Origin of the sequence: Trinickia sp. EG282A (genome assembly GCF_040965455.1) — a bacterium.
GTDB classification, from domain to species: domain Bacteria; phylum Pseudomonadota; class Gammaproteobacteria; order Burkholderiales; family Burkholderiaceae; genus Trinickia; species Trinickia symbiotica.
Map to the genome: position 1 here is coordinate 1 of NZ_JBFRCC010000010.1, position 55,864 is coordinate 55,864.

Below are 55,864 nucleotides of genomic sequence, written 5' to 3' on the forward strand. Positions count from 1 at the left end.
TCACGGATTGCAGAGCTGCATCTATGCTCATTCGAACATCGAATTCGCGCGCGTCGTCTCATTGATTTCACCTGGCGTTACTTGCGTCGTTACGTCGGCGTCGCCGACCGTGTTTTGAACACCATCCCTAGGCACGTTGAAACATTGAGCTTTACTTCAGATTTCGCCTTCCGGCAGGTCGTGTATAAACTCGACGCAAAGGAATTGGTGCTTGCGCGTCCCAAGGCCTGTGACCTAGAGAGGTGCATCTTGAGAAGACGAGGATCGTGTACTGTCGGGATGGGAATCGCAAGAACGACTAGCTGCTCGCGAGCTCGGTTTCGCCCGAGGCGTATCGAGCCGCCGTTCTGAGCGATGGCGCAAACAACAAAGGGGCCCGCGCGGCCCCTTTGTGCTTGAGCAATTCGCTCAACCTTGCGTCGTCGTTTAGCGTCGCTTTTACACCGGCGCTAACGCCAGTCGTCATCCGCGCAAGATCGGGCCGTCGAGTGCGCCGATTGCCTGCGCCAGAGCGTCGGCAATCGTATCTACCTGGTCCATCCCGAAGCTCGTGGCGACACGGATATGCGGTCTCGGTGTGACCTGGAACCGTGAACCTGGCCGAACGGCAATCCCGCGTGAAGCGAGCGTTACCAAAGCGTATTGCTGGTCGGATACAGGAAGCCAGATTCACATGCATCTTGCCCCGACACCGTTGTCCCTCGCTCCGCGAGCGCATCAGTCAGAACGCCACGCCTCTTGCGGTAACTGAGTGACGATCGGGATAGCGCCACTGCGGATCAGTTCCGCAACCTCAAACGCGATGCCGCGCATCGTCCTCGCACTGACTTGCTCAACAAATGACTGGACGTCCATTCGTTTCTCGCACGTTCAATAACATAGTGCGAAGCGTACAGCTTCGGAGCGGCGTAAGCCGACGGCCGGGACGACTGCGCCCTTCGTTCAGGCGTTGCTCTTCGCAACTGATGTGCGAGGAGCTGCCGCAACGTTGGCGGCCCACCCGCGCGCGGGCGACCATCCGCGATCAACCTCGACAGGACAGATCAGGACATGCCCTAGGTTTTTTGCTCAATAACAAAAAACGCATTGTACTTTTTTTTTGAAGAACATAAGCTGCCGTCAACGTAGCTAAGCGGCGCAGTTCCACAAGAGTGCACCGTGTCGATGCGGAAATTCATCCACCGATTCTGGTAATAATTAGGAATACTAAATGATAACGGATTGTCGCGATGAAAAAGCAGGTTGCAATGATGCTTGCATTTGGCGGATTGACTTCGGCAGTCGGCGTTGCCCAGGCAGACGGTACGGTGACGTTGTACGGATTGATCGACGATGGCATCACGCATGTGCATGATTTCGCACTGTGTCTGCGACTACAACGTGAGCTTCATTGAAAGCGGATACGGCATTCATCAGGGTGACATCGACCGGATGAGTTGTACACGGTTGCCCAATGCCGTGAAGTACACAACGCCCAAGTTTGCTGGGTTTCAGGGCTGGTGTGATGTATTCGTTCAGCAACGTTGCGGGCAGTTTCCACACAGGCAGTGCGTGGGAGGTGGGCAGAAACTATGCCAACGCGCCGGTGCGTCTTGGTGTCGCATATGCCTCCCTGCCCGGATACACCGTCGATCCTTATAATCGCGTCTGTACGCCAGTCTTCTTCGGTCAGACCGTGGCGACCGTATCGAGCGACGTGGAGACTGATCTTGTTTCGAACTTCGTGCTCGATACGTACAAGATTTTCGCGATCGGTGGCAGTTACCAGATCGGCAAGCTGACCGTGATGGCCAACTTCACCAATACCGAGCTTGGCCACAAGAATATGACGTCGTATATGCATGTCTATGAAGGCGGGCGACGTATCAACTGACTCCGGCGTGGTTGGTGGCCGCAGGCTATCAGCACGATAACTTCCCGGGACATACGTGGAATCAGGTCTCGGCAGGCGTTCAGTACTCGTTGTCCAAACGTACCACAGTGTATCTATCGGGCGATTTCGTGAAGGCTTCGTCAGGGATCAATCCGGAACTGGCTGGTATACGACGCTGTCGCTGGCTAGTGCGCAGGGCGATGTGCGCGTCGGCATCCCGCATAAGTTCTGACGCTAGTTTCCTAAACAAGCCTGGACGCGTTCGAACCAGCGAGGGGTTGTTGGGTCTCACCACACGCCTTCCGCGGAGGGGTAGGTTTTTACCGATCCTCCTGAGGTCGGTGCCCGCGAAAGAAGGGCGGCTGCACCTGGCCGGTGCCATTCCAAGTAACACCGGGCAACCTGAGGAACAGTCGTGACGGTGCCGGGGCGAGAAACATCTGTCGACGTCGTCAAAAGCGGCGAACGGCTATCGAGCGGTCGAATGCGCCTGTGGGGAAACCGAAGCAAAAAGCGCTAACACATTTAGGAGTAAATATGCGTCGGATCAAAGGTTTTGTTGTCGCTACTGCGGTGTTGCTGAGTGCTCAATCATGGGCGGTAGCGGGAGCCTCGGTTGAGGCACCCGCATCGATCAAGGCAAAGAAGGTCTTGACATTCTGTTCGGATCTTGAGAATCCGCCAGCTGAGGGAATCGCGGACGATGGCGTGACGCCGAAGGGCGCCGCCGTTGACATGATGAATTATATTGCTTCATCGATGGAGGTTGCAGCAAAGATCGACAACTATCAGTTCTCCGGTCTTTTTGCAGCTCTGGACACCGGAAAGTGCGACCTGGCGGTCGCCAGTATTGGTAGAACGCCGGAGCGCATGCAGCGGTATGAGTTTGTGGACTACTGGAGGTTTGGCTCGGGCCTGCTGGTTCCAACCGGTAACCCGAAACACTTGGCCCGGTTCGAAGACCTTTCGGGGAGACGGGTTGCTGTACTTCTCGGCAGCAATAATGCCAAGGCGTTGCACAATATCAGCGACGATTTGAAGGCAAGTGGAAAGCCTCCGATCGACATTGTTGAACTGGGAACGAATGCAGTCGCCTTCCAGGATCTGAGCCTCGGAAGGGTCGACGCTCTTGCCACTGATACGGTGGTCATGAACTACTACATGTCGCGGTCACATGGTCGGTTCTCGATAGGTGGCGTACCGGTGCCCCCGAAAACGATTTCCATTGCGATTCCGAAGGGAAATGTCGCCCTGAAAAACGCAGTACAGGCTTCAATTGACAGAATGAACGCGACCGGAGAGATGGCGCGATTGATAAAGCGCTGGGGGATCGAAAAAGGCGTCACTACCTGTAATTCCACCAATCCTTGTCCTTAACAAAGAGGCACTAGTCATCTGCAAGAAAGGCGACGCACCGAACAGTCCAATCGCTGGTGTCATTCCCGCGAATGCTAACCAGTCGGTCCGACCTGGTGTACACGAATCAATAGACGTACGCTGTTAAACAGCCTATTCGCACTAGCGCTTATCATTTAAAATCATTCGCTGCATTAACACACCTAGCGGAATTGCGATGGCCGCCCTCAAGCCGAGAGCCTATGTGATCTGAAACATGTGCGGAATAGCGAAACATAAATGCTTTGACCAATGAGATCCAGATAATGACACCTGAACTTGAAGCAAACGTAAAACTGTCCGTCACGACGATCTTGGCGAGATTTATTGCAACCGCTAGAGAAACGGAACTGCCTGAAGAGGCGATCTGCGCGGCGCGTCGACACTTACTCGACGGCGTTGGCGTCATGATAGGTGGTTCAGCCGAATCGTCTGCCCGCGTTTCGCAGGGGTATGTTTCTGAGTATGAATCGTCGCAATCCTGCACAGTGCTTGGAACTGATATTCTTGCTGCCGCGCCGCTCGCGGCATTAGCGAATGGCACGGCCGCGCACGCGCTGGAATTTGAGGACGGTCACGACATGGCCGGATTGCACCCGTCAGTTTGTGTCATTCCTGCGGCTTTCGCTGCTGCAGAGAGAGCGAACGCGACGCTTGGAGAATTATTGACGGCGATTGTCGTCGGTTATGAAGTCGCCTGCCGGCTGACCCGTTGTTGCCGGTCGCGCCGCAACTGGGCTCTCGAGCCGAGTTGGCATTTCACCACGTTGTGCGGCATCTTTGGAGCTGTCGGCGCGGCTGCGGTTATTGACAAGCTTTCTGCGGATGACGTCGAGCAATCGTTGGGTCTGGCGACCAGTTTTGCGGCTGGACATCTGCTTGCCGAACAGGATGGCACTGGCTCCAAGTTTTTGCAGGCTGGATGGGGCGCTCAGGCTGGCGTTAGTGCCGTCGACCTTGTCAAGCGCGGGATGAGCGCTCCGCGAGGCGCATTGGATCGACCGGCCGGATTTCTTCCGCTCTATGTTCGCGACTTCACGCTGGAGTCGTTGGTCGATGACCTTGGGACTAGGTACGAGATCATAGGTGCAAGCATCAAACCATACCCGACCTGCCGTTTCACGCACGGGGTGATTGATGCCGTGTTGTCCTTGCGATCACAGTCCGAAATTAACCGTTCCGATATCTCCCGAATCGATATCGGTTTGCCTAAACTTTCATATGCTCGCGTTGTTGATCCCGTCGAGTCGAGGCGTCGACCGCAAAATATCATTGCCGCACGCTTTAGTGCTCCCTATGTGGCGGCTCTTGCTTGGTTGCGCGGAGCCGTGTCACTTGATGATTTTCTGGTGCATTTTCCCGATACAGAGGTGCTGACACTGGCTGAAAGCGTTTTTTGTCACGTCGATGAGAGCTTGCCTGACACACTCTATGCCGCAGAAGTGGTCGTTCGCGGTTCAGATAGTGAGTTTCGGCGGCTGGTCTCGCATCCTCTTGGCTCTCCGGAGCACCCCTTGAGCCATTCGGCGTTGCTAACGAAGTTTTGCATGTGCGCCTCTCGTGGGTTAGGCCTTGGCAAAGATGACGTAAAAATTCATGGACTTGCGGAAATCATCCGTTCCGCGGATAAGGCATTTCCGGTGCGGGCCTTGACAGCGAGAGCGACGCGGTCTCGAGCTAATGAGCCTTACCAAAACGATGCCTGAGGGCTGGTAAGAAGCACTCATGGTGAAGCAGCCGGCTGAGCGTGGTAGCGGAGGACTGGCCTTCCCTCAGTTTCCCGGACACATCACACGGCATGATGTAGTCCGGAGAAACGAGAATGAGCACAAGAAGAAGACATTTCACCGACGAGTTCAAGCGCGAAGCGGTCAGGCTATGTAACGAGCCAGGCGCAGTGGTGACGCGTATCGCGCGGGAACTGGGTGTTGATCACAGCGTGTGGCGCCGTTGGGTGCAGTCCGAGCGCGGCGGCGCCATGGAAATGGCTGCTGTGGACTGCACAGGGTTTGTTGTTCGTCGCTGCGGTGATGGATTTGTACTCTAGGCGTATCGTCGGCTGGCGATTGGCAGGTCCGTCAGGCGATCTAAGCCGTGAGGAACCACGCGTGCGTCAACTGCGGCCGCCGCGCGAGATTTCTTCTCCAGCGTGATGCGGCAGGCGCAGCGTGAGAGGAATTGACGAGAACGAGCACAATCCCGCCACCAGGAATGCGGGCCAAAAATCTGACCATGCGACGACCACGTGTCCGTGTGCCAACCGTGAAGCTTGTAGCGCGATACCGCCGACGGAGACGCCGAGACCGAGTGACATCTTCTGCATAACGCTGGCGAGGCTCGTTGCGCGGCCGACATCGCGGCTCGCGATGTCGGCATAGGCCAGCGAGTTCAAGCTCGTGAATTGAAGTGCCGGAAAAAAGCCACTAAGAAGCACAACGGCCCAGATGATCCACGTCGGCAGGCCTGGAGAAATCAGTCCACATGCTGCCATAGAAACGCCAGACAGCGCGGCATTGACCACCAGCACGGAGCGAAAACCGTGGCGGCGCAGCACTCGGGAGACTACCATGCGCGTGAATATGCCACCGAGCGAAGATCCACAAGTGATTAGGCCGGATTGAAACGCGCTCATGCCGTGCCCTTCTTGCAGCATCAATGGCAACAGAAACGGTAACGCGCCGAGGCCGATGCGAAACAGCGATCCGCCGAGCACGCTTGCCTGAAACGTTGCTACTCTGAAGAAGCGAAGATCCAGCAGCGGCAGCCTCGTGCGCTGTGCATACGCGGCATAGATGACGAGAAGCGCGGCGCCGACCGCGCACATGCTAAGCGCGTCGCGGGTGGAAACGAGTTCGCCGCCGATTAGCGACAGCCCAAGTAGAAGCAGAACGATGCTCGCCGCCGAAAGGGAAAAGCCGATCCAGTCTAGTGGTCCAGGGTGCTGCACGCTTGTGTTGGGGATATGCTTGTCCGTCAGGTACATGCAGAGAACGCCGATCGGCAAATTAACGAAGAAGGTCAGGCGCCAGTGCAGATATGTTGTCATGAAGCCGCCGAGCAACGGGCCTGCCGCGGGGCCGAACATCGAGAGCATACTCAGATGGTTCATCGATCGAATGACATCGGCTTTGTGCACCATGCGGAAGATGATGATCCGACCGACTGGCACCATCATCGCGCCGCCTACGCCTTGCACGAAACGCGCGAACGCGAAGGCGGCGAGCGAATTCGACGCCGCGCAAAGCAGTGAGCTCGCCATGAATATGCCAATTGCGCTGCGAAACACTGTGCGCGCGCCGAAGCGGTCAGCGAGCCAGCCGCATACGGGGATGAAGACGCCGAGACCGAGCACATAGCTTGTCACCGCGATTTCTAGCGTCACCGAATCGTGTCCGAAGTCGTGCGCCATAGCTGGCAAAGCTGTAACGACCACGTTCGCGTCAACGCTTTCCATGAACATCGCCCACGCGACGACTAGGGGCGCAATAAGGGATTTCTGGTCGACGAACATTGAGTTATCGTTGGTGTTCAGGCAATTTGAAGGATTGCAATGGCTAATCGTCAAAACATCGATTCAACCGCATTTGTGACTGTGCAGACGCAAATGTTGCGCCAGACACCAAAGAATTGCCGGTGAGGCTTATTCCTTGGTGTTACTAGATGATTCAGTCGAGCGGGCGTTCGGGATTTTGTCAATTATTTGACGTCATTGATTCGACAATTCGAACAAACCAGACAACGCGTAAGTCACCGGATATGGTCGTCCCGCATAGCATGCTTAGTTGCAGCACATCACACTAGCGTTGAGGAATTTTGATTCATCAAGGTTAGTGCGATATCGAATCCGGAGGGACGGGATCAACTGCGACCAAGAATTTGGCTGCGGGGCATCGCAGGGAGCTCCTTGTGATGCCTTCCGCTGATGTCTGATCAGGGAATTCGCTAGATGGACGACTGACGATGTCGAAGTTTGGACATTGATGCATTGAGGACATTGATTTAATGAAACTTGTGCTTGGCGCGGTCCATGCTTGCTATTGCGACACAGCACCATGCTGGAGACGTCGTCGCAAGACTCGGCCCAGCACGGAGTTGACTGCTCGATTTTGAGCATCCGTCAGGAAAGACAATACGGAAATTTCCTCAGCCGCAATCAAAGCTACTGGAAACATACCAATGCCTGCTCAATATGCTGCCATCGCTCCAACTATCCGCCAGCTTTTCGCGAGCCGCGGTGCCGAGCTTGTCGAAGTAGCAACCGTTCAGCCTGCAGACCCATTCATTGACGTTATGGGTGAGGGGCAGCGGTACTACTTCTTTCTGACTGAGAGCGACATCCACGAGACACTCTGCTTGAGACCGGATTTCACGATACCTGTATGCCTGGAGCACTTGCGATGCGGAGCGACGATCCCGCGGCGCTACGCCTATTTCGGTGAAACTTTCAGCAAGCGTCCGGCAAGCCGCGATGGTTTGCTGCAGGCCGGCCTAGTGGACATCGGCGATCCGGATGCCGCGACCGCCGATGCACGCTCGATCGCGGATGCATATGCCTTGCTCGAAGGCACGCTGTTTGGTCACGACTATGCGACGATCATTGGTGACCAAGCGATTTTCAAAGCGGTGCTTGCTGCACTCGAAGTCCCAGGCCGCTGGCAAAAGCGGTTGATACGGGCGTTCGGCGCGCCTGTCCGACTTGAAGCGATGTTTGCGAAGCTCGCAGCTCCAATGCCGGAGAGGTACATCGATGAGGCGCTTAAGAGTTTCCTCGCACGAGGACACTCAGACGCATTAACGGCCTATATCAAGGACATCATGTCACTCGGGAGCGTGTCACCCACTGCCGGGCGCCCGCCGGAGGAGATCGCAACACGCCTTACTGAAACGATAGAACTCGCCAGCGCTCGAGTGCCGCAGGCTACTTTTGATGTGTTGAAGAGTTTTCTTTCGATCCGTGTTCCTCTCCAGAGAGCACCTGACGAAGTAGCTCGCTTCGCGAAGTCGGCAGGATTGACGTTGGGAGTAGCGTTCGACAACTTCGTTAAACGTACGGAGGTGATCGACAAACAAGCTGTACCTTTGCAAGAAGTGACGTGGGATGCATCGTTCGGTCGACCTCTCGATCACTATACGGGCCTCGTCTTCGAGATCCAGGTACCCGGAAACGACAGACCGTTGGCCAGCGGCGGGCGATATGATTGTTTGGCCACCCTGCTCGGAGCTCCACAACCCATTCCAGCGGTTGGCTTCTCTGTCTTGCTTACCGAAATCGACCAGTCCCGGGAGAGGATGCAATGAGAATTTCACTTGCATTGCCTTCCAAAGGGCGACTCAACGACCAGACTATGGATGCCCTCGCGAAAGCAGGACTGCCGGTTTGGCAGCCTGACCCACGCAAATACCAGACTCGCCTTATTGGTAGGGACGAGGTTGAGGTGTTTCTCTTCAAGGCCTCCGAAATCGCGGTCAAGGTGGCATGTGGCGCGGTCCATCTAGGCATTACTGGCGAAGATCTCTTGTTCGAAAGCCGTGATGACTGGAAGGCAAGAATGGAGATCGTCGCACGGCTTGGCTTTGGAAAGACTGATGTCGTTGTTGCTGTTCCGGAGGCTTGGCTGGACGTCATGACGATGGCCGACCTTGACGATGTCGCAGCGGATTTCCACCAACGCCACGGCCGACGGCTCAGGATCGCGACGAAATATCGGCGGCTAACTCAACACTTTTTCTCCGGTGTGCATGGCATGCAAGCCTATCGGATCGTCGAGAGTCTCGGGGCCACGGAAGGCGCTCCTGCAGCAGGCTCCGCCGACGCAATCGTAGACATTACGACGACGAGAGCGACACTGATGGCGAATCATCTGAAAGTGCTTGAAGATGGAGTCATCCTACGCTCCCAGGCGTGCCTGGTGGCTTCGCGAATGAGGCAAGCAGAAGTCGATCAGACTCTCATTGCGGAGATTGCTGGAAGACTGAGCTCAGTAATCCCTCCGCCTACCTGAAAGACATGCTCGATTGGGTCCTCCGGGTCGCGCCGACGACATCGCCGCGCTTCCACCGGATCGCGGGGCGACTACCGCCGTTTGACTAGCAGCGAGGACGCCCGCGGATCCCTTCGCCGGGCGCTTACGATCGAAGAGGGCTGTGGCGAACGCCCTCCGGCTGCACCTACCACTGCCCGAACGCAAGCATGAATAATTTCATGCTTGCGTTTTATTTATGGATTGTTACTATCGTGGCCGTCGGCGCACAGCTGTACGCCGGAGCGCATGCGCCATGAGGTTACATTTTCCTGACTGTCTCGCGACGCCGTGCAAAGTTGGCTGTTACAAAAATACTTAGGAGGTCGAAATGATTCGTGGTAAGACAATTTTGGCGGCTGTCGGATTCCTCGGTGCCTGCGCTCCAGCGTTTCCCCAGGGCTCGGTAACGCTCTATGGATCGCTAGACAATTCGATTCAGTACGTTCACAACACAGGAGGGAAGAGCCAGCAGTGGAGCCTCCAGGGAGGGCAAATTGGGACAAACAAGTGGGGCTTTAAAGGGGTAGAGGACCTGGGCGGCGGGCTTCGAGCGGTATTTCAGTTGGAGAATGGCTTCGATATCAACAACGGAAAATTCAAGCAGGGCGGAGCGGAGTTTGGTCGCTTGGCCTTTGTGGGCATCAAGTCAGACAACTACGGAGCGATCCTACTCGGACGCAATTACGATGCGCTGACGGATCTCGTATTCCCCACTCAGCCGAATTACTACCTTTACTACTTCACCGCCCCAGGGGATGTAGACAACGCCGACACGAACGCACGCATTAACAACGTTGTAAAGTGGCAGAGTCCCGTTTGGTCCGGCTTTCAGGCGGCGGCTACCTACGCGCTCGGCGGCATAGCCGGTTCCGTGGGATCGGGTCAGTCGTACAGCGCAGCGCTGTCGTACACCGCTGGCCCACTTGCGTTGGCAGGTGGCTATTTGCATGCAGACGAGGGGAATCCTACTGTATCGACCCGCGGCACATCCACATTCGGAAGCTTGTTTTTTAGCCCGGTTAACAGCGCTTACGCTTCCGCGAAGGCGATCAACATCGCGCGGATCGGCGCAAAATATTCAATCGGCTCGGTGACGCTCGGCGGATATTATTAGCTACTCTGAATATCTCCGCGATGCCTACTCGAAGTTCCGGAACGCAGAGCGGTACAACAATGTCTCGGTGTACGCCGTCTGGAAAATCACCCCCTTCGTCGTAACACAGATAGGCTATGACATTCTGAAATCTCACGGAGATTCGTCGGCTACCTACAACCAAGCAACAGTAGCGGCGGACTACCTGTTATCCAAACGAACTGATGTGTACGCATCTATTTCGTATGGGCACGCATCCGGTCAAAATGGCGCAGGAAAAGCGCAAGCAGTGATCGCTGATTCATACCCTGCGGCTGGCAGCGCAAGCCAGACACTGGTATTTCTCGGAATGCGTCACCGATTCTAAATGGTGATTCATAGGTGCGGCGGAAATAAGACCCAGCATGAAGGCGCCGTTTTCGCGATTGCGCAGTCTATGCAACTTTACATCCGTCCCGAAACGGCTGAGTTGCGTTGCAAAGAGCCGAACGCTCAGCGCAGCGCTGCCCGGAAGACCCCCAAAGAAAGAGCGCACGGCTAAAGGCCCTTGGGAAACTCGGCACGCGCGCGTGGCGGTTCCGCGGCTTCTGCTGTCGTACGAGTCTACCGCGGTCCGCTCATGGCTCGAGGGTGCGCTACCTTCTCCTCGTTTATCCGCAGACTCGTCTGGATGCACTGCGTCGGCGCTCGCCTCAGGGTTAACTCTCTTTCGAGGCTGAATGAATAAATTTATGCTTTTAATCATAGAGTGGAAATAAGCTTTCGAGTCGCGGCGTCGCGAACCCGTCGGTAGCACAGCACGGAAATGACTTCCTGCTGTCGCGACGATCGAGGAGAACCCCGATTCGTCTGTTTAATAAAAGTCAGCACGCCGGCCGACCATCGGCCAGCAACTCGCTTCGAAGGAATCAGAATGCCGCTGCAGCCCCAAGTCGATAAAGCGGTGCACGCGCGGTGGTCACCGTTGCGCGGGTTTGTCGACTCCGCAGAGCTCCGCCCGGATTTCAGGGAGACCGCGACTAGACTGCTGAGTTTTTTTGTAACAATATTGGCGCCAATTTGGACGCCATTCGTGAACTACGACTATCACGTATTTTTTACGGAGCGCATTCGTAATGCTCAGTTCAAACGATGACCGCCTGCGCTTGCGCGTCGGCGTGGATTCAGGTGGGACTTTCACCGACATTTGTATGTTCGATGAAGACCAGGGCGACATCTTTGTCTGGAAAGTGAGCAGCACTCCGCAGGATCCATCGCTCGGCATTGCCAATGCGGTTGAGCAGGGTCTGCGAGAAGTGTGCAGAAGGTCGGGCCGAGACGCCGAAGTCCACTATTTTGGTCACGGCACGACGGTTGCGACCAATGCCCTGATCGTTGGTCGAGGCGCCGAGACGGGCCTCATCACGACATCGGGGTTTCGCGACGTGCTGGAACTGCGCCGTCAAAAACGTGACGCGCTGTACGACTTGCAGACCGAAAAGCCGAAGCCTATCGTCTCGCGTGACCGACGGCTTGAAGTTCCGGAGCGTACGCTCTTCGATGGCAAGATACTCACGGAACTCAACGAAGATGCGGTCCGTGCTGCCGCACGAAGGCTCGGCGAGGAAGGCATCCGGTCGATCGCCGTGTGCTTTCTGTTCAGCTACGTCAATCCAGAGCACGAACTGCGGGCACGAAGAATTATCGAGGAGGAGATTCCCGGAGCCTACGTCACCGTTTCACACGAAGTGGCTCGCGAATTCCGCGAGTACGAGCGGTTCTCGACTACGGTCGTCAACGCCTACCTCGGTCCGATCATCAAGCATTATCTGCAGCGGCTCAAGCCACGTCTTTGCGAAATTGGTGTCCGGTCGCCCGTGCATCTTACGCAGTCGAACGGCGGCATCATCTCGTCGGAGTCAGCGCAGCGTTTTCCGGCGCGCACAGTCCTTTCGGGGCCGGCTGCAGGCGTCATGGGGACTCTGGCTATCGCGGAAGCTGCTGGATTCCCGAACCTGATTACGTTCGATATGGGCGGGACATCGACAGACGTTTCGCTTATCAAGCATGGTGCGCCGATCATGTCGAATCAAGCGGTTGTCCATGCACACCCGCTCAAGCTTCCGATGCTCGATATCCATACGGTTGGTGCAGGCGGCGGTTCCATTGCGTACGTTGACGCCGGTGGCCTGCTCAAGGTTGGCCCTCGGAGCGCTGCCGCGGACCCGGGCCCGATCTGCTTCGAGCGCGGCAACGACGATGAGCCGACGGTGACTGACGCGAACGTCGTACTTCAGGTTTTGAATCCGGTCGCGCTGCTCGACGGACGCTTGCCCGTCAATCAGGCTAAGGCAAAGGAAGCGATCGGCAAACTTGGCGAACGCCTCGGACTCGGCGTCATCGAGACCGCACAAGGAATCATCAGTGTCGTCATCGCCAATATGGCCAAGGCGATTCGTGTGGTTTCAGTGGAGCGAGGCCATGATCCGCGCGATTACGCAATGTTCGGTTTCGGAGGCGCAGGGCCGATTCACGCGTCCAGACTCGCGCGGGCGCTCGACATGGCCAAAATCGTCATTCCAAAATACCCCGGAATCATGTGTGCGCTCGGCCTTCTTTTGACTGACTTGCGGACCTCGACGTCGTTGACCCGCCTTCTACCACTTGACACCGCAAGCGGTGCCAGTCTGGCGCAAGGGTTCGAGGAGCTGGAGCGTCACATTTCGCAGTGGTTCGAGGAAGAGAAGATCGAGAGCGAGCACAGAGTCGTCACTCGCACCGCGGACATGCGCTACGGTGGTCAGGGATACGAATTGACTGTGCCCTGTCCCGGCGGCAAGTTTGACGCGCACGCAATTGTAGAGCTTCGGAAAGCGTTCGAAGACGCACACGAACTCGCATATGGCTATGTTGCCGACGGCGAACCCGTCCAAATCACGACGTTGCGTGTCAATGCTGTTGGGCGAGTTAAAAAGGCGGAGTTTCGGCCTCAGCCTAACGCCGCTACGCGGGCGGCCGACGCAATGGTTGGCACTCGCAGGGTATGGATTCCTGAGGCGGGAGGCTTCACTGATTGTCCGCTGTACGACCGCGAAACACTAGGACCTGGGCACGCGCTCGATGGGCCAGCAATTATCAATCAAATGGATTCGACGACATTGGTCCTTCCCGGCCAGACCGCCTGCGTAGACTCCTTCCTCAACCTGATTATCGAGGAGCGTTCATGAACTTTAGCGAATCGGCCACCGTCACATTGGCTAACGTGAGATCCTCGAAGCTCGATCCGATCACTGTCGCAGTGATTGGAAGCGCGTTGTCGACTATTGCCGAGGAGATGGGTAAGGCGGTTATCCGCGCAGCATACTCCACGAACATCAAGGAACGACAGGATTGCTCTACGGCACTCTTCGACAGGACCGGGAACACGATTGCGCAAGCTGAACATATTCCCATCCACCTGGGTTCGCTGCTTGGCATCGCGGGATACGTGCTCGAGCAACACGACATCTCATCGATTCGACCCGGCGATGTATTCATCGGCAATGACGCCTACACGGGGGGCGGCACGCACCTGAACGACATCGTGCTCATGGAGCCCGCGTTCTTCAGAGAGCAACTGGTGGGCTGGGTCGCAAATCTGGCGCATCACTCGGATTTTGTTGACCGCGGTCACGCGCATATCTTTCAGGAAGGCCTCCGCATCCCACCCGTGAGACTGTATAAGGAGGGGGTGCTTCAAAATGATGTGATGGATCTCATCCTGCTGAACTGCCAGGTTCCTCACGAGCGCAAGAGCGACTTTCGGGCACAGATGGCAGCGAATCGCCTCGGTGTGCAGCGCTTCCAGGATTTGTGTGAACGCTATGGCAGCGACATAGTGGAAGAGGCTTCAGCAGAGATTCTCAACTACACGGAACGGCGAACCAGAGCCGGCATTGCGCAGATTGCGGATGGCGTGTACGAGTTTCAGCATGAATTCGATACCAATCTCATCGACGACATTCTCGATCTGAAGGTTCGCGTTACCGTGCGAGGCGACGAGCTGTTCGTCGATTTTCCGGATGCGCCCACGCAGGTACGGGCGCCCATCAACATGGTTTTCACCGCGCTCCAGGCAACGGTCTTCTTCGCCGTCAAAGCCCTTGTCGACCCTGACATACCGGCCAATTCGGGCTTCCACCGCCCGATTCACATTTCGGCACCTGCGGGAAGCGTCCTGAATTCCACGCCTCCTGCTGCCGTCTACAGCCGCACGGACATCGCCATGCGTCTCGTCGACATGATCTTCGCAGCCTTGGCCCCTGTGCTGCCCGAACGCGTGGTGGCTGCGTCCACTGGCGGGATTCTACTGACGACTAGCGGAACCCATCCGCGCACCGGCCGCTTCTACGTCTACAACGAGATGCAGGGTGGAGGGATGGGCGCCCGTGCACATAAAGATGGGCTTGACGGAGTTCAAGTCAATACGACCAATACGGCAAACCTGCCCATTGAGGCATTGGAAACCGAGCACCCGGTCATGGTGGAGTGCTACGAACTGGTGCAGGACTCCGGCGGCGCAGGCGAGCACAGAGGCGGAATGACGATGAGACGCAGAGTGCGGATTCTCGATCACGTGGCGACGATTTCCGCCGGCGGTACAAATAGCCGCCTCTCGCCGTATGGGATCTTCGGCGGGCACGGTGGCAGCCCGGCGCGGGTGGAAATGCCGAAGAATGCGCCACCCCTCGAAAGGCGCAAGAGCGTGCTGCAGCCCGGCCAGTCGATCGGGATGGTCGCGGCTGGCGGAGGCGGTTATGGAGACCCCAAGCGGCGGGCTCGGGAGCTCGTGCTTCGCGACTTGAAGGAGGAGCGAATCTCGAAGGACGCTGCCGTAGACATCTACGGGCTCGACCCTTCGTTGCTGTAACGCTCGGGGGCCGTCGTCCTCAACTATGGCGGCCCTGATTGCGAAGCTCGGACGTCTATTAGGACTTAGTGATCGTGAATCAGATCAACTTCATACAGCTCATTGGATTCGGGCCGAAAGGCTGGGGTCTCACTTTGCTCGGTGGGGCGGCCGTTACTGTGGCCGTTGCCACATGTGGAATGTTGCTTGGCATCGTCCTCGGAACGCTCGGCGCGTGGGCAAAGGTGGCGAGGCGCAGACCCCTCGCCGACATCGCTGACGCATACACCACTGTCGTCCGCGGACTACCCGACTTGCTAATAATTTACATCATCTATTTTGGTGGAAGCGCGGTACTGACGTGGTTGAAGCCACTCCTCGGATCAACGGGCTTCGTCAACTTTCCCGGATTCCTTGCGGGGACAATCGCGATCGGCGTCATCTCGGGAGCTCAAAGCACCGAAGTGCTACGGGGCGGCTTCAACGCGGTCAACAAGGGAGAAATTGAGGCGGCGCGCGCCTGCGGGATGAGGCGTGGGTTGCGTTTTCGAAGAATAGTCGCCCCGCTCACGCTGCGTTATGCGCTGCCCGGAATGGGCAACATCTGGCTCAGTGCATTGAAGGAGTCGTCGCTTCTTTCCGTGACCGGTCTAGCAGAACTGATGCGACAGACTGAGGTCGGTTCCGGATCCACACGCCTGCCATTCGACTTTTATGCCGCGGCTGCACTCATCTATTTTGCCCTGTGCACCGTATCGACTCTTGCTATTCAGCGATTCGAACGTCATTACTCACGCAACGTGGCAGCGAGGGCGTAATGGACCTGACCTTCATCTATCAGACGTTTATTCAACTGCTACCTGGCATTCCGCTCACGGTTGGGCTCGCTGCCATCAGTGTGGTTCTCGGCGGACTACTCGGCTTCATCATTGCCTTGCTGCGCATGTCGCCATCGGCGCCTGTTCGGGCTTTTGCTTGGTTCTACGTGCAGCTGTTTAGAAGTGTGCCATTGCTGGTGCTGATCTTCATGATCTATTACGGCTTGAGTCAATTCAATGCCATTCGGGAGAGTTTTTTATGGCCCTTCCTGCGTGAGCCGTATTGGTGTGCTCTCGTAGCCCTAGTCATCAACGATTCTCCTTACGCAAGCGAAATTATTCGTGGCGGGTTGCAGGCTGTCCGTAGAGGCGAGCTCGAAGCGGCGCGTGCGTGCGGAATGTCAGGAGCCCTACTGCTGCGCCGGATCATTGTCCCGATCGCGATCAGACAAGCATTGCCGGCGTACGGCAATGAAATCATCGTCATGGTGAAAGCCACGTCGTTGGCATCGCTTGTAACGCTCATGGATGTAACCGGTATCGCATCGTCCATTGCTAATGAAACGTATCGTCCGATCGAGGCCTACATGTCGGCAGGGATCATCTACCTTGTCATTAGTTACCTCCTGACTCGGACCGTTCGACGGATCGAGCATCGTCTCAGCCCTCACTTGCGGGCTCCGGTGATCGAACAAGATTCACTTCTTGAGGGAAAGACGGTATGAACTCCATTAATCGGCCTTGTCCGAAGGCTGTGCAACTCACGGATATCAGGAAACAATACGGAAAAATCGAGATACTTAAGGGTATTTCGCTTGAAGCGAGCGAAGGCGAAGTCATTTCGATACTTGGCTCATCTGGTTCAGGCAAATCCACTCTGCTTCGCTGTATCAACATGCTGGAGGTTCCTGATGCGGGCGAAGTGGTGGTTGCCGGTGAGCGAATTAAGCTGTCGAACGCCCACCCGGAGGGACAGCGGCATTTCGACCATAGGCAGATCGACCGCATCCGTGCAAGTGTTGGCATGGTGTTTCAGAGCTTCAACCTGTGGTCTCATATGACGGTGCTCGAGAACGTTATCGAGGCGCCCATCCATGTACAAGGTCGACCGCGCAAGGAATGCATCGAGGAGGCCCGTGAACTTCTTGAAAAAGTCGGAATATCCAGTCGGGACAACTTCTACCCAGCGCACCTGTCCGGCGGTCAGCAGCAGCGCGTGGCGATAGCTCGTGCGCTTGCGATGCATCCTTCGCTGATGCTATTCGATGAACCGACGTCAGCGTTAGACCCGGAACTTGTTGGTGAGGTCCTGCGAGTGATGCGCCGGCTGGCAGAGGAAGGCCGAACGATGCTAATTGTCACTCACGAAATGGGGTTTGCCCGCGAGGTCTCGACCCGCGTGGTGTTCGTGGATCGCGGGACCATCCAGGAAGAAGGAACCCCCGATGAAGTGTTCGGTTCCGGCCGTTCCATGCGACTTCAGCAGTTTTTGGCTGGATAGCCGTTGCTGTTCCGTTATCAACGACTTTGCAGGATAGGAAAATGAAAAATTTGAGGAAACACCACTCGCACTCAATCCTCCTCGCTATGACGGCCGCCGCCATCGCCGCTTTGGGGTGGTTCGGACAAGCTATTGAGCAAACCCCGCCCAAGGAAGTCCGAATTGTCACGGAAGGCGGATTCGTACCATGGAACTATACCAAGCCCGATGGGACGCTCGCCGGTTTTGAGATCGATCTGGCTCGCAATCTTTGTGATCGGATGCACGTCAAGTGCACGATTACGGCGCAGTCTTTCGACAGCATGATCCCGGCGCTGAACGCCGGAAAGTATGATGCAATCATCGATGATCTGGCGGTTACGCCGAAGCGCGAAGAGGCAATTGCATTCTCGGTCCCATACGCATCGCTCTGTTATGTGTTCGCAACGTTGAAGGGTAGTGAGGTCGCGAAAAAACTGCCGCTGGAGGACAAAATAATTCCACTGGGCGATGCGTCGGCGTCCGAGAAAGCACTTTCTGAAGTGAGGGCTGCGCTTTCGGGAAAAGTGGTAGGCACGCTAGCTGCCGGCACGTCAGTCGAGTTTGGAAAGACCTATCTCAAGGGAGTCACGGTCCGACAGTACAAGTCGCAGGAGCCCCGTGACCTGGATTTGCTAGCCGGGCGAGTGGACGCGGTGCTTGGTTCAAAGGATTCGCTCCAGGGAACTGCCGCGAAGCCAGGCAATGAAAACATGGTGCTGGCAGGTCCATGCTTCCAGGGTGGCGTGATCGGGAAGGGATCTGCTGTGGGCCTGCGCAAGGGCGACACGCAGTTGAAAGCCATGTTCGATCAAGCTATCCGTGCGGCCAAGGCTGACGGTACCATCAAGAGGCTTTCCGAGCAGACGTTCCACATGGATGTGACCCCGGTGCAATAGCTTCGGGCCTTCCCTATGTTTTCCTGTCGCCGCACCGGATTTCCTCACTAGCGCAATACCCCCGGATGAATCGGCTTCAGCAAAACCGAACATGTCACTATGACCGCTCTTTCACACACGTAGAAGTATGAGCAAGCTACCAAGCAACGGACAACGTGGAGCGCGATTCCGGATTCGCGAGCTGGCGGACATGATCGAGCGCGATGTTAGCTCGGGTCGTCTTGGAGCAGGCGCGTGGCTCAAGCAGGTGGAGCTTGAGCAAGCATATGGCCATTCGCGTCTCGATGTGCGGCAAGCGTTGGAACACCTGGTCGAACGAGACGTGGTGGAATCTATTCCTAACCGTGGTTACCGGGTCCAGGTCTTCACGCAGGAGCGACTGCAGAAGGTTCGGCAGATTCGGGCGATTTTAGAGGCCTCTGCAGTCGAATCCGTCATTGGGAAAGCGGATGCCGACGAAATCTTCGTTCTTAATCAGTTGGCACAGGCGTTTTCCGACGCCGTCGCTTCGGGCACTGCCGCAGAGCAGGAGGACTGCAATAGGGCATTTCATCATCGGCTACTTCGTCACTGCCCTAATGACGAGCTGGTCAAGATGATTTTTGACCTGCGCGACCGAATTCCGGTGGCAGTCCAGCGAGAGAACAATACGTCCGTGATGCTTGCTCGATCCGCGCAAGAGCACTTCGATATGGTCAAGCTCCTTGCGGACATGAATCGTGAGGCGTTACTCGAAACGATGCGGCGCCATGTTCTAGGCCCTCGAGGCTCAGACCTATGCGGCCGTCCTTAGGGTCACAAAAATATTGAGGTGACTGCAACTATGAAGATTGCTGCTATCGAAACATTTGAAATCCGCATTCCGTACCGACGGAATCATACTCTGAGTTCCGGGCCGCTTTACGGTGCTCATTCCGTCATCGTCCGGTTGCAAACGGACGAGGGATTGATTGGGGCAGGGGAAGCCTCGATTCCCGGCGGGCCCGTGTGGAGTGAAGAGTCTGTCAGCTCTGTACGTGCGGTAATCGAAGAATACCTCGCTGCCGCGGTCATCGGACGGGATCCGCTTCAATGCTCGGATATTGCCGCCGTCATGAGCAAAGCCGTGCGTGGCAATCCCTTCGCTCGCGCAGCGATTGAGATGGCGTGCTTTGACGTCGCCGGTCAGGCGCTTGGAGTACCTGTTGCACAACTGGTGGGCGGTCGGCGGCGTTCGAGTGTGCCGATGGTCTGGTCGTTGGCATCGGGCGTAGTTGAACAGGAAATTGAAGAGGCGCAGGGGGTCAACCAGCGGTTTGGAATTTCTCGCTTCAAGGTGAAAGTTGGCCACGTTGATGCCGCAGCCGATCTCGAGCGGGTTCGTACGCTGATGCGCAACGTTCCGGAGAACTTCCAGATCCGGCTCGATGCCAATCAGGGCTGGAACGAGATGACCGCAAACTGGGCGCTGCCAAGGCTTCAGGATCTGGGGGTGACGGTCCTCGAGCAACCCTTGCCGAAAGGTGACCTGGCCGGGATGGCGCGTCTGAAGCAACAGGGCCGTGTTGCCATTATGGCGGACGAATCGGCAATGAATGCCAACGACGTCATCAACATCATTCGCAACGCTTCAGCGGACATGATTGCGCTGAAGTTGGCAAAGGCCGGAGGCATATTGGAAACACTACAAAGCGCTTCGGTCGCGGATGCGGCGGGTCTGCCATATTACATGGGCTGCATGATGGATACCGGGCTGGGGACGGCTGCGTATCTCCAGACGGCGTCCGCACTTAAGGACATGTCTTACGGGGCTGCTTTACCCGGACCACTGATGATGAGCTCCGATGTCCTGTCAACGGAAATTGTGTACCGAGACGGAAATATCGAGGTGCCCGCTGGGCCAGGTCTCGCAGTCGAGGTCGACTGGCATGTGGTCGAACAACTCTCTAACAAACCCTAGTGTTCTAACCCGCTAATACCGGAGCGAAGCACGCTAGCCTACTACATGACCCGCATGATGGACACGTCAATCATGCGTAGGAGAAATCTATGATCGCTAAAGAACACTCAGGCATTGGACGAGGCCCGTCCTCACTGCCTACGAGTGAGGATGCCAGGCGTTTGCACGCAGACGCATTTTTCATTGATGGGCTTATGCTATGGGGATCGCTTGACAATCCCGAAAGCATGCGCGAGGCGGCTGACGGCGGCCTTAACGCTGGCATCATCACGGTAGCGCACTACCCCCACGACCGACATCAGGCACGAGACCGGATCACAAGATACAAGAAGATCGTTCGCGAGAATTCGGACGCCCTTTGTTTCGCTTCTAGCGTAGAAGCCATGCTGGCTGCGCGTGAGAAAGGTTTATGCGCAGTTGCATTTGGCTTTCAGGACGTGGCTCCGATCGGCAACGATTTGGATATGATTTGGGAGTTTGCAGAAGCTGGCGTTAAGGTAATTCAATTGACATACAACGACCAGAACCTCGTCGGCAGCGGTTGCTGTGAGCGAGTACAGGGACCATTGACGAGATTTGGTCTTAAAGTTTTATCGGAGTTGGAGAGGGCAAAAGTAGCAGTCGACATTTCTCACTGCGCGAACCCTACGCGTGATTCCGCGATTGCCAACGCCGCCGCACCGATTCTCGCAACGCACGCCAATGCCGATGCTATTTGTAATAGCCCACGTAATCTTCGAGATGACCAAATCAAGGGCATCGCGTCTACGGGTGGATTGATTGGGATTTGCCTCGCTTCGAGCTTTTTAAAGAGGGACCCGAGGACAAACGAGATCAAACCTACCACATTCGATGACGTGGCCATTCATATGGAGCATGTTGCTGAGTTGGTGGGACCACAGCACCTTGGCATTGGCTCAGACGTGTGTTCGACTTGGCTTGCTTCCGACGAAACGCCGGCGGAATCGAGCCTGAGGTTCTGGCGGGAAACCAACCCTGAGGTGTTCGGGGTTGGGCGTACAGATCGTTACGATCCCTATCCAGACAACATTCGCCGTCACGCTGATCTCATTGGGATCACCAACGCTCTGCTTCGTCGAGGCTGGAAACACTCTGACATCCGCGGTGTGTTGGGCGAAAATTACCTTCGCGTCCTGCGTCAAGTTTGGGGCCATTAACCATATTGCAGTGGGCGTCCCTGAGAACCAGGCAAGCGGCGCCGCCGCCTCCGCTGCGGCAGCGACCTTGTACTTGAACGCGGTCGTTGGCATCTCCCAGAGGGTTGGTTCTGGTTCCCGTAGCGCGAACTTTTGAATCAGATGGCTCAGGTCCGCCCGCCCCGTGATTGCGGCGTATTAGCGGATAAACACCTTTCGTTTTAGCGAAGACCTGTCGCCCGCCTCAAGTCGAGCTTCAGCGCGCTCTGGCATTGCGTCGCACATGGCATCCAGCAGTACCGAAACGAGCACAGTTCCGGCAGCGCATGAATCAAATACAAGTCTTGAATGAATTCGCGCCGTAAGCAATTGGTCAGCGATTTCCCCTTGCGCGCGGAACGCGGTGTCAGAAACTACTGCGATCTTCAAGCCGATCTGTTTCGCGTACTGCAGTGCGTGGATGGTTTCCCGCGGATACAGCGGCATGGCGAAGGCAAGCATCCAATTCGCGCCAGCGTCGCGCGCTTGTTCCAACTGGTCTTCGGCAAATGATCCACCATGGACAATGGTGCGAATGTCTGGATGCACCTTGGACGCAAAATAGCCGAATTGTGTGGCAAGGCCCGCGGCAGCGCGAATACCAAGAACGGGCAGCGGCTTCGAGTTGGCGAGGGCTTTGCCGAAAGCTCGAATCCGCTCCGCATCCCCGAGCTCTTCGACGAGTTCGGCAACATTCCGAGCCTCGGCTACGGCGGCAAGCTGATACTTATTGCCGCCCTCCACTGGAGCGGCCAACGCGGGCTCCGAGTAAGAACGCAGTTCGCGCCGCATTTCCAGGAATCCGTCGAATCCAAGAGCAACGGCAAAGCGCGAGACGGATGGCTGACTGACGTTGGCAAGTTCGGCCAGTTCCATGCTCGTCAGAAAGCCGATGTCCGACGCATGGTCGACAATAATTTGAACGATACGGCGATGGGCGGGCGTCAAGCGTTGACCCTCAAGCCTCCGCTCGAGCTCCGACCGCAAAGACGTGGAGCCCGCCGCATTTTGAGGCGACGACTTCGCGGATCGGGTGAGTTCGGCGCGGCTTACGCGAGGCAATTCAGTTCTCCGGAACTTCTACGAGGATTCGTCAGATGTCTGAGCAGAATCTTACCCGAAAAGATGTGCCGCTATGGAACGGAAGTACCACTTCATCAAATTATCGAGAAGGCCGAACCGGGGTGGTAGATCGGGCAGCGGAAGTCACGGAGTGAACGAGGAATTGCCAGCGAAGTGCTTTTGCGCGCCGGAAGTGCCGGCGCGCAGAACCGATGCGATCTGTTATGCCGCCGCGACTACAGCGGCGATTGAGGCGACTTCGTGCGGCTTACGATGCGGGAACGCGACGCCGAGATTCCACGGAAAGATGAAGTGGATCCAGCGGTGCATGCGGACGACATACGTCATCATGGCGCCGGTCAGCTGAACGTATTCCTCTTTCGTTTCCAGGGTATCGAGTGCATCGCTGTACATTTGCCCGATCTGATGCATGTTCGTGAGCCCAAGATCGGTCATGAACTCGAAGACGTTGAACGTACCAGTGAGGAACTCGCGCGTCATTTTTACGAGCGTGGGCAATTCCACGTCCGGGTATTGCGAAACCTTGAGGAAGCGATACATCACGTCCGCACCGACGAGCATGAGATACGCCTCGAGATGGACCAAAACGCTGAACGATTGCTGACCACTGCCAGCACCGCTGTCGATGATGCCCCAGCGGATCTTCTGAATTTCCTCTGGCTCGGCCAGCCATACGCGCTCGACCTGACGGTCAATCTCGGCTTTCGCTTCGCGCCAGTTGCCTTTGAATTTCTCGATGCTCGACATTACTGAGCCCTCCGGACAGTGATGTTGACAAGGTTCTTGCGGGGCTCGACAACGGTTTGCTCCCAAACATGCTGACCGAGCCTGGCCAAGAGGGGGAGGTCGCTGTCGAGCACTTGGCCGAACTTGTTGACGAGCGCGCTCTCGGTGATGCTTCCGTAGGTGAGGCAAATGGTTTGTCCGGGGGCATACAAATAGACGGCGCCGGGCGAGCGCTTAACCATGTTGCTTTTCCCCAGATGCACAATCTTCGTTGGCAGCCAGATGGCTTCGCCAGAGATGACCACGTGGCCGAGTACGCTGTCCAGGGGCAGTTGGTGAAGAACTTGGCCTACAACGTCCGGATTCTGGTCTGCGAGCAACTCAACCCGTAACTTCACGTCGATTCTCGGCGCGTGGAATTCGAGCAGATCGGTGGATGACATAGGTAAAAACCATCTTGTATGAAATAATGCATGTTGACATGACGTTATAAGAATAAAACAATTCTCTCGGACTCGCAACAAGCGGGCTGTGCGGCATGCTGGCATCGATGCCTACCGTGTTCGGCCCGTTGAAGCTTGATCGCCAGCGCCAGTACTTGCCTGGTGTCTGCACCATCTAGCTCAGCGTCAAGGGAGGCATTGAATGTATAATTTCATTCCGGTATAGTGTCGAACAAATTCATTCGAGGTTAACCATCGTGAAACTGACTCCGGGAAAGCTGACCCTTGCTCAACTGCGTGATATCGCGCGCGATAGGGGCTCGCTGCAAATCGACCCTAATAGCTTTGTTGCGATTGATACGGGCGCGAAGGCCGTTGCAGACATCGCCGCAAAGGGTGAGCCGGCCTACGGCATCAATACCGGCTTTGGCCGCTTGGCCAGCACGCACATTGCGGACGACCAGCTCGAGCTACTGCAGAAGAACCTCGTGCTGTCGCATGCAGTAGGCGTCGGCGAGCCAATGGCGTCCTCGTCGGTGCGCCTGCTGATGGCACTTAAGCTGTCGAGTCTCGGCCGCGGTCATTCAGGTATCCGGCGCGAAGTGATGGACGCGCTGATAAAACTGTTCAACGCGGATGTGTTGCCGATGATCCCGGTGAAGGGCTCGGTCGGCGCGTCGGGCGACCTTGCGCCGCTCGCGCACATGTCTGCCGTGCTGCTCGGCGTCGGCGACGTGTTCATCCGCGGCGAGCGCGCGAGCGCGATCGACGGTTTGCGCGCCGCAGGCCTCGCGCCCCTGACGCTGCAAGCGAAGGAGGGCCTCGCGCTGCTGAATGGCACGCAGGCGTCGACGGCGCTTGCGCTTTACAACCTCTTCGCAATCGAAGACCTCTTTCGCACGGCGCTCGTGGCCGGTGCGCTGTCGGTGGATGCCGCGGCCGGCTCCGTCAAGCCGTTCGATGCGCGCATTCATGAGTTGCGCGGTCATCGCGGACAGATCGACGCGGCGGCCGCTTATCGCGCGTTGCTCGAAGGCTCGGGCATCAACCTCTCGCATCGCGACTGCGGCAAGGTTCAGGACCCGTACAGTCTGCGCTGTCAGCCGCAGGTGATGGGCGCCTGTCTCGATCAGATGCGTCACGCGGCCGACGTGTTGCTCGTCGAAGCGAATGCCGTTTCCGACAACCCGCTGATTTTCCCCGATACGGGCGAAGTGCTCTCGGGCGGCAACTTCCATGCGGAGCCCGTTGCGTTCGCCGCCGACAATCTCGCGCTCGCGGCCGCGGAGATCGGCGCGCTCGCCGAGCGGCGGATCGCGCTGCTCATCGACGCGACGCTTTCGGGCCTGCCGCCGTTCCTCGTCAAGGATGGCGGCGTGAACTCGGGCTTCATGATCGCGCACGTGACGGCGGCCGCGCTTGCCTCGGAGAACAAGATGCTTGCGCACCCAGCCTCGGTCGATTCGCTTCCAACTTCGGCCAACCAGGAGGACCACGTATCGATGGCGACCTTCGCTGCGCGGAAGCTTGCCGACATCGCGGAGAACACGAAGCACATCCTAGCGATCGAGTTGCTCGCCGCCGCGCAAGGCGTCGATCTGCGCGCGCCGCACAAGACGAGCCCGAAGCTCGCACAAGTGATGGAAACGATCCGTGGGAAGGTCGCGCACTATGAGATTGACCATTATTTCGCGCCGGATATCGCGGTAATCGCGAAGCTCGTCGGTGAGCGCGCGTTCGCGAAGATCAGCCCGCTCTCGTTCGCATCGGAACAGTGAGCCGAGGAGCGCACCGGTCTGAGATCTTGGATTTCGTCCTGGCCTGCACTCGCAGGGCGGGGGCGAGGGGGCGGAGGGCGACCAGGTGCCGTCCGAGAACGACTTGGCACGGAAGTTCAAGTTCGGCCGCATGCTGGGACTGGCGGCGATGCTCGGATTGCCACGGCGCTCGAGGTAGGCCGCGGGCGGACTTCGCCGCATGATCGATCGGTTCGCTACAACAGCTTGCTTACTGGATCGGCCGGCCGCCGTGGGAGCAGGTCGTACGCGGCGGCACGACCGCTTTCCGCCGCATGAAGGATGATAGGACTCACGATGACCGACACGATGCTGTTCGCGGACCATGCCTACCTGCCGGATGGCTGGCGGCGCAACGTGCTGCTGCGCTGGGACGCCGCAGGCTCCCTCACCGAAGTGATGCCCGACACAGATGCACCAGCCTGCGCCGCGCGTGCGGCGGGCCCGGTGCTGCCCGGCATTCCAAACCTGCATTCGCACGCGTTCCAGCGCGCGATGGCTGGACTCACCGAATACCGCGCGAACGCTTCCGACAGCTTTTGGAGCTGGCGCGACCTGATGTACCGCTTCGCGCTGAAGATCACGCCGGACGCGCTCGCGGCGATCGCGCGCTGGCTGTATGTCGAGATGCTGAAGTGCGGCTACACGTCGGTGTGCGAATTCCACTACATGCATCATGCGCAGGACGGCTCGCGCTATCCGCGGATCGAGGAACTCGGCGCACGCGTCGTCGGCTCGGCTCGCGACGCGGGGATTGGGATCACGATGCTGCCGGTCGCTTATCAGTTCAGCGGGTTCGGCAACAAACCGCCGCGCGACGATCAGCGTCGCTTCATCAATACGCTCGATGGATTGCTAGGGCTGCTCGATGCACTGCGCGAAGCGGAGCCCGAACACGGCGCGCTCCGCTACGGTGTCGCGCCGCATTCGCTGCGCGCGGTGTCAGAGGCGGGTCTGCGTGCGCTGCTCGACTGCCTGCCAGATGACGCGCCCGTGCATATCCACGTCGCCGAGCAGACGGCCGAAGTCGACGATTGCGTGCGCGAGCACGGCGTGCGGCCCGTGCAGTGGCTGCTTGACCGCTTCGATGTCAGCGCGCGCTGGTGCCTTGTGCACGCGACGCACGCTGATGCGAACGAAACCGCCGCGCTCGCGCGGAGCGGCGCGGTCGCGGGGCTGTGCCTGACGACGGAGGCAAATGTCGGAGACGGCATGTTCCCGGCCGTCGACTATCTCGCGCACGGCGGCGCGATTGGCATTGGTTCCGACAGCCATGCCGCGGTCGACTGGCGTGCGGAGCTGCGCCTGCTCGAATACGGGCAGCGGCTGGCAAATCGTTTGCGCAACGTCCTCGCGAGCGATACGCGGCCCTACGCCGCGGACCGCCTGTTCAATGCCTCGCTCGCCGGTGGCGCGCAGGCAAGCGGGCGGCGCATCGGCGCGCTTCGAGAAGGTTGCCGCGCCGACTGGCTAGTTCTCGATCCAGATCATCCGGCGATTGCCGAGCACGAGAGCGACGCGTGGCTCTCTGGCGCAGTGTTCGCGGAGCACGGTGACACGCCGGTGCGCGACGTCTACACGGGCGGCGAATGCGTGGTGCGCGAACGCTGCCATCGCGATCAAGCCGCCGCATATGCGGATTACCGCGCCGCACTGGCGCAACTGCTGTGCTGACACGCGGCCCCCGGCGCGTGCCGCGTGGCGGTTACGCCGCTGCGGAAAACCTGGTGCGGGTGCGCTCTCGCGTGCCGTTGACGTGGGTGGCATCGGCGCACGCATCCACATAGCCTTTCGAGAGGGCGTCATGTTGAACATGCTCCAACTAGAGACGTTCGCCGCGGTGGTAGAGCATCGCAGTTTCCGGAAGGCCGCAGCCAGCCTGAACATTTCTTCCGGAGCGGTTACCAGACGGGTCAAGGTGCTTGAGCAATCGCTGGGAGAGTTATTGCTGATCCGCGAGCCAACGGTTGCGCTCACGAAAGCTGGAGAGGATGTTTTGCGGTATCTCATGTCTGTCCGGCTACAGGAGGACGCATTGCTCCGGAGGCTGACGCCCGACGCATTGGCGACGACCGCAGTTGCCCTAGCCGTGAACGCCGATTCCCTTGCAACCTGGTTCGAGCCGGTCGCGCGGGAGCTTGCAAGGCTGCATGTGACTCTCGAGATTGTCGTGGACGATCAGGATCACACGCTCAAAGCGTTGGTCCGCGGTGACGTGAAAGGATGTTTGTCGACGCAGCACAGACCCGTCGATGGTTTTTTGGCCGAGGCAGTTGGGCAGATGCGCTATCAATATGTCGCCACTCCGAAATTTGCCTGCGAGCATTTTGCTGGTGGTATGGCTCTGGCGAATGTGCTAAAGGCGCCAGCCGTACTATTTGACAGAAAGGACACCTTGCACGATACCTTCCTCGAGTCGCGCTTTGGGGTGGCAGTAGGTAAGTACGTCAAGCACTATTTTCCATCACCAATATCGCTGCTCAACGCGATTCTCGACGGTCTTGGCTATGGACTGGTGCCAGCAATGCAGGCTGAGCCGCTGATTGGCCACGGCAAGCTAGTCGTTCTTGCCCCAGAGCACGATCTGATGGTCGATCTTTATTGGCATCACTGGGGGTCGGAGTCCGAACCATTGGCGAAGCTCAACGCCCTGATCGTTCATGGCGCCCGTCGGAGTCTGATCCAGCCGGCTCGGATGGCCAAAGACGCCGTTGCGCGCTCCTCATGAATCGGACACTGCGGCGAAAGAGTTTGATTTGCAGTCCACAAAGAGGGCATGCGGATGCAGCAAGCCCCGCTGGAAGAGGGAGCCAGTCGGTCAATTTCGCGATGCCGGTCCAGTGGAGCGCCATGACGAGCAGGGACGTCGTGGCTCCAGAGAGCAGCATCAGAGATGCACAGCGCGGTGTCACGCAAAACCCGGTTTCATGCAGGATAAACAGTAATCCGACGGCCGAAAGATAGACAATGTTAAGCGAAACGATGGTTGAGACGATAGCCTCACCGTCAGTTGCGATAGCGCACCCAATCAAAATGATCAGCATTCGCCACTCGTGGCCGTGTCCACTGCTCGTGGGATGCAGGTCTTCAAGTGCGCGGTTCATCGCACGGATGACTGCGGTTCCTGAGCCAAGCGCGGCGAGAAGAATGGCGCCAATGCATAGCAGCCCTATCGGCTCGCCGGTTTGTAGCAAGATCGAGGGAATGGCGCTGGCGGCATCAGTTAGGCCCGACAGTTTTCCCGCACGAAGCGCTGCGACGACCGTTGCTGCTGGAAGAAATCCGGTAGCCAGGAGGAATGCACCCGCAAGCCCGCAGCCCAATGAAGCATCTGCTGGGCGACGTGCCGCGATCAAGAACTGTTGATAGTCGGACCCCGTGACGACGAGAAATATGATCGCGGCGATGGTGACCAGCGTCTCAGCCCGAGGCGCGACGCGCACGTCGCGGATGAAGGATGGCCACGCATGGACGTACACAGCCAGGCCGTTCCACTCGAACAATACATGCAGGAGGGCGAGGTTGGTTCCCAGGAGGCCGAACGCCAAAAGCATCGCTGCCAATTCCAGTTCAATGGAAGCTATCACCAGCAGCCCGATCGCAATTAACGTTAGCGCGTGGGTTTCCGGAAGTCCGCTCGCCTTGAGCACGGCGATGCCGCCATGGATTTGGGCCGCGACGACCCCGGTCATCCAGAAGAGCGACAGGGAAGCCACCAGCTTACGGACTGCGGGTCCGTAGCGCTGACCGAGCACCTTCCAAATCGGTTCGCGTCCCCGCCAGAGAGCGGGTGCGGCCACCGCGAGCGCGAGCATGCCCAAGGCCGTTGCGATCGCATAAAGACTACCTGCCATCCCGGAATGGATCGCCATCTCTCCGGAGCCAAGCAGGAACGCGACACCATAGCTGGCCGACACTAAAAGTGCGCCCACACGGATGGCATCCAGCCTGCGCTGAGTCATCGCTTCTCCCCGATGGCATATTCCCATTCGCGGACCACCGCGTCGGGACCGCGAAAGTATGAATGACATACTGTGGCGGCCCGACTGAAGGTCGGCAGCTGCAACAGTTGGCAATGGGCGTTGGCCAGCCGATGGTAGGGAACCGAGGGCATCAGGTGATGCGTCAGATGGTACCCGTTATTGTGCGGATGAATGATCCATCGCCATATGCCGTGTGAACAGACGTCGCGCGTGTAATTAAATATGCCACTGGGGCGTCGGCCGAAGTGGTCACACAGCTCGCGAAAGGTGGTGATTGCGTGAAAGACAGTGGCTCTGGCCAGCATCCACACTCCAAAAAACTGAGTCGCTGCATGAAGGCCCAGTGCAAGTGCCGTGACACATAACAGTACTGTCCACCATCCCGCTATCCCCGTTCGCCGCGACCAACTGATCTTCGGCTGATGCAGATGGCCGAACGTCGAGCTTGACCATGCGGCTGGCGTCAGGAGTACCTTGCGAAACGGCCTTCGCCATGTATCACCTTGCTGCTGATGGACGGCGATAAAGTCGGGATCGGCGTTCGAATCACCGAGCCATGCGTGATGACGCGCGTGTTGCTCACGATAGACGGCGAGGCTATTGAACAGCGCGGGCGCAATAAAGAGCCGCGCGATTGCGTCATTAATCCGGGTCGATCGTGCAAAATTCCGGTGCGCGGCGTCGTGAAGAAGGTTTCCCAGCGCGCGCTGCCGGTTTCCGACCCAAACGATTGTTGCTGGGCACGACCACCAGCCAAACCGATGCAAAAGCACCATCGCCACGGCGATGCTCGACCAGTCAAAGACGAGGTCGACGGCTACCCTGAACAGGTCACGAGACGTCATCTCCTGATAAGCGTTGCTCCAATCTCGAAATGCGGAGCGGATGACATCCTGATCGTGGATTACGGCGCGATGACTCATCGATAACCTCCTTCGTCGTTGCTCATTCCACCTGGGGAACAGGAGACATAGTGAAGGCGGGCGGCAACGGAGCCTTGATCTTAGGAAACAATCGAGCCGTCGCTAAGCTGCTGCGAAAATTTGAGCGGCGTTGATTTATCGACAGCGGCATGCATGAGGGATGCCTTCCCGCTAACCTAGTGTCCGGAATTGGAAGTTGGAAACTTCGATCCGTGCAGTCCGACAATTGCTGCGGATCAGGCAGAACGGTGGTACGAGTTCCTACGAAGAGAAGGTCAATGGCTACTGGACGAAGCTCGTTGCGTTTGATAGTTGAGGATTGGCTCGCCCCGGATCCCCAGAAGGGCATTCGCGTCACAGAGTTCAGAAGGGGGCGATCCCGACGCCAATGCTATGTGTGCGTCGAAACAGTAAGAACAGGAGGCCCTGTATCGCTGTTCTTCTTTCGTCACCAGGACGGTTACTGGCGCATTTTCCCCCCAGATCGGGACCGCCCGGCAATGCGAACGACGGGCTCTTGAGCACTATAACTCACCGCACTGCTCTGCATTGCTGTAGGGCAATGCTGTGTCGCTAGACTTATTGTCTTCAGTATTCGCAGCACGACATTTCCGTGGCTTCGTAGACCTGCCGATGGGCGAGCGACAGCGGGATTCGAGCCTCCATTCGAGGGCAGGCGCACGATCGGCTGCTGCCTTATGGAGTTAGCCTTCGCAAGTCAGATGAGGCACTGCAGATGATGCTCATCCATTTCTGGCGGTTCCCTTGATCCCAGGACCCGCTCATCCAAAATTGGGACAGCACATTTCCGAGCGTCATGAACTTCGATCCCCAACAGCTCCAGACCTTTGCTGTCGTCGTCGAAACCGGGAACTATGCTCGGGCGGCAAGCATATTGAACATCTCTAGAGCTGCCGTTTCGCAAAGGATCATCTCGCTCGAGGAAAGATTCGGGACGCCCTTACTGGTTCGCAAAGGCATGATGCTGACTCCGTCGGGCGAGAGGCTGCTTGAGCACGTACAAAAGCAAAAGCTTCTGGAGGCCGACACTCTTGAACGAATAAAACCGGGTGCCGGAAGCCGGGCGAGGCTCGGTATTGCCGTCAACGCCGACTCTCTGGCGACGTGGTTCGGACCAGTCGCCTGCGCCATCGCAAAAGAGAACGTAGCGCTCGAAGTGATCGTTGATGATCAAGATCACACATTGGCAGTCCTTGCGCGCGGCGAGGCCATGGGGTGTGTTTCGACAGCGCGCGTCGCTCCGATCGGATTCATTGCCGAGCCGATCGGAGCGATGGAATACGAGTGCGTTGCTACACCGTCCTTCGCTCGGTTGAACTTTCTTCATGGCATGACGCTGCGAGACATTCTTGCTGCTCCCGCTGTATTGTTCAACAGGAAGGATGCATTGCATGCGATGTTTCTGGAGCAGTTGCTTGGCTTTCCGGTGACCGGCTATGCCACGCATTACTTCCCGTCGCCAGACGCCCTGCTGACCGCCATCCTGGCAGGCGTCGGATATGGCCTCGTTCCGACTTTCCAGATCGGTCCATTGATTCAGTCCGGCGATCTCGTGCCGCTGGCGCCGAACCACGGAGTGTCGGTTAAGCTCTATTGGCATCACTGGAAGTCGGCGCCGCCCAACGCACAGATGATCAGCGACGTGGTGATGCGTCAGGCGCGTCAAGTTTTAATCCAATGAGCGGCGATGTCGTGAATCCGGCAAAGGCCAGTACTGCCGACGACTAACCCTTGAGCACTTCACTTTCATCGGGAGCCACCTATACAAGATCGCGCAGCATTTTGGCCGGTTAGCGTAACGGTACAAACAATTATGGAGAGGAACGTTGGGCGAAAAAAACCTGATCAGACTGTGTGCGACGCTCAATCCGTATATGGATGAGGCCATCTACGTCTATTGCTCCTTTCCTGATTTCCTGGTACCAGGCGGTCTGCGGACCCTTTGCACCATGCGCGAGCGAGAAGGGCTGACGGCCGTCGTGGAACGCTCGGATGCCGAGGGCCTTAACCTTTCGTTTACGTTCGATGCCCGCCTCATAACGCTGACAGTTCACTCGAGCTTGGAAGCGATTGGACTTATCGCTGTCATCAGCCGCAAACTGGCGGAAGCCGAGATTCCATGCAACGTGATCGCCGGGTATTGCCACGATCATCTGCTCGTACCGGTCCAACGAGCTGGCGAGGCAATGACATTGCTGCATGAAATAGCCGCGTCAGCCACTGAATTGTAGCTTGGCAACCGAAGTCCACGGACGGCCCGTTAGTTTTCCTTGTCGGTGGAAAGATAACTTGAAGGCGGTCGATTACAACTTGCGCGAACACAATGTATTGAATAAATTCGTCAGAAAATCAGATATTGTGGACCATCAAAGGGCAAACGGTAGCATGTCGGGCGATCGCGTCAAGGCATACTCCGCGACGCAGCCTATGTGCCTATTTCGCTCAAAGCTGGAGAGCAGCAAGCATGTCTGAATCGACCGATGACCGGCCGGCCCCGAGTTTGTACGAAGCGAATGAGCAACATTGTACGAGCCATTCACCTCGACAAACTGAGGAGGTCAAGGCGCTCATTATGCGCCTCAATGAACGCCTTCGAAAGCGTGATCGTCGCATTAAATTGCTCGAACTTGCCCTTGCTCGCACTGTGCTGATGCATCAAGTCTGGGCGTCGCATCTTGAGCGCAAGCTCGACCGGTCGTTTCTTTCTGACGCGGGTACACAACCAAAAGTCGATGGACGAAGATCCGATTCTACGCACGCGTGTGCTGATGAACATCCCGCCGGAGGCGTGGTTGTGCACCTTCCTCATTTGACACGTACACTCGAGGCACTTTTTGACGTAATGCGAGAGCACTGGACGGAATGGGACCCTGAGCGGCCCCCCAAATCCTCCACCGTTGCACGTGCCATTGACGACAAGCTGGGCCTCAAAGGCCAAGCTAATGGCGAAGCTTCGCGAAGCGCCCAGACGTTCGCCGCGGCAATTAGACCGGATTTTGCCAGCGAATCTGATGGCCGCCACCGCTGATAGTCGTTCTCCGACGGGATGTTCCGACAGCATGACGGAATTGCCCGTCAGGCCACTGCACTGCTTTAATGGGACCCATGCAGCAATTTGTTCGGATAAAGCAGTCGGAGGTCGAACATGCCAGTACAGTTGCGGGCCGCGGGCGCTATCTTGCGGCGTGCCCAGGTTGAGAACGAAGTTGGACTGAAGCGTTCGACGATATACCAAAGAATGCAGGAGGGCACATTTCCGCGCCCCATCCGCCTCGGGGACCGTGCCGTCGGCTGGCGCGCCACCGATATCGAAAACTTCCTAGAAGATCCCGCCGGATACCGTGCATGTTCGAACGACCAGGAGGCGGTCGATGACTGAACAACAGGCAGCTATTTCTGTCGATGCGCGATTGGACAACTGGGCCAGTGTGAACCGTGGTCACTACGACCCGGTAGACGCGGCGCTCGTCGAGCAGGCCTGGCAGCGGCTGGCACCGCGCCATATGGAATTGCTGCGCATGGCCTATCTGTGGCGCGCCGGCCGGGAGGTCATCTGCCGAAGACTGAAGATCCCGCGCTGCCCATGGCGTCGATACGAGCTTGAGCTCGCGTCAGCGAAGGACGCGCTGGCGGGCCTGTTGTCGGCGAAACGAAATTAGCTAAGAGACCCTGACAATCTGTTCCGGTCGAGATTCAACAGCACGACCGAGTGCGCGTTAGCGGCCCCGATTTACCGACGTGTATGCGCGGCGACGACAGCCTCAATTCACCCAGCCCTCGTGGTTTCTGTCGTTGTCTCCGATCCCCCTTGAACTCGCGGTCAGCCTCCCGGCGCCGCGGGTTCCTTTTTCTTCGGCGTCCGTTTAGGTACATCGGTGGCTATCGATGGGAGACGGATCATGAAGACGAGTCTGACAAGTTGCAAAGAGGTTCGCATTCCGAGGATCTGTGTGGTCTTGAGCCATGCATTGATCGGCGCGACGGTCTCCGCCTCGATGGCTGTGTGCATGTCAGAGGACGCACGCGCTGACGACTGGGGCTGTCAGGTCATTCTTTGCCTCTCGAATCCCGGTGGCCCCGAACAGTACGGCGAGTGCGTGCCACCGATGGAGCGGCTCTGGCGCGCGTTGCGTCACGGTGATCCGTTTCCGACCTGCGACTTTGGCACCGGTGGATCACGTGGCACGTCCGTGAGTAACACGTTCGCAAGCGGCGGATATTGCCGCGAAGAGCTCCTGTACTGGGGCGGTCCCGAGCAAAGTGAATTGTTGTGCCGCGCGGACGGCGCGATCAACGTCGAGATCGACAACCAGCTTTACACGCGTGTCTGGTGGGACGTCGGCGGGCGCGGCCCGTCGATTACCGAATTCTATGGTCCGGGCAGCACGCAGGTGCCCTACGACCCGACGCAATCTGCGGCTCTCTTCCTCAAGCTCATTGAGCAAGAGGAGAGCGGATTCGGCGGAGGGCACTGATCATGCCGCTCGACTTCCTGGCCCTCACATCTCAGTGTGCCCCGCAGATTTCGCCGATCACCATGGCGGCGGTGGTACGCACCGAGTCGGGATTCAATCCGTATGCGATAGGTGTCGTGCATGGACGGCTCGTACGGCAGCCGTCAAGCGAAGCTGAAGCAACGGCTACCGCGCGTGCCTTGGAGGCCGCCGGCTGGCGTTACAGCGTTGGGCTCGCACAGGTCAGCCGCGCCAATTGGTCCAGATATTGGTTGACCGCGCGTGATTCGTTCGATCCTTGCCGCAACCTCGCGGCTGGCGCGGCGATTCTCCAGGGTTGCTTTGCCTCAGCGCGTCATGAGTACGCCGAGCCGCAACTCGCGCTGCGTGCAGGACTGTCCTGCTATGCAACCGGCGACTTCTCGACCGGTTATCGCACCGGTTACGTGCAGCGCGTCATGGATAACGCGCGACTGCCGATTCGAGTCTCGCCCGACGCGGTGCCGGCCATTGCGCCGATCCGCGTCGTACCTCTGAACTCCGATATGTCGCGCGGGCCCATTCGGCCCAAGAGCGCGACGGATCCGCCGCGACGAACGGGCCGAAGCGACGCGTCGCCGGTTGAGCAGGGCGGCGAGCACGTTGAAACCGCAGTGATCTTTTAGCGCGTCAGGACAAGTGACGGTAATCGAAGTAGCAGGTAAGTGGGAGCAATCGATGAATCCCGAAAAGCGACTCAAGGGATGGCGCCACCAGGCGTCCTCGTGTCGGTCCGATCTGAGCCGGCGAATTGCGAGAGCCATCTCGCTGGTGATTCCTGCGCTGCTCGTGACATCGCCCGCGTGGGCTCAGCTTTCGCAGGTGAACACGCTGTTGAGCACTATCCAGACCACGTTGCTGGGCGTCGGCGGCGTGATCTGCTCCATTTCGATCATATGGGCGGGCTTCAGGATGATGTTCCAGCACGCACGCTTCGGTGACATCGCGAACGTGTTCATCGGTGGCCTTTTCGTTGGCTGTGCGACGGTAATCGCCGGCATGCTGATCCCGGCGGGCTGAAACCAGGCTGTCAAATCATGACTTCGCTCAAGGATCCCGTCTTCAAGGGCTGTACCCGTCCCGCGACGCTATGGGGCGTGCCGCTCGTGCCGTTTCTGATCGCCGGCGGCGGCATGCTGATTCCGGCCATCTGGGCGTTGCTCGTAAGTCCCCCATTGGGCGTCGCGATCGTCTTTCTCATTGGACCGGTGTACATAACAATGCGTGTAATGACGCGCCGCGACGATCAACGACTCGCTCAGTATGCGCTGAGATTCCGTATGCGGCTGCAACAGCGCAACCGCCAGTTTTGGGGAACCCATTCATACGTTCCTGTCCGCCTCAAGAGGAGGGTGTGACATGACAGCCGCGCAGCAACTTGCCGCCATCGCGAATCGCGAAGTCCCGGTTGCCGACTACATTCCCTACTCAACGCATGTGACAGATCACGTCATCAAGACGCGTGAAGGCGATTATCTCCAGATCTGGAAGATCGCGGGCATTGCCTTCGAGGCGGCCGATGCGGCGGACATCCTCGTGCGGCATGATGGCTTCAACCAGCTCGTGCGCGGACTGCCTGGTGGGCACGTGTCGCTCTGGTCGCATCGCTTGCGTCGCCGCGTCTCGGATCACTTCATCAGTCCGTACGCGAACAGCTTTTGCCAGGACCTCGCCATCCGCTACTACGCGAGTTTTGCTGGCTACCGGATGATGGCCGATGAGCTGTATCTGACGCTCGTCTACCGGCCGAGCCGAACCCGGCTGGGTCGCGTGTTCAGTCGGGCGGCACGTCGCACGCTCGACGATATTCGGCGCGACCAGTATGAAGCGCTCAAGGTCATAGGCGAACTCGCTGAGCAGGTCGACGCAGCGCTGACACCGTACGATCCGGTGGCGCTCAGCGTCTTCCGTAAGCCCAGTCCGTATGCGGCGCGCCCGCGCCGGTATTCCTCCGCACTCGAGCTGCTGGGTTATCTCGTCAATGCAACGTGGGAGATGCAGCCCGTTCCATCGGGGCCGATAAGGGAAGCGTTGCCCACGGCGCGCCTCTTTGTCGGCGCCGAAAAGCTCGAGATCCGCATGCCCGGTGAGACTCGTTATGCGGCGATGCTCGATCTGAAAGACTACCCGGAAGACACCGAGCCGGGCATGCTCAACGGTCTGCTCTATGGGGACTTTGAGTACATCGAAACGCAGAGCTTTACGATCCTCGACAAACCGAGCGCAAAAGAGGCACTCGAGCGGCAGCGCAATCAGCTGATCGCGGGTGAGGATGTCGCCGTGTCACAAGTCGAGGCGATGGATCAGGCGCTCGACGATCTGGTTAATGGCGATTTCGTACTGGGCGAGTACCACTACTCGCTTGCGGTGCTCGGCGATACGCTGAACGCAGTATCGGCGAACGTGGCGAAGGCGCGCACCCAACTGGCCGATGCCGGTTTCCAGACGGCGCTGATCGATCTTGTTGCCGATGCCGCGTGGTTTGCGCAATTGCCCGGCAATTGGCGCTATCGCCCACGCGAGGCGAAGCTGACGTCACGCAACTTCTGCGGGCTTTCCAGCCTGCACAACTTCGCCACCGGCAAGCGCGATGGTAATCCGTGGGGTGAGGCGATCACCATCGTCAAGACGCCCAGTGGCCAGCCACTCTATTTGAATTTCCACGTCACCCCGGAAAAACTCGACTCGCTCGACGAGAAGGCGCTCGCCAACACGCAAATCATCGGTCAGGCCGGCGCCGGCAAGACGGTGCTTGAGCTGTTCCTGCTTGCGATGGCGATGAAGTACAACGTGACCGCCGTACTGTACGACAAGGATCGCGGCACCGAGATCGCAATTCGCGCGATGGGTGGCACATACACCGTGCTCCGGCGCGGTGAGCCGACTGGCCTCAACCCGTTTCAACTGGAGCCGAGCGAGTCGGTGCTGGACTTCTGGGAGCGCCTTGTACGAAAGCTTGTGGGCACCGGCGTACCGCTGCCCGCCAACGACGAGATGGTCATCTCACGAGCCGTGCGCGAGGTCGCGCGCATGGCGAAGCCGATGCGGCGTCTATCGATGGTCAGGCAACTCCTCCCGAATGTCGGTGAAAACAGCCTGCACGCGCGGCTCGCCAAATGGTGCGCAGGCGGCCGGCTCGGCTGGGTACTCGACAACCTGAGTGATCGCATTGATTTTTCGCGTGCGCGTCTATTCGGATTCGACGACACCGAACTGCTCGATGACGCTGAAGTTTCGACCCCGGTCACGATGTACCTCTTGCACCTTACCGAGAATCTCATCGACGGCCGGCGCTTTGTCTACGTGATGACTGAATTCTGGAAGCGGCTTGACGATCCAGTATTCACCGACTTCGCAAAAAACAAGCAGAAGACGATCCGCAAGCAGAACGGGTTTGGCATATTCGATACTCAATCGCCATCTGACGTGTTGCGTAGTGACATTGCGCGAGCGCTCGTCGAGCAGAGCGCCACGTTCTTTTTCCTGCCGAATCCGCGCGCGGACTTCGATGATTATGTGCATGGCTTCAAGCTCACCGAGGCCGAATTCAACATCGTGCGCAGTCTCGGCGAGAACAGCCGCATGTTCCTCGTCAAGCAAGGGCATCGCGCGGCCATTGGAAAGCTCGATCTCTCCGGGCTGGGAGATGTCCTCGATGTGCTGTCGGGTACAACGGACAACGTGGAACTGCTCGATGGGATCCGCGCGCGGGTGGGCGATGATCCGGACGTGTGGTTGCCAGTTTTCCACGAACAGTTGGCGAAGCGGCGCAGCGCGCAGGCGAGGAGTGCGCGATGAGCGGAATCTTTACTGCCATCGGCGGCACACTCGAGAACGGCATGTCGACCTACGTGACGAACGTGTCGTCAGCATTGTCCGGCGCGCTCGTTCCGGCCGTGACCACGGGCGTCACTATCTGGGTGCTGGCCTATGGCCTTGCTATCGTGCGCGGGGAGGCGCACGAGGCGGTTCAGGCGTTTGCGTGGCGAGGCCTGAAGGTCGCCGCGATTCTTGCGTTCGCATTAACCGGCGGCGTTTACCAGCAGCAGGTGGTGACTGCGGTCAATGGTGCCACAGCCGGACTTGCCCAGACGATCCAGAACGCAGCGAACACGACCGGCGGGGGTAATCCGGGATGCGGTCCCGTCAGTGGCGACAGCATTACGGCGACTAGCGCCACGACCATCTATCAGACGCTCGACTGCTATGACCAGCAGGTCGATCTCGTTCTCGACGCATATGCGGTTAAGGCGACCCACGAGGGGCTGAGTCTCGCCGGAATCGTGGCGGGGATTGGCGACATCGTGTGCGGCTTCGTGGCATCGCTGGGCGGTTCGATATTTTTGATCGTACTTGCCTTCGAAGTTGTCATGGGGCGGATGTTGCTCGATCTTGTGCTGGGCATCGGCCCGGTCTTCATCGCCTGCGCGGCATTCGCCCCGACGGCGCGCTTCTTCGAGGCGTGGACCGCCAAGGTCGCGAACTATGCCCTCCTGCAGATCCTCGTGGCTGCGTTCCTCGGCATGGCCCTGACGGCGTTTTCGGCGGAACTCGCGCCGTTTCAGGTGACGACATCGCCGCCCGGCGCGAATGCAGCGGCGCTCGTGGCGGCAGGCCAGGCAGCGCTCGAGGCGTCGGCCGCGTGGGGCGCCGCGCTCGGCTTGTTTGCAACAGCGATTTTTCTGGCGATGGTCGGCTGGCAGTTGCCGTCTGTTGCTGCAGGCCTATCCGGAGGCGCAACGCTATCCGGCTTCGGAGCGTTCGTCGCAGGTGTCGCATCGCGTCGGGTCACCGCTGCCCTTGCACGAGCGTTCACCGGCGGGGGAAAAGGGCCGCGTTCCGGTGGCACGATCCGCGACCGCACGGGTTCGGGAGGCGGGCCACGCGGCGGATCGGGGACCTCAGGCGGTGGAGCCGTGCCGGCGTACGAGCGCGTTGCGCGCGCAAATCTCGGGCAACACAGCAGTTGAAGTGAGGTGGTGATCATGACAGGACAGTTTAGGGTAGCGAGCGCTGCCATTGTGTCGGCGGTGCTTTCCTCGAATGGGCATGCACAGGGCATCCCGGTATTTGACGCGGAGAACGTCGCTCAGGCTATTGCGACGGTCGCGCAGTTGGAGCAGGAAGTCCAGCAGGAGATCCAGATCTACCAGTCGACGGTCGGCACGCGCGGCTTTGGCGCGTTGCTTAGTAACCCGGTGATCGCGAACTCGCTGCCTGCGAACTGGCAAAGCGTCTATACGGCGGTCCAGAACGGAGGTTACGCCGGCCTGACGGGAAGTGCCCAGGCGTTGCGCTCGGCCAGTGAGGCATACGACTGCGGGGACCAGGTGGGCGTCGACCAACGGGTGTGCCAGCGCATGCTGAACAAGCCGTTCCAAGACAAAGCATTCGGTCTGCAGGCTTATCAAACGGAGTTGCAGGAGCTAGACCAGATCCAGAGCCTGATGCAACAGATCGATGCAACGCAGGACCCGAAAGGCGTGGCAGAACTGCAGGCGCGTATCCAGGCCGAGAGTACTGCAGTCGGTAACGAAATGACGAAGCTACAGCTCTTCAGGATGCTCGCCGATACGGAAGACAAGCTCGTCGCCGAGCAGCAGAGCGAACTGATCCTCAGTCGAGCCGGCAACACCGCCAGATTGCAGGATCAGATGGTCCCGGCCTCGTTCGGGAACTGAGGAGACGGCGATGCTTGGACATCTTCGGGCGCTGCTTTCGATCAGTTTCGTCATTGCCGTCAGCGGATGCACTTCGGGCCCACCGAAACCCGTCCTGCCTGAGGGTTTGCATCGGGTGCCGATCAACCGTGTGTCACCGGATTCTTCAGCGGCCGCGTCATCTGCGAGGCCCGACGCGGTAATCGGAGGCGGACGATGAGTGCCCCCGACGACTACGGTCGCGTGCTCGACATCGAGGCGTCGCTCACGCATCTGCAGGAGCGATCCGAGCGGCGAGCCTGGCACGTCGCTTACGCCGCTGCGGGTGTAGCAATGCTGAGCGTAACCGCGTTGGCAGTCATGGTGCCGTTCTACCGTGTCGTGCCGCTGCCGATCGAGGTTGATCGCCTGACAGGCGAATCGCAGGTTATCGATGTGCTTGACGCACGCCACGTACATACGAAGGAAATCGAGGACAAGCATTGGGTTGAGGCGTATGTGCGCGAGCGGGAACGCTACAACTGGGGGCTGCTGCAGATGGACTACGACGACGTGCTCGCGATGAGCGATGACGTGGTCGCACGCGATTACCGCGCGATCTACAGCGGCCCGGACGCGCTCGACCGGCAGCTCGGCGCGAACACCGAAGGGCGCGTTCGGATCATGTCCACGACATTGCCACCCGACGAACCAGGGCACGCGGTCGTGCATATCGAACGCACGATGTTCAAGAATGGCCAGGCGAACGCGGAACCGCCTCAGCGCTTCGTGATCACGCTGGCTTACAGGTATCGGCCACCCATGTTCACCCGCGAGAGCGTTGCGGTTGCGAATCCGCTTGGCTTCAAGGTGACGGCCTACAGCCGCGATCCAGAGTACACGCCGGCGGCGGCGTCGGCCACTGCGGGAGGTGCACCATGAAGCGCGCTTCTGTGATCGCTTGCTGTCTGCTGATGATCGGTAGCCCTGTTGTCTGCGCCTATACGGTGCCGGGCTGGTCCGGCGATTCGCGGGTGCGTCAGGTCGTGTACGAGCCCGACGCTGTCGTGCGCATCATCGCGCAGCGCGGATTTGCGACACACATCGCCCTTGATCCGCGAGAGCACATCGTTGTCGTCGCACCGGGCGACCGTGATGGCTGGCAGGTCGTTGCCAACAAGGGCGATAACGACGTTTATCTCAAGCCGCAGTTAGCCGCGCACGACTCGAACCTTGAAATCAGGACCGATAAGCGCAGCTACAGCTTCGATTTGATCGTGCTGCCGCTGAAGACGAAGTTCGGTAACGACGAGGAGATATACCGGGTGACGTTCGTATACCCGGACGCACTGAAGGCGCAGTCGCGCGCCGAGACGGATAACGTGCTCGTCGTTCAGCGCCTTCAGCAGTCGCCCGTGATACGCAATTCCCGATATTCCATGCAGGTCATGCCGCATTCGGACGATATCGCGCCGACGGCAGCGTGGGACGACGGCCGCTTCACCTATATCCGTATTCCCGCGAACCGGCGCATTCCGGCGATCTTTCGGGTTGCCGATGACGGCACCGAGAGCACGGTCGATAAGCACATGGATGGCGACACCATCGTTGTTCACGAGGTGGCGAAGCGCTTCGTGCTGAGACTGGGCGACGAGGTCGTCGGTATCTGGAACGACGCCTACGACATGGACGGCGTGCCGCCGCGTGACGGCACCGCCGTTGACGGAGTAATGCGCGTTTTGCGGAGCCACGGCGATGAATGATCCACTGAGTCAGGACGGGCGTCGCAACGCAATCGGACCGGACGAGCCTGCCCAGCGTGGCCCGCGTGCGGACGATCCTGACGCTAGTCAAACGTCGCAACTGGTCGGGGACCGTGGTATGCCGGCGCTCGGCCAATACCGCAGCGCCCGGCCACGCGCCTGGTGGTTGACACCAGTTCTCATCATCCTCGTAGCCGGCACTGGAGCAGTTTGGACCGTTCACGCGTATCTTGCACGTCACGACGCACAGGCGAAGGCGCGCCGCGACGCGATAGCACAAACGCCAACCCAGGGACGGCTATTCAAGGACGTTCCTTCATCACCTGCCAACTCGGCTTCGATGCCGGTTCTAGCGAGTGCCGCGACCGTGGCATCCGCGCCCGTAGCGAATCGCCTGCCGGTTCCGGTCATGCCCGCAGCGCCCGTGCGCAGCTACTACGATGCGCCGCTGCTCGTAACGGGTGGGACGTCCTCCGTCAACGATCAAGGCAGCGTGGCAGCGCGAGATGCTGCTGGCAGCGGCGCAGGAACGGCTTCGTCGATGCGGTCGTGGTCGTCCGGAGGAAAAGCAGGTTCCCCTGACCAGAATGAAACGGGTTCGCTTGCGCAGGCCCTCGCACCGACGCCCACACCGCGCGTAGTCGCAGGCACGCTCGGTAACCGCAGCCTGACTCTGTCTCAGGGCGCAAAGATTGACTGCGTAGGCGATACCGCTTTCGATTCGACTGAGGCGGGACTGTCCACCTGCACGGTGACGAAGAACGTCTATTCCGACGACGGAAAGGTGGTGCTGATCGAACGTGGCTCGCAGATCAATAGCCAGTACCGCTCCAATCTGTCGCCGGGGCAAAAGCGCGCGTTCATTCTGGCGGCGCGCATTAAGACTCCCCATGGTGTGACCGTCGAGATCGACTCGCCCGCAGCCGATGCGCTCGGTCGCATGGGGATCGATGGTTACGTGGACAACCACTGGAGGCAGCGTATCGGTGCGGCGATGCTGCTCGGCATGACGCAGGACGCCATCGGGTATCTCGCTACGCGCGGTGGCAACAGCAACGGCTCCGTCGTCTACGAGAATACGCAGCAGCAAGGCAACGACATGGCTACGCGCGTGCTGAGCAGCACCATCAACATCCCACCAACCCTCACGCAGAACCAGGGAGCCGAATTCACGATCGTGCTCGCGCGCGATATCGACTTCGAATCGGTCTATGCGCTGCAGCCGGAGGGCGCGCAATGATTGCCGATCCGAACATGCCGAACTCGGTGCCCGATGCCACGGTCGCGCGGCTTCCGGACGATGCGTCTGTGCGCGAACTCATGCGGCCATTTGCGCCGTTGCTCGACGACGCTGATGTGACGGAGCTCGTCATTAACCAGCCACAGCGTGTGTTGACGGAGACGCATCGCGGATGGCATAGCTTCGACTACGCAGACCTGGATTATGACCGCCTGATGTCGTTCGCGGTGGCCGTCGCCACACTGACGAATCAGGAGATATCGGCACAGCATCCGGTGCTGTCCGCGCTATTGCCCGGCGACGCCCGTATCCAGGTCGTCGTGCCGCCAGTCGTACCACCGCGCACCGTCTCGATTACGATCCGCCGTCCGTCGGCGCGCGAAAAGACGCTTGACGACTATCGCAACGAGGGGCTCTTTGACGAAACGGTATGGCGCCAGCCCGACGGCCTCGACGCGGCGTTGCCGGCATTGCGTTCGCACGATCGCCGGCTTGTTGGATATTTGCAGGCACGTGACCGCTGCGGGTTCTTTGAGTTGGCCGTTCGGGAGCGGCTGAACATCGTAATCGTGGGCAATACCGGTTCAGGCAAAACCAGCTTCATGAAAACCCTTTGCCGGTCCATTCCCATAAGCGAGCGGATCGTGACGATTCAGGACGTCCGCGAGCTCTTCCTGCCGCACATCGAGAATTGTGTTCATCTGACGTATAGCAAGGGCGGCCATGGCCAGGCACAAGTGGCGCCGGCCGACCTCATCGCGAGCGCCATGCGTATGCGGCCCGACCGGGTGCTGCTAGCCGAGCTGCGCGGCGCGGAAGCTTATGACTTTTTGAAACTGCTCACGACGGGCCATGCTGGCTCGATTACGAGTTATCACGCCCCGAACGCGACGGTCGCGGTCGAGCGCTTCGCGCTGATGGCAAAGGAGCATCCTGAGGCTGCCGCATACGACGATGCAGCGCTCAAGCGCCTGCTCTTTCTGGCCATCGATGTCGTGGCGCACATGGAGGCGCGTTCCATATTCGACGAAGCTGGAGAGCAAGTCGGCAAGCGCTGGGCGATGACGGAAATCTGGTTCGATCCGGTGCGCAAGCTGCGCACGGCGATCGTGTGAGGTCGCGATGGACACGGATGATCGCTTTCGCATTCCGCCCGAAGTCGCCAGTCCAGTCGCTCATCACCTGCGAGTAGCGGTGGTTACGGTCCTCGCACTACTGATGGTCGCCGCTGGCGGATTGGCGTCGTTGTGGCTCGCATCGTTTTTTCTGTACATGACGTTGCAGATCAACCCTCTGCATGGAGGACTTGCGGGTTGGCTTGACGCGCTGCTTGCCTGGCGTGACGGTCTGATGCCTCGCGGAGGGAATCGGCTGGCGGGTGCGGCGCTCCTTGGCGTACTGGTCGGCGTGGGCGGTCCCGCAATGGGGCTGTACGCCTTGTGGGAGCGTACCGGGCGCCGGCGTCTTTATGGCAGCGCCCGGTTTGCGACCGGAGCCGAAATCCGCGCGGCGGGGTTGCTATGAGCGGGCGGATGGATGCGAGCGCGCCCGCGATCGTCGTCGGCCTATGGCGGGGGCGATACCTGCGCTTCGCCGGACAGCAGTTTGTCTTGCTCGCCGCGCCAGCGCGTTCGGGTAAGGGCGTGGGCATTGTCATTCCGAACCTGCTCAGCTACCCCGATTCGGTCGTTGTGCTCGATATCAAGCGCGAAAACTACGTTCTGACGGCGGGGTTCCGTCGCGCGCATGGGCAAGAAGTGTATCTGTTCGATCCGTTCGCCGAAGATGGCCGCACACATCGATACAACCCACTGTCGGCAATTTCGGACGGGCTCTTCCGCGTGGGCGACATTCTTGCGATCGGCTACGCACTGTATCCGCCCGGCGGGCATGATGACTTCTGGAAAGACCAGGCGCGCAATCTTTTCCTCGGGATAGCGCTGCTGCTGTGCGAGTGGCGCGACGCCCGAAGAGCAGGTAACGGGACATCGATTCCTGACTATCCCGTCACCATGGGCGAGGTGCTCAGGCAGTCATCAGGAAATGGGATGCCAGTCAAGGCTTACCTGCAGCTCGCGCTTGTGCAGCATCGCGGGCTCCTGAGTGGCGCTTGCGTCGATGCACTGAATCGCTTCCTGTCAAACGACGACAAGGTGCTGGCCAGCATTCTGGCGACGTTCAATGCGCCGCTTACGATCTGGGCCAACCCGATTGTCGACGCGGCGACGAGCGCCAATGACTTCGATTTGCGCGACGTGCGCCGACGGCGCATGTCCATCTATATCGGCATCACACCGGACCACCTGTCCGAGGCGGCGCTGCTCGTGAATCTCATGTTTTCTCAACTGGTCAATCTGAACACGAAGCAGTTGCCAGATGCGGATCCGACGTTGCACTTCCAGTGCCTGTTGCTGCTCGATGAGATGACGGCGATCGGCAAGATTCAGATCATCGCGCGAGCGGTCGCCTACATGGCGGGCTACAACCTGCGGCTGCTTTCGATCGTCCAGTCGATTGCGCAGTTGGAATCCGTCTACGGCCGGGCCGATTCGCGCACTTTCATCACAAATCACGCAATGCAAATCTTGTACGCGCCGCGCGAGCAGAAGGACGCGAACGACTATTCCGAGATGCTCGGCACGCTTACCGGCCATTCGCGCAGCATCAGCCGCCCAAGCGGGATGTTCGGTGGCCGCGGCGGCGCGTCTGAAAGCCTGTCGGAGCAGCGTCGGCCTTTGCTGCTGCCGCAGGAGCTAAAGGAGCTCGGCCGCGATAAGGAGATCATCGTGCTCGAGAATACGAAGCCCATCCTGGCCGACAAGATCTGCTACTGGCGCGATCCGGTATTCGCCTCGCGCGTGTGCGCGGCGCCGTCTGTACCGACCATGGACCTCGTACGCTTTACAGCGCAAGCCGAGCGACGGCTGCGTGAGTTGCAGCCGGAGGAAGTCGATACAGAAGGCGCAAGGCTACTTGATGTGCCGGCTGAATACCTCGAAGTCCTGCAGGGCTGGGATCCGCGGAATCTGCCGGCGTCGCTGAACGATCTGAGCGAGGATGACGTGACCGCTTATGTAGAGCAGCACTTCATGCTCCTCGGTGTTCCTGCAGAGCGCGTCCGGCGGGCGACGCGTCGGCTTTCGGTCGCAGATCTTGACGTGGCAGAGCTGACATTCGCGAGTCCTTCCAGAGCGAAACATAGATCAGTGCGTGGCGCGTCGGATGCGGTGTCGGCAGCAGGAGCACGGCAATGAGTGCGGCCTACTTCGATGAGACCGCGCGCGTGCGCGCCGCGCTCGCGGTCATTCCCGCGGACGATTACGGTACGTGGGTCGATATGGCGTTTGCACTCAAGAACGGCTTGGGCGATGCGGGCTTTGAGATCTGGGACGAATGGAGCCGCACGGCCAGCAACTATAACGAGCGCGCCGCGCGTACCACTTGGCGATCCGCGAACGAAGCGGGCGGCAAGACGCTTGCGTCGCTGTTCTGGCTTGCCCGGCAGCACGGCTTCGACCTGACGCGCACGCAGTATCCGGACCGGATGGCGACAGCGCTTCTGCCAAACGCCGATACCGTGGTGCGCCGCACGCGCGAGGAAGCGCAGCAACGGGCGCGACACGCGGCAGTGGCGCGCGAGGCGCAAGCCGTCTGGCAATGGGCTCGGCCCGTCGGCCCCGAACACCCATATCTCATCCGCAAACAGCTCGCCCCCGTCTCGACGTTGCGCGAGCTGGAGGCCCCGGAGTTGCATGCGTTGCTGGGTTATACACCGACGAGCGAAGAGCTGCCGCTCGCGGGTCGTGTGCTGGTGGTGCCGTTCTGGATCGGCGAAGCGATCTCGACGCTCGAGCTGATCGACGAGCACGGCCGAAAGTCGTCACTGGCGGGAGGCCTCAAGAAGGGGGGCTACTGGAGCGCCGGCCTGCTACCGACAACTGATCAGCCGACCACACCAATTCTGATCGGCGAAGGTATGGCCACGGTTCTGTCCGCGTACCGCGCGACGGAGTGGATGGCGCTCGCGACACTTTCGAGCGGAACACTTCCACAGGTGAGCGCCATTCTGCGAGACCGCTATCCCGACGCGGAACTCGTTGTCCTGGGCGACCTCGGCCCTGGGGAAGCTAAGGCGAGACAGGCGGCTCAAGAATCGCACGCACGTCTGGCGCTGCCTATATTCGCAAGCGATGCCCGGATTGACGACAAGACACCCACTGATTTCAACGACATGGCGGTCCTCTCCGGATTTGCATATGTCAGGGAACGCCTGCGCGACATTGCATTTCGCACTATCGACCAAACGCGAACGGGCACCGAGCCAGCGGCGGATGCGGCGGCAGAAGAGCTCGCGACCGGTGCCGAGGCGCACGAACTAAAGGAGCAAGTCATGGGCAATGTGAAAGCAAAGCTGGTGAACGAGGCCGAGGACGCTTCGCGCCGTCGTGCGCCGAAGCGCGGTGCCTCAAAGCAAGCGGCGGCGCCGGAATCTCCGACCGTCGCGGAGGGATCAGTCACCGCCGAACCTATCGCTGCCACGCCGGCCCATGAAAGACCAACTGCGCCAACCCGTGCGGCAGTTGGCGAGCCGTTGTTCGCAGTGTCGGATGTGCCTGACGAGGTACGGGCGCAAGCTGAATATCGCTTTGGTGCACCGTTGCGCGTGGCGGCGCCACGTGAGAACGGAGGGCCGTACCGCGGAGAAGTGTTCAACACAGAGCACTACGTGATCCAGGAGGTCGCGACGCGCAGCGTCGTCTTTCACCCGAAGGCTCAAATGCAATTCGTCTCCGAGCGGTTGCGTTGGATGGATGAAAACGCACGCCTCAATGGGGCTGAGTTGCAGATCGGATATGACGGTGATCGTCCTAAAGTCTATCCGTGGGATCGCGCCCGCGAGTTGTTGCAACGCACCGTGGGCTCGCTGAAGAAGTCGGCGCGCGAGCTGAACTACAGCCCTAACCTGGAGGTGATGCTCGATCAGTTGCAGGCGAGGTCGTGGGCGCGTGTACGCGAAGCCCGCGCGGCGGCGCTGGAGCAGTCCAAGGAAAAGGGGGCGTCCCAAGATCCTTCAGGACCCGATAGATGAAGGAAGTATCGCCGGCGATCCGTACCGGTCAGAAAGGAGTCAGACGATGGCTGAGACCTCAATTGCTGCCGATCCGGTGATCAACCTGATCGAGCAGGATGTCCCAGGCGGTTCCCCGTTAGCGGGGCTCGCAACCGATGAAAGCCGTGCCGGTCGCTTTGACGCGGCCGCGTTGAGCGATGTGGCGGCACGGCGCCGACGCGAGTTCGACTCGGCTCGGGCGCGCCTGCGCGACATGGCTAGTCCGCAAGATGCTCGAAGACTCGATCCCGATTCGCGTGCGGTCATGAATGAGCCGCGGGGCCCCACCGACTCGCAGCGTCTGCCGGTGGAGCAGCCGCCCGAGCGTGTCCGCAAGCGGTACCTGCGCGCGGGCAACCAGTATTTCATGAAAGATGCGCCGTATCAGCTGGCGTTCGAGGACCTTGGGGCGTACCTCGTCACCGAGCACAACCGTCCGGACGTGGTCGAATCGATGGTCGATATGGCGGCGGCCAAGTCGTGGCAGCGCATCCGTGTGTCCGGTAACGAGGCATTCCGCAGCGAAGTATGGCTGCGGGCAACTGTGCTCGGTATCGACGTGGGTGGCTACGAGCCGAAGGCTGCTGATCTCGCACGTCTCGCCGACGCGCGACAAACGCGGCTGAATAACCGCATTGAGGCTGATGCATCGATGGCGCGGGCGCAAGCTTCTGCGCATGCAGACGGCGGGAGGCCGCCGATGCAGGCGGCGAAAAGCGATGAAGTGGTTTCTGTCGCCGGGGGCATTTCGCGACCATTCGCTCAACGCGGTGCTGATCAGGTCGTACCGCAACAGGCCGCTAATGACGAGCAGGAAGCACCGCGCAGTTATTCCGGTGAATTGCGTGAGCATGGCCGAGCCCCGTATCAGAACAATCCCGCGCGAAGCGACTCGTACTACGTAGTGTTTCGCGATGCGAGGGGCGACGAGCATATCGTTTGGGGCGTCGATCTCGCGCGCGCCGTGCGGGAGTCACGAGCGCAGCCCGGCCAGGAAGTGACGCTTGAAAATCTCGGCCGAAGGCTCGTGACGGTCAAAGTGCCGGTCGTCGATGCCCGCGGCGTGATGGTGGGCGAGGAGGAAAAAGATGTGTACCGCAACACCTGGCAGGTGGATGTCATCGACCGCACGCGGTCGTCGACTCGATCCACGGTGCAGCCCGAGGATGCATCCGGGCGCTCGAGTGCGCCAATCGAATCGCCATCGCAGGACCGCGGGCAGGAACGTCTTCGCTCCACGGTATCGGACGAAGATAAAGTGCTGCACCTCGCTGTACTGACCGGAGCCATGCGGGAGCAGGGATTCAGTGCGCGGTCGATCTCGCGCGTCCGGCAGCGTGCAGAAGCAATGCTCGACGCGTTCGGCGAGGATGGCGTTCAGCTTCCGCGCCCGAGGGTTTTCGATCCAAAGGCCCCGTCTGAGCGTGACCGGCGCACGCGTTCCACCCCGGAGCGCACGCTTTCACGCGAGATTGAGCGCGCGGCCGCCGAGCCTTCGCTGCCGGCACGATAGAAGGGCTTCGGCAAATGCGTATCCGGGAGCGTCTGTGCGTTGAACTGGTCGGAACGCGTCGGGAATGGGAGGCGTGGTGTATGCACCGCGGCGTGACAGCGGGCGAGGGCGTGCGGCAGTTGATCGCGGTCGCGCTGGATTCCGGCGGCGTGCATAGCGATCTGGACGTCGAGGCTGCGATGCCACCGGGGACCGTCCAAGACCCACACGCGCGAATCGAAGTCAGGTTGACGCGCACCGAGCTTCAAGCGGTAGAGCAACGGGCTGCCGCTTCGGGCTTGACCAGTAATCGCTGGATTGCCGCGTTGATCCGTGCTCATCTGACGCAGGCGCCACAGCTCGGCGAAAACGAGCTGCGCTTGCTGTCAGACTCGAACCAGCACCTGGCGACAATCAACCGCTGGCTCGCGCAACTCGGGCGTAACCGAGGCGCCGGGCGTCTGGTGCACGATGATCGACCGGACATCGCGGCCGTCCGGCAACAGATCGACGTACATATGCGCGCTGTCGCGGCTGTGATCCGTGCCAACCTGGATAGATGGAGCCGGTAATATGTCCTATCCGAAGACCTACATTGACGCGATGCTTCTGAACTGGGGTGATCGTCTGTTCACAGAGCCGTTCTGGCATGCCCGGGCACAGCGGCTCTCGCGCTCAGCAATTCGTGATGAGGCAGCGCGGATGCGTGATCGCGTGGCGCGGACGCTACGGCGCTCCCCTGAAGTGATGGTAAAAATCACCAACAAGGCGTCGAGCGCGCAAGGCATGGGTGCGGTACGTCGGCACATGCGCTATATCTCGCGCAACGGGCAGGTGGAGCTCGAAGATCAGAACGGAGACAGAATCGCAGGCGCGGACGCCGTCCGCGAGCTAGCGCGTAGCTGGCAGTTGGGCGGGTGGGGAATACCGGAGACGAGTCATCGCCGCGAGGTATTCAACGTCCTTCTATCGATGCCGCCGGGAACGAATCGGCAGGCAGTGCGGGACGCCGCCCGAGGCTTTGCGGCCCTCGAGTTCGGAGATGGACGTGCGTACGTCTTCGCAGCCCATGACGACGAAGCTCACCCACATGTACATCTGAGCGTGCAGGTGCGCGGCCCCGACGGACGACGACTCAATCCTCGAAAGGAAGACATACGGCGCTGGCGCGAGCGATTTGCTGAACAACTCCGTGAGCATGGCGTCGATGCAAATGCGACCCCTAGACTGACGCGCGGCGTCAGCCAGCGGTACCCGGAGCAAAGTGTCGCGCAGATGCTCGCACGCGGTGAAGCGCCGATGTACTGGCACGCCACAAGCAGCGAAAAGCAGCGGCAGGCAGAATGCAGAGCTCACGATTGTGCACTTGCCGCGTGGCGCGAAGTGGCGCAAGCAATGGCGGAGTCGCCGCTGAGGGCGGACCGAGCCATGGCTATCGACATTACGGACTTTGTACGCGCTATGCCGATTCAGAGGGACGGCCCCAGTCCTGCACCACAACCCGAAAAGGCGCTAGCACGCGGAGATCGCGGGATGCCCTCGCGCGCCGAGCAGCTATGTGGCTTGCCTCCGGACGTCGAGCGGCAATGAGGGGAAAGCGGGCGTAGGCTATACGCGACCGAATCGGCCGCCGAGACTATCGTTGATGAAGGAACGTGCTGGTTCGACGCAGTAGACCCGCGCGCGGTGAGAGTCTAGCGATCAGCAAGCCAAGCGGGCACGCTTTTGTACGTTGCGAAGAGCAGGAAAACGAAGGCGATGGCCAGCAGTGGTACGCCGTAGAGCGCCACTGGGAAAAACAGCACAAGCTGGAGTGATGTCCCACCGACGCCGTATGTAACGTTCGTGCCTCGAACGTTTTCGTGTATCAGGTTCGCCACTGTCCCAATGCCTAGAGTGACGAGAATAAGTCCTCCATAGGCCGGTACGTGGTGGAGTGGCGCGGTCACCCACGCGTAGTATCCCCACCAAAGAAAATTGATCGCGACGGCCGCGAGCCAGAACCCTCGTACCGTGAGAATGTTGCGACCAAACCGCTGCCGACAGTGGCGATCAAATTGCCGGATGCCTCTGGCGATAGCAAGCAGGATACCTACGGTGATGGCTACCTTCAGTAGCACCATCTTTTTCTCTCCTTCGATGTGTATTACGGTTCTATGCCATTTGCCCAAAAAGCGTCAACTTTCGGCGCGATGCATTCGCTATCTCTTAATCAAGATAGACGTCCGTTAGACGAACGCAAGGAGCAGTCGCCGTGGCGATTCATATTCTCATCTCAGGACCGCACAGGCAGTGCAAAAGTTCGTCGCCGATGCACGGACCAAGTGGACGCCGTTACCAGGAGCGCACGTGCTGCTGAATAAGCGCGACGTCGATGGACAATGCGCCTATGCTGAGAAGCTCCGTTAGGTTCCGTTGCAAGGCCTGTTCGTATAGGTTCACAAACAGTGAACACCAGTTCGCATGATCGTTCGCGGGCGGGCAGACTATCCTTGCGTTGGCGACGCGTGGCTCATCAACGCGCCCGGCCGTGGATAGGATCGGAATATCGATCCGTGCTACAACGTTGTGTTTTTCCGGACGTAGACGCGGCTGATCATCCCGCCGCAGGAACAATATGGTCCCGACCAATGCGACGTCTTCCTCCAGATGCTCGGTGTGGCGGGACTGAGCTGCAGCAAGGCCATAGGCGGTCAACATTTTCCTGCTGCGGCGATCAATCCACTGTTCCGCCTGTTGCAGATGCTCGTTGAGCATCCGCAGCCGGCGGTAGTCCTGTTCGCTCATGTCAGTGGAGGGGCCGGGCGGCGGCCATTTGTCCGGCATCTCTTGCATTGAGTGCTCCCCGGTCTATTGAGGAAACCCCTGTTGAACGAGGTGTTGGGGGGGCGATGCCGATTATCCACAGGGCAGTGCTCCGACCGGTGTCCCCGCTGAGATCCCCATGGATTTCCGGCGCATCGGAGTATACTACGATAGTCGTAGTATCTAAGCGAGCGCTTTGCAACGATATTCGTAGTTCTGTTTGTAACGGGCTACCAGTGAATGTCCGCGGCGCCGCCTTCAATCTTTGGAACGCGACTGAAGGAGGCTCGCCTAGAGGCCGGGCTGTCGCAGAAGCAGCTTGGGATTGAGGCGGGCCTGGATCCATTTGTCGCGAGCACGCGCATCAATCGCTATGAGCTCGGCGTTCACAAGGCGGATTACACCTTTGCTATCCGTATCGCGGCAGTACTTCGGGTACCGGTTGCGTTTCTCTACGCGGAAGATGAAGAACTCGCCCGCTTGATTTTGATTTTTGGCAGGCTCTCGAAACGGAAACGCAACGAGCTTCTATCGCATGCTCAAACCCTGGAGGTCGGCTCGAAGTAGATTCGTAGCATCGTGTGTCATCTTTGAAGATCGGGAGGGTGTCATGGCAACATTGGAAGCAATTGAGGTAAAGATAAGGCGTTTGCAAGAGCAGGCACAAGCCATCAGAGCAAAGCAACTCTCGGCGACGCTCGATCGCATTGTCGAACTCATGCGAAAGGGCGGGGTTACGCTAGCTGACATCGAGGCTCACGTTGACGCGAAGAAACGTGGCGGGAGGCCCGGTAAGAAGGCTGCTGCGCAGACGGCTCCTGCTACGGCGAAATACCAAAACCCAAAAACTGGTGCTACCTGGTCTGGACGCGGTCGCGCTCCCTCATGGATTGCGCATGCGAAGAACCGTACGCGCTTTCTCGTTGATGGCAATCCGTCGGATGAATCGACGACTGGCGGAAACGTTGAAAAAAAGCGGGGCAACTATATCCGAGGGCAGCAGCCGGCGAAGTATCGCGACCCTGAGACCGGTGCAACTTGGAGTGGACGCGGTCGTGCTCCCGCGTGGTTGGCGAACGCAAAGAACCGCGCAGAATTCTTGATTGAAGACCCGTCGGGCGGTCGACGCGCGCGTACTGCTTCTTAGTGCCATATAGCTATTCACAAAACGTCACAACTGGGCACTTTAACTGTTGTGCTAAGTAGGCTGCACATGCAATAGCTCGCACGAGCCGCGCGCCGCAAAATCACATCGATCGGGCAGTCTAACGCGGTAGTGCCGCAAGCGGCAGGTTTCGAATGCGATCGATGAATTCGTGCGGATCGGCTTCGAGCGCGCGCAAAATGTCGAGCAATTCGATGACGTCAATGCGTCGCGCACCACTCTCGTACTTCGAGACGAAAGACTGTGGTCGTCCTAGGCGCTCGGCAAGATCCTGTTGTAGCAGCCCACGCTGCTTGCGCGTCTCCATAAGCAGCGCGGCGAGTTGACGGTAGCGGCGGTCATGTATCGGGTGGGCCATCCACACATTCTAAATTCGGATATCATATATCCCAGATTCGGATTTGGGATATACTGTGCGGGAACTGATGGTGATCGTGTGGGTGCTAGCGGCGGCCAGTATCGCAGCGTCGATCGCAATCGACATGCGCCATTTGGCCGCCAACCGCGTTTGGCTTTCACGTAGCGGATGGACTTTCGCGTGTATCTGCTCGGGCCCGGTTGCAGGTGTCGTCTATCTCATGTTCCGACGTGCTGCACGGCGGGCCCTAATCGCGTCCGTTTGGCAGATCGTGGGCGGCGATTCATACCCCTCCCACACTCGCCGCAAGCGATTGGTCACGTTGCTGCAGTCCGGCCTGATCGGCACGTCAGTTTTCAAAGCCTGCTTGAAAGTGCTGGATGATGAATGTACAACCCTTCACGACTCGAACAACGTCGAATGAATGCTGTCACACCGCCCAGTTGCGCAATCGGAAAGGGCGCATGGGGTCGCAGGTGCGATGCGGAGAAAATGGCAGCGCTGATGACGAAGCTTGCAAACGCTACAGCTAGTGCCTGGTTCCGGCGATACATCACCCTCGGATGCCGGAACCTTTTTTGCCGGCAGGCTTCCTGCCGGCGCTTTTTCTTCAGCGGGTGTCGACGATGAGCGCCGATGCTTGCATAATAAAACTCCCCGTGCGGAACAGTGCCGTGCGTTGGGCAACCGTCGGCGCGAGCCCGATGAAGATGCGGTTTCTGTGCCCCCCTTCGGGGACCGGGTCGGAAACCCGCCGGACCTCGCTCTCTTCAATGTACCGTCGCGTGCACATTGAATCTTCATCGAGCATCCTTTCCGATGCCCTTAGTGCCCGCTGTCGACAGCGGTGGTGGCCGGTGCGTCAGGCGTCGCCGTGCGCACAGATGCTCGATTCGGCCCGGGCGCGTTGATCATCGATACATTGGATATGCCAACGGCCACATGCCGAGGGAGGGGCGACCCGCCGCGCTACACCTGTTTCTCCTTCGAACGGCCCGCCGTGTTTGCGGAGTTTGAGGTCCTCGAGTTCGAACAGCGGACTTCCACCGCCGGGCGGGCAAACACGCGTTTTCGCGGGACGGCCCTCCAGCCGCCCCCATGAAGGTAAGGTCAGGCTTGCGTGGGACTCGCGCGACCATTCGAGCAGTTCGTCATCGAACCAGAGAATCGCGTATGCGCTAGGGTCGATGCCATCGAACGAG

At 59.1% G+C, this 55,864-nt stretch carries 57 protein-coding genes and 2 pseudogenes (1 of these 59 cut by a window edge); 48 read left to right on the forward strand and 11 right to left on the reverse strand.

From position 1 onward, the window contains the following. Positions 1-1,229 precede the first annotated feature (1,229 nt). From AB4Y31_RS30075 to AB4Y31_RS30100, 6 genes are all read left to right on the forward strand, one after another. Positions 1,230-1,394 (forward strand): hypothetical protein, encoded by a 165-nt coding sequence (locus AB4Y31_RS30075; RefSeq protein ID WP_368677208.1) that lies wholly within the window; start codon positions 1,230-1,232, stop codon positions 1,392-1,394. Between the two features lie 110 nt (positions 1,395-1,504). Continuing rightward, complete coding sequence (locus AB4Y31_RS30080) at positions 1,505-1,873, forward strand: hypothetical protein (RefSeq protein ID WP_368677209.1); 369 nt, start codon at positions 1,505-1,507, stop codon at positions 1,871-1,873. Positions 1,874-1,887: 14 nt separating this feature from the next. After that, the gene (locus AB4Y31_RS30085) at positions 1,888-2,292 is read left to right on the forward strand and encodes a hypothetical protein (protein ID WP_368677210.1); all 405 of its coding nucleotides are present in this window, start codon (positions 1,888-1,890) and stop codon (positions 2,290-2,292) included. 118 nt (positions 2,293-2,410) lie between these two features. After that, positions 2,411-3,250: an ABC transporter substrate-binding protein gene (locus tag AB4Y31_RS30090; protein ID WP_368677211.1), complete on the forward strand. Its 840-nt coding sequence runs from the start codon at positions 2,411-2,413 to the stop codon at positions 3,248-3,250. Positions 3,251-3,534: 284 nt separating this feature from the next. Next, positions 3,535-4,974: an MmgE/PrpD family protein gene (locus AB4Y31_RS30095; RefSeq protein ID WP_368677212.1), complete on the forward strand. Its 1,440-nt coding sequence runs from the start codon at positions 3,535-3,537 to the stop codon at positions 4,972-4,974. A gap of 116 nt (positions 4,975-5,090) precedes the next feature. Further along, positions 5,091-5,315, forward strand: a complete 225-nt coding sequence (locus tag AB4Y31_RS30100; RefSeq protein ID WP_102607376.1) for a transposase — start codon at positions 5,091-5,093, stop codon at positions 5,313-5,315. Between the two features lie 66 nt (positions 5,316-5,381). Here the strand turns inward: AB4Y31_RS30100 and AB4Y31_RS30105 are convergent, their stop codons facing one another. Then, on the reverse strand, positions 5,382-6,779 hold the full coding sequence (locus tag AB4Y31_RS30105) for an MFS transporter (RefSeq protein WP_368677213.1): 1,398 nt from the start codon (positions 6,777-6,779) through the stop codon (positions 5,382-5,384). Positions 6,780-7,444: 665 nt separating this feature from the next. Between AB4Y31_RS30105 and AB4Y31_RS30110 the strand changes: the two genes are divergently transcribed. From AB4Y31_RS30110 to AB4Y31_RS30165, 12 genes are all read left to right on the forward strand, one after another. Further along, positions 7,445-8,566 (forward strand): ATP phosphoribosyltransferase regulatory subunit, encoded by a 1,122-nt coding sequence (locus AB4Y31_RS30110; protein WP_368677214.1) that lies wholly within the window; start codon positions 7,445-7,447, stop codon positions 8,564-8,566. Continuing rightward, positions 8,563-9,270: an ATP phosphoribosyltransferase gene (hisG, locus tag AB4Y31_RS30115; RefSeq protein WP_102607380.1), complete on the forward strand. Its 708-nt coding sequence runs from the start codon at positions 8,563-8,565 to the stop codon at positions 9,268-9,270. The genes AB4Y31_RS30110 and hisG overlap by 4 nt, the downstream gene beginning before the upstream one ends. 349 nt (positions 9,271-9,619) lie before the next feature. Continuing rightward, positions 9,620-10,405 (forward strand): porin, encoded by a 786-nt coding sequence (locus tag AB4Y31_RS30120; RefSeq protein WP_368677215.1) that lies wholly within the window; start codon positions 9,620-9,622, stop codon positions 10,403-10,405. Positions 10,406-11,499: 1,094 nt separating this feature from the next. After that, positions 11,500-13,590 (forward strand): hydantoinase/oxoprolinase family protein, encoded by a 2,091-nt coding sequence (locus AB4Y31_RS30125; protein WP_368677216.1) that lies wholly within the window; start codon positions 11,500-11,502, stop codon positions 13,588-13,590. Next, positions 13,587-15,272: a hydantoinase B/oxoprolinase family protein gene (locus AB4Y31_RS30130; protein WP_368677217.1), complete on the forward strand. Its 1,686-nt coding sequence runs from the start codon at positions 13,587-13,589 to the stop codon at positions 15,270-15,272. Before AB4Y31_RS30125 ends, AB4Y31_RS30130 begins: the two co-directional genes overlap by 4 nt. A 74-nt stretch (positions 15,273-15,346) precedes the next feature. Next, the gene (locus AB4Y31_RS30135; RefSeq protein ID WP_368677218.1) at positions 15,347-16,069 is read left to right on the forward strand and encodes an ABC transporter permease; all 723 of its coding nucleotides are present in this window, start codon (positions 15,347-15,349) and stop codon (positions 16,067-16,069) included. Further along, positions 16,069-16,794, forward strand: coding sequence for an ABC transporter permease (locus AB4Y31_RS30140; protein WP_107154277.1), 726 nt, complete (start codon positions 16,069-16,071; stop codon positions 16,792-16,794). Before AB4Y31_RS30135 ends, AB4Y31_RS30140 begins: the two co-directional genes overlap by 1 nt. Continuing rightward, positions 16,791-17,570, forward strand: a complete 780-nt coding sequence (locus AB4Y31_RS30145; RefSeq protein WP_368677219.1) for an ABC transporter ATP-binding protein — start codon at positions 16,791-16,793, stop codon at positions 17,568-17,570. The genes AB4Y31_RS30140 and AB4Y31_RS30145 overlap by 4 nt, the downstream gene beginning before the upstream one ends. 41 nt (positions 17,571-17,611) lie before the next feature. Beyond that, positions 17,612-18,487: a transporter substrate-binding domain-containing protein gene (locus AB4Y31_RS30150; RefSeq protein ID WP_368677220.1), complete on the forward strand. Its 876-nt coding sequence runs from the start codon at positions 17,612-17,614 to the stop codon at positions 18,485-18,487. Between the two features lie 127 nt (positions 18,488-18,614). Beyond that, a complete protein-coding gene (locus AB4Y31_RS30155; RefSeq protein ID WP_102607386.1) occupies positions 18,615-19,280 on the forward strand; it encodes a GntR family transcriptional regulator in 666 nt (221 codons plus the stop codon). A 30-nt stretch (positions 19,281-19,310) separates the two neighbouring features. Then, positions 19,311-20,426 (forward strand): muconate/chloromuconate family cycloisomerase, encoded by a 1,116-nt coding sequence (locus AB4Y31_RS30160; protein WP_368677221.1) that lies wholly within the window; start codon positions 19,311-19,313, stop codon positions 20,424-20,426. Between the two features lie 89 nt (positions 20,427-20,515). Then, positions 20,516-21,604 carry a dipeptidase gene (locus AB4Y31_RS30165; protein ID WP_368677222.1) on the forward strand — a complete coding sequence of 363 codons (1,089 nt, stop codon included), beginning with the start codon at positions 20,516-20,518 and terminating at the stop codon, positions 21,602-21,604. 177 nt (positions 21,605-21,781) lie between these two features. Here the strand turns inward: AB4Y31_RS30165 and AB4Y31_RS30170 are convergent, their stop codons facing one another. The 3 genes from AB4Y31_RS30170 to AB4Y31_RS30180 form a co-directional block, all read right to left on the reverse strand. After that, the gene (locus AB4Y31_RS30170) at positions 21,782-22,570 is read right to left on the reverse strand and encodes a MurR/RpiR family transcriptional regulator (protein ID WP_199189659.1); all 789 of its coding nucleotides are present in this window, start codon (positions 22,568-22,570) and stop codon (positions 21,782-21,784) included. Positions 22,571-22,906: 336 nt separating this feature from the next. After that, a complete protein-coding gene (locus AB4Y31_RS30175) occupies positions 22,907-23,452 on the reverse strand; it encodes a hypothetical protein (protein ID WP_368677223.1) in 546 nt (181 codons plus the stop codon). Then, entirely contained in the window at positions 23,452-23,874 is a 423-nt protein-coding gene (locus tag AB4Y31_RS30180; RefSeq protein ID WP_368677224.1) for a hypothetical protein, read from the reverse strand. Before AB4Y31_RS30180 ends, AB4Y31_RS30175 begins: the two co-directional genes overlap by 1 nt. 254 nt (positions 23,875-24,128) lie before the next feature. Here AB4Y31_RS30180 and hutH point away from each other — a divergent pair, with 254 nt between their 5' ends. The 5 genes and pseudogenes from hutH to argP all read left to right on the forward strand — a co-directional run bounded on the left by hutH (position 24,129) and on the right by argP (position 28,398). Further along, complete coding sequence (gene hutH / locus AB4Y31_RS30185) at positions 24,129-25,652, forward strand: histidine ammonia-lyase (RefSeq protein WP_368677250.1); 1,524 nt, start codon at positions 24,129-24,131, stop codon at positions 25,650-25,652. Beyond that, positions 25,649-25,785, forward strand: a pseudogene (locus AB4Y31_RS30190) (histidine utilization repressor); the annotation flags it as partial. The gene hutH and the pseudogene AB4Y31_RS30190, both read left to right, overlap by 4 nt. A gap of 19 nt (positions 25,786-25,804) precedes the next feature. Then, positions 25,805-25,948: pseudogene (locus AB4Y31_RS30195) on the forward strand (imidazolonepropionase); the annotation flags it as partial. A 19-nt stretch (positions 25,949-25,967) separates the two neighbouring features. Beyond that, positions 25,968-27,344: a formimidoylglutamate deiminase gene (locus AB4Y31_RS30200; RefSeq protein ID WP_368677225.1), complete on the forward strand. Its 1,377-nt coding sequence runs from the start codon at positions 25,968-25,970 to the stop codon at positions 27,342-27,344. Between the two features lie 130 nt (positions 27,345-27,474). Then, positions 27,475-28,398: an HTH-type transcriptional regulator ArgP gene (gene argP, locus AB4Y31_RS30205; RefSeq protein ID WP_368677226.1), complete on the forward strand. Its 924-nt coding sequence runs from the start codon at positions 27,475-27,477 to the stop codon at positions 28,396-28,398. Here argP and AB4Y31_RS30210 read toward each other — a convergent pair. Next, positions 28,313-29,632 (reverse strand): sodium:solute symporter, encoded by a 1,320-nt coding sequence (locus AB4Y31_RS30210; RefSeq protein WP_368677227.1) that lies wholly within the window; start codon positions 29,630-29,632, stop codon positions 28,313-28,315. The two genes, argP and AB4Y31_RS30210, sit on opposite strands and share 86 nt — an antisense overlap. Then, positions 29,629-30,576 carry a fatty acid desaturase gene (locus tag AB4Y31_RS30215; RefSeq protein ID WP_368677228.1) on the reverse strand — a complete coding sequence of 316 codons (948 nt, stop codon included), beginning with the start codon at positions 30,574-30,576 and terminating at the stop codon, positions 29,629-29,631. Before AB4Y31_RS30215 ends, AB4Y31_RS30210 begins: the two co-directional genes overlap by 4 nt. A gap of 817 nt (positions 30,577-31,393) precedes the next feature. On the opposite strand from AB4Y31_RS30215, the gene AB4Y31_RS30220 reads away from it, so the two are divergent. The 22 genes from AB4Y31_RS30220 to AB4Y31_RS30325 all read left to right on the forward strand — a co-directional run bounded on the left by AB4Y31_RS30220 (position 31,394) and on the right by AB4Y31_RS30325 (position 51,924). Then, positions 31,394-32,278: an HTH-type transcriptional regulator ArgP gene (locus AB4Y31_RS30220; RefSeq protein ID WP_368677229.1), complete on the forward strand. Its 885-nt coding sequence runs from the start codon at positions 31,394-31,396 to the stop codon at positions 32,276-32,278. Between the two features lie 145 nt (positions 32,279-32,423). Then, positions 32,424-32,828: an ACT domain-containing protein gene (locus AB4Y31_RS30225; protein ID WP_368677230.1), complete on the forward strand. Its 405-nt coding sequence runs from the start codon at positions 32,424-32,426 to the stop codon at positions 32,826-32,828. A 233-nt stretch (positions 32,829-33,061) separates the two neighbouring features. Continuing rightward, positions 33,062-33,625, forward strand: a complete 564-nt coding sequence (locus AB4Y31_RS30230) for a hypothetical protein (RefSeq protein WP_368677231.1) — start codon at positions 33,062-33,064, stop codon at positions 33,623-33,625. A 117-nt stretch (positions 33,626-33,742) separates the two neighbouring features. Further along, positions 33,743-33,976 carry an AlpA family transcriptional regulator gene (locus AB4Y31_RS30235; RefSeq protein WP_102607323.1) on the forward strand — a complete coding sequence of 78 codons (234 nt, stop codon included), beginning with the start codon at positions 33,743-33,745 and terminating at the stop codon, positions 33,974-33,976. Beyond that, on the forward strand, positions 33,969-34,256 hold the full coding sequence (locus AB4Y31_RS30240; protein ID WP_102607322.1) for a hypothetical protein: 288 nt from the start codon (positions 33,969-33,971) through the stop codon (positions 34,254-34,256). The genes AB4Y31_RS30235 and AB4Y31_RS30240 overlap by 8 nt, the downstream gene beginning before the upstream one ends. Positions 34,257-34,592: 336 nt before the next feature. Continuing rightward, positions 34,593-35,072: a hypothetical protein gene (locus AB4Y31_RS30245; RefSeq protein WP_368677251.1), complete on the forward strand. Its 480-nt coding sequence runs from the start codon at positions 34,593-34,595 to the stop codon at positions 35,070-35,072. After that, positions 35,072-35,716 carry a lytic transglycosylase domain-containing protein gene (locus tag AB4Y31_RS30250; protein ID WP_102607320.1) on the forward strand — a complete coding sequence of 215 codons (645 nt, stop codon included), beginning with the start codon at positions 35,072-35,074 and terminating at the stop codon, positions 35,714-35,716. Before AB4Y31_RS30245 ends, AB4Y31_RS30250 begins: the two co-directional genes overlap by 1 nt. 52 nt (positions 35,717-35,768) lie before the next feature. Then, positions 35,769-36,110 carry a TrbC/VirB2 family protein gene (locus AB4Y31_RS30255; RefSeq protein ID WP_368677232.1) on the forward strand — a complete coding sequence of 114 codons (342 nt, stop codon included), beginning with the start codon at positions 35,769-35,771 and terminating at the stop codon, positions 36,108-36,110. Positions 36,111-36,127: 17 nt separating this feature from the next. Further along, positions 36,128-36,448 carry a type IV secretion system protein VirB3 gene (locus tag AB4Y31_RS30260; protein ID WP_368677233.1) on the forward strand — a complete coding sequence of 107 codons (321 nt, stop codon included), beginning with the start codon at positions 36,128-36,130 and terminating at the stop codon, positions 36,446-36,448. Position 36,449: 1 nt separating this feature from the next. Next, positions 36,450-38,888: a VirB4 family type IV secretion/conjugal transfer ATPase gene (locus AB4Y31_RS30265; protein ID WP_368677234.1), complete on the forward strand. Its 2,439-nt coding sequence runs from the start codon at positions 36,450-36,452 to the stop codon at positions 38,886-38,888. Then, positions 38,885-40,060: a type IV secretion system protein gene (locus AB4Y31_RS30270; protein ID WP_102607316.1), complete on the forward strand. Its 1,176-nt coding sequence runs from the start codon at positions 38,885-38,887 to the stop codon at positions 40,058-40,060. Before AB4Y31_RS30265 ends, AB4Y31_RS30270 begins: the two co-directional genes overlap by 4 nt. A gap of 15 nt (positions 40,061-40,075) precedes the next feature. Continuing rightward, complete coding sequence (gene virB5 / locus AB4Y31_RS30275; RefSeq protein ID WP_368677252.1) at positions 40,076-40,771, forward strand: P-type DNA transfer protein VirB5; 696 nt, start codon at positions 40,076-40,078, stop codon at positions 40,769-40,771. A gap of 195 nt (positions 40,772-40,966) precedes the next feature. Continuing rightward, positions 40,967-41,671, forward strand: a complete 705-nt coding sequence (locus AB4Y31_RS30280) for a virB8 family protein (RefSeq protein ID WP_102607313.1) — start codon at positions 40,967-40,969, stop codon at positions 41,669-41,671. After that, positions 41,668-42,492: a TrbG/VirB9 family P-type conjugative transfer protein gene (locus tag AB4Y31_RS30285; protein ID WP_102607312.1), complete on the forward strand. Its 825-nt coding sequence runs from the start codon at positions 41,668-41,670 to the stop codon at positions 42,490-42,492. The genes AB4Y31_RS30280 and AB4Y31_RS30285 overlap by 4 nt, the downstream gene beginning before the upstream one ends. A 4-nt stretch (positions 42,493-42,496) precedes the next feature. Further along, positions 42,497-43,732, forward strand: coding sequence for a type IV secretion system protein VirB10 (gene virB10 / locus AB4Y31_RS30290; protein ID WP_368677253.1), 1,236 nt, complete (start codon positions 42,497-42,499; stop codon positions 43,730-43,732). Continuing rightward, positions 43,729-44,847: a P-type DNA transfer ATPase VirB11 gene (gene virB11, locus AB4Y31_RS30295; RefSeq protein WP_368677235.1), complete on the forward strand. Its 1,119-nt coding sequence runs from the start codon at positions 43,729-43,731 to the stop codon at positions 44,845-44,847. The genes virB10 and virB11 overlap by 4 nt, the downstream gene beginning before the upstream one ends. Positions 44,848-44,854: 7 nt before the next feature. Beyond that, positions 44,855-45,256: a hypothetical protein gene (locus AB4Y31_RS30300; protein WP_368677236.1), complete on the forward strand. Its 402-nt coding sequence runs from the start codon at positions 44,855-44,857 to the stop codon at positions 45,254-45,256. Beyond that, complete coding sequence (locus tag AB4Y31_RS30305) at positions 45,253-46,986, forward strand: type IV secretory system conjugative DNA transfer family protein (RefSeq protein ID WP_368677237.1); 1,734 nt, start codon at positions 45,253-45,255, stop codon at positions 46,984-46,986. Before AB4Y31_RS30300 ends, AB4Y31_RS30305 begins: the two co-directional genes overlap by 4 nt. Continuing rightward, a complete protein-coding gene (locus tag AB4Y31_RS30310) occupies positions 46,983-48,821 on the forward strand; it encodes a PriCT-2 domain-containing protein (protein WP_107154302.1) in 1,839 nt (612 codons plus the stop codon). The genes AB4Y31_RS30305 and AB4Y31_RS30310 overlap by 4 nt, the downstream gene beginning before the upstream one ends. A gap of 46 nt (positions 48,822-48,867) precedes the next feature. Continuing rightward, positions 48,868-50,355 carry an LPD7 domain-containing protein gene (locus tag AB4Y31_RS30315; RefSeq protein WP_107154303.1) on the forward strand — a complete coding sequence of 496 codons (1,488 nt, stop codon included), beginning with the start codon at positions 48,868-48,870 and terminating at the stop codon, positions 50,353-50,355. An 80-nt stretch (positions 50,356-50,435) separates the two neighbouring features. Next, positions 50,436-50,906, forward strand: coding sequence for a plasmid stabilization protein (locus AB4Y31_RS30320; RefSeq protein ID WP_332888234.1), 471 nt, complete (start codon positions 50,436-50,438; stop codon positions 50,904-50,906). 1 nt (position 50,907) lies between these two features. Beyond that, positions 50,908-51,924, forward strand: coding sequence for a relaxase/mobilization nuclease domain-containing protein (locus AB4Y31_RS30325; RefSeq protein ID WP_368677238.1), 1,017 nt, complete (start codon positions 50,908-50,910; stop codon positions 51,922-51,924). A gap of 104 nt (positions 51,925-52,028) precedes the next feature. Here AB4Y31_RS30325 and AB4Y31_RS30330 read toward each other — a convergent pair whose 3' ends face one another. Continuing rightward, positions 52,029-52,457 carry a hypothetical protein gene (locus tag AB4Y31_RS30330; protein WP_102607304.1) on the reverse strand — a complete coding sequence of 143 codons (429 nt, stop codon included), beginning with the start codon at positions 52,455-52,457 and terminating at the stop codon, positions 52,029-52,031. Positions 52,458-52,668: 211 nt separating this feature from the next. Continuing rightward, positions 52,669-53,169, reverse strand: a complete 501-nt coding sequence (locus AB4Y31_RS30335; RefSeq protein ID WP_107154306.1) for a hypothetical protein — start codon at positions 53,167-53,169, stop codon at positions 52,669-52,671. Positions 53,170-53,379: 210 nt separating this feature from the next. Between AB4Y31_RS30335 and AB4Y31_RS30340 the strand changes: the two genes are divergently transcribed. Both AB4Y31_RS30340 and AB4Y31_RS30345 read left to right on the forward strand, forming a co-directional pair. After that, positions 53,380-53,706: a helix-turn-helix domain-containing protein gene (locus tag AB4Y31_RS30340; protein ID WP_102607302.1), complete on the forward strand. Its 327-nt coding sequence runs from the start codon at positions 53,380-53,382 to the stop codon at positions 53,704-53,706. Positions 53,707-53,749: 43 nt separating this feature from the next. Further along, positions 53,750-54,286, forward strand: coding sequence for an H-NS family nucleoid-associated regulatory protein (locus AB4Y31_RS30345; protein ID WP_368677239.1), 537 nt, complete (start codon positions 53,750-53,752; stop codon positions 54,284-54,286). Positions 54,287-54,404: 118 nt separating this feature from the next. Here AB4Y31_RS30345 and AB4Y31_RS30350 read toward each other — a convergent pair whose 3' ends face one another. Beyond that, complete coding sequence (locus AB4Y31_RS30350) at positions 54,405-54,662, reverse strand: helix-turn-helix domain-containing protein (protein ID WP_102607300.1); 258 nt, start codon at positions 54,660-54,662, stop codon at positions 54,405-54,407. Between the two features lie 55 nt (positions 54,663-54,717). Between AB4Y31_RS30350 and AB4Y31_RS30355 the strand changes: the two genes are divergently transcribed. After that, positions 54,718-55,086, forward strand: coding sequence for a hypothetical protein (locus AB4Y31_RS30355; protein WP_368677240.1), 369 nt, complete (start codon positions 54,718-54,720; stop codon positions 55,084-55,086). A 186-nt stretch (positions 55,087-55,272) separates the two neighbouring features. Here AB4Y31_RS30355 and AB4Y31_RS30360 read toward each other — a convergent pair whose 3' ends face one another. Together AB4Y31_RS30360 and AB4Y31_RS30365 are read right to left on the reverse strand one after the other, a co-directional pair. Next, complete coding sequence (locus AB4Y31_RS30360) at positions 55,273-55,473, reverse strand: hypothetical protein (protein WP_368677241.1); 201 nt, start codon at positions 55,471-55,473, stop codon at positions 55,273-55,275. A gap of 51 nt (positions 55,474-55,524) precedes the next feature. Then, positions 55,525-55,864: the 3' portion of a DUF3564 family protein gene (locus AB4Y31_RS30365; protein ID WP_107154309.1), read on the reverse strand. The gene runs 23 nt beyond the window's last position; 340 of the gene's 363 nt are visible here — the last part of the coding sequence; the start codon falls outside the window, past its right edge; it ends in the stop codon at positions 55,525-55,527.

Excerpts from the sequence above, each read along its gene's own strand:
- AB4Y31_RS30350 (WP_102607300.1), bottom strand. The coding sequence starts at position 54,662 with ATGGCCCACCCGATACATGACCGCCGCTACCGTCAACTCGCCGCGCTG.
- AB4Y31_RS30280 (WP_102607313.1), top strand. The coding sequence starts at position 40,967 with ATGAGTGCCCCCGACGACTACGGTCGCGTGCTCGACATCGAGGCGTCG.
- AB4Y31_RS30110 (WP_368677214.1), top strand. The coding sequence starts at position 7,445 with ATGCCTGCTCAATATGCTGCCATCGCTCCAACTATCCGCCAGCTTTTC.
- AB4Y31_RS30160 (WP_368677221.1), top strand. The coding sequence starts at position 19,311 with ATGAAGATTGCTGCTATCGAAACATTTGAAATCCGCATTCCGTACCGA.
- hisG (WP_102607380.1), top strand. The coding sequence starts at position 8,563 with ATGAGAATTTCACTTGCATTGCCTTCCAAAGGGCGACTCAACGACCAG.
- AB4Y31_RS30270 (WP_102607316.1), top strand. The coding sequence starts at position 38,885 with ATGAGCGGAATCTTTACTGCCATCGGCGGCACACTCGAGAACGGCATG.
- AB4Y31_RS30255 (WP_368677232.1), top strand. The coding sequence starts at position 35,769 with ATGAATCCCGAAAAGCGACTCAAGGGATGGCGCCACCAGGCGTCCTCG.
- AB4Y31_RS30140 (WP_107154277.1), top strand. The coding sequence starts at position 16,069 with ATGGACCTGACCTTCATCTATCAGACGTTTATTCAACTGCTACCTGGC.
- argP (WP_368677226.1), top strand. The coding sequence starts at position 27,475 with ATGTTGAACATGCTCCAACTAGAGACGTTCGCCGCGGTGGTAGAGCAT.
- AB4Y31_RS30090 (WP_368677211.1), top strand. The coding sequence starts at position 2,411 with ATGCGTCGGATCAAAGGTTTTGTTGTCGCTACTGCGGTGTTGCTGAGT.
- AB4Y31_RS30155 (WP_102607386.1), top strand. The coding sequence starts at position 18,615 with ATGAGCAAGCTACCAAGCAACGGACAACGTGGAGCGCGATTCCGGATT.
- AB4Y31_RS30220 (WP_368677229.1), top strand. The coding sequence starts at position 31,394 with ATGAACTTCGATCCCCAACAGCTCCAGACCTTTGCTGTCGTCGTCGAA.
- AB4Y31_RS30175 (WP_368677223.1), bottom strand. The coding sequence starts at position 23,452 with ATGTCGAGCATCGAGAAATTCAAAGGCAACTGGCGCGAAGCGAAAGCC.
- AB4Y31_RS30180 (WP_368677224.1), bottom strand. The coding sequence starts at position 23,874 with ATGTCATCCACCGATCTGCTCGAATTCCACGCGCCGAGAATCGACGTG.
- AB4Y31_RS30325 (WP_368677238.1), top strand. The coding sequence starts at position 50,908 with ATGTCCTATCCGAAGACCTACATTGACGCGATGCTTCTGAACTGGGGT.
- AB4Y31_RS30165 (WP_368677222.1), top strand. The coding sequence starts at position 20,516 with ATGATCGCTAAAGAACACTCAGGCATTGGACGAGGCCCGTCCTCACTG.
- AB4Y31_RS30360 (WP_368677241.1), bottom strand. The coding sequence starts at position 55,473 with ATGCTCGATGAAGATTCAATGTGCACGCGACGGTACATTGAAGAGAGC.
- virB5 (WP_368677252.1), top strand. The coding sequence starts at position 40,076 with ATGACAGGACAGTTTAGGGTAGCGAGCGCTGCCATTGTGTCGGCGGTG.
- AB4Y31_RS30285 (WP_102607312.1), top strand. The coding sequence starts at position 41,668 with ATGAAGCGCGCTTCTGTGATCGCTTGCTGTCTGCTGATGATCGGTAGC.
- AB4Y31_RS30080 (WP_368677209.1), top strand. The coding sequence starts at position 1,505 with ATGTATTCGTTCAGCAACGTTGCGGGCAGTTTCCACACAGGCAGTGCG.
- AB4Y31_RS30130 (WP_368677217.1), top strand. The coding sequence starts at position 13,587 with ATGAACTTTAGCGAATCGGCCACCGTCACATTGGCTAACGTGAGATCC.
- AB4Y31_RS30200 (WP_368677225.1), top strand. The coding sequence starts at position 25,968 with ATGACCGACACGATGCTGTTCGCGGACCATGCCTACCTGCCGGATGGC.
- AB4Y31_RS30125 (WP_368677216.1), top strand. The coding sequence starts at position 11,500 with ATGCTCAGTTCAAACGATGACCGCCTGCGCTTGCGCGTCGGCGTGGAT.
- AB4Y31_RS30340 (WP_102607302.1), top strand. The coding sequence starts at position 53,380 with ATGTCCGCGGCGCCGCCTTCAATCTTTGGAACGCGACTGAAGGAGGCT.
- AB4Y31_RS30235 (WP_102607323.1), top strand. The coding sequence starts at position 33,743 with ATGCCAGTACAGTTGCGGGCCGCGGGCGCTATCTTGCGGCGTGCCCAG.
- AB4Y31_RS30230 (WP_368677231.1), top strand. The coding sequence starts at position 33,062 with ATGTCTGAATCGACCGATGACCGGCCGGCCCCGAGTTTGTACGAAGCG.
- AB4Y31_RS30215 (WP_368677228.1), bottom strand. The coding sequence starts at position 30,576 with ATGAGTCATCGCGCCGTAATCCACGATCAGGATGTCATCCGCTCCGCA.
- AB4Y31_RS30075 (WP_368677208.1), top strand. The coding sequence starts at position 1,230 with ATGAAAAAGCAGGTTGCAATGATGCTTGCATTTGGCGGATTGACTTCG.
- AB4Y31_RS30260 (WP_368677233.1), top strand. The coding sequence starts at position 36,128 with ATGACTTCGCTCAAGGATCCCGTCTTCAAGGGCTGTACCCGTCCCGCG.
- AB4Y31_RS30300 (WP_368677236.1), top strand. The coding sequence starts at position 44,855 with ATGGACACGGATGATCGCTTTCGCATTCCGCCCGAAGTCGCCAGTCCA.
- AB4Y31_RS30120 (WP_368677215.1), top strand. The coding sequence starts at position 9,620 with ATGATTCGTGGTAAGACAATTTTGGCGGCTGTCGGATTCCTCGGTGCC.
- AB4Y31_RS30095 (WP_368677212.1), top strand. The coding sequence starts at position 3,535 with ATGACACCTGAACTTGAAGCAAACGTAAAACTGTCCGTCACGACGATC.
- AB4Y31_RS30245 (WP_368677251.1), top strand. The coding sequence starts at position 34,593 with ATGGCTGTGTGCATGTCAGAGGACGCACGCGCTGACGACTGGGGCTGT.
- AB4Y31_RS30105 (WP_368677213.1), bottom strand. The coding sequence starts at position 6,779 with ATGTTCGTCGACCAGAAATCCCTTATTGCGCCCCTAGTCGTCGCGTGG.
- AB4Y31_RS30210 (WP_368677227.1), bottom strand. The coding sequence starts at position 29,632 with ATGACTCAGCGCAGGCTGGATGCCATCCGTGTGGGCGCACTTTTAGTG.
- AB4Y31_RS30320 (WP_332888234.1), top strand. The coding sequence starts at position 50,436 with ATGCACCGCGGCGTGACAGCGGGCGAGGGCGTGCGGCAGTTGATCGCG.
- AB4Y31_RS30150 (WP_368677220.1), top strand. The coding sequence starts at position 17,612 with ATGAAAAATTTGAGGAAACACCACTCGCACTCAATCCTCCTCGCTATG.
- AB4Y31_RS30100 (WP_102607376.1), top strand. The coding sequence starts at position 5,091 with ATGAGCACAAGAAGAAGACATTTCACCGACGAGTTCAAGCGCGAAGCG.
- AB4Y31_RS30240 (WP_102607322.1), top strand. The coding sequence starts at position 33,969 with ATGACTGAACAACAGGCAGCTATTTCTGTCGATGCGCGATTGGACAAC.
- AB4Y31_RS30335 (WP_107154306.1), bottom strand. The coding sequence starts at position 53,169 with ATGCAAGAGATGCCGGACAAATGGCCGCCGCCCGGCCCCTCCACTGAC.
- AB4Y31_RS30315 (WP_107154303.1), top strand. The coding sequence starts at position 48,868 with ATGGCTGAGACCTCAATTGCTGCCGATCCGGTGATCAACCTGATCGAG.
- AB4Y31_RS30345 (WP_368677239.1), top strand. The coding sequence starts at position 53,750 with ATGGCAACATTGGAAGCAATTGAGGTAAAGATAAGGCGTTTGCAAGAG.
- AB4Y31_RS30305 (WP_368677237.1), top strand. The coding sequence starts at position 45,253 with ATGAGCGGGCGGATGGATGCGAGCGCGCCCGCGATCGTCGTCGGCCTA.
- AB4Y31_RS30330 (WP_102607304.1), bottom strand. The coding sequence starts at position 52,457 with ATGGTGCTACTGAAGGTAGCCATCACCGTAGGTATCCTGCTTGCTATC.
- virB11 (WP_368677235.1), top strand. The coding sequence starts at position 43,729 with ATGATTGCCGATCCGAACATGCCGAACTCGGTGCCCGATGCCACGGTC.
- AB4Y31_RS30310 (WP_107154302.1), top strand. The coding sequence starts at position 46,983 with ATGAGTGCGGCCTACTTCGATGAGACCGCGCGCGTGCGCGCCGCGCTC.
- AB4Y31_RS30265 (WP_368677234.1), top strand. The coding sequence starts at position 36,450 with ATGACAGCCGCGCAGCAACTTGCCGCCATCGCGAATCGCGAAGTCCCG.
- AB4Y31_RS30145 (WP_368677219.1), top strand. The coding sequence starts at position 16,791 with ATGAACTCCATTAATCGGCCTTGTCCGAAGGCTGTGCAACTCACGGAT.